This window comes from Burkholderia gladioli (genome assembly GCF_000959725.1).
Lineage (GTDB): Bacteria > Pseudomonadota > Gammaproteobacteria > Burkholderiales > Burkholderiaceae > Burkholderia > Burkholderia gladioli.
In genome coordinates this window covers 846,590-902,053 of record NZ_CP009323.1, presented here as the reverse complement: position 1 = coordinate 902,053, position 55,464 = coordinate 846,590, and the positions used below count along the sequence as shown (strand labels likewise).

At 68.9% G+C, this 55,464-nt stretch carries 53 protein-coding genes (2 of these 53 only partly in view); 33 read left to right on the top strand and 20 right to left on the bottom strand.

What is annotated here, in order from left to right; translation table 11 throughout:
• A protein-coding gene (locus BM43_RS20940) for a PglL family O-oligosaccharyltransferase (RefSeq protein ID WP_036049335.1) crosses the window boundary here: on the top strand, positions 1–1,642 show its 3' portion. It extends 143 nt beyond the left edge of the window; the window shows 1,642 of its 1,785 coding nt (coding positions 144–1,785); its start codon lies off the left edge, out of view; it ends in the stop codon at positions 1,640–1,642.
• A 74-nt stretch (positions 1,643–1,716) separates the two neighbouring features.
• On the opposite strand, the gene BM43_RS40685 is transcribed toward BM43_RS20940, so the two are convergent.
• Positions 1,717–1,929, bottom strand: a complete 213-nt coding sequence (locus BM43_RS40685; protein WP_127837658.1) for a hypothetical protein — start codon at positions 1,927–1,929, stop codon at positions 1,717–1,719.
• Between the two features lie 21 nt (positions 1,930–1,950).
• On the opposite strand from BM43_RS40685, the gene BM43_RS20935 reads away from it, so the two are divergent.
• The 3 genes from BM43_RS20935 to BM43_RS20925 all read left to right on the top strand — a co-directional run bounded on the left by BM43_RS20935 (position 1,951) and on the right by BM43_RS20925 (position 4,315).
• The gene (locus BM43_RS20935; protein WP_036049338.1) at positions 1,951–2,415 is read left to right on the top strand and encodes a DUF2501 domain-containing protein; all 465 of its coding nucleotides are present in this window, start codon (positions 1,951–1,953) and stop codon (positions 2,413–2,415) included.
• A gap of 159 nt (positions 2,416–2,574) precedes the next feature.
• A complete protein-coding gene (locus BM43_RS20930; RefSeq protein WP_017918743.1) occupies positions 2,575–2,937 on the top strand; it encodes a TonB family protein in 363 nt (120 codons plus the stop codon).
• A 283-nt stretch (positions 2,938–3,220) separates the two neighbouring features.
• A complete protein-coding gene (locus BM43_RS20925) occupies positions 3,221–4,315 on the top strand; it encodes a porin (protein ID WP_036049341.1) in 1,095 nt (364 codons plus the stop codon).
• A 49-nt stretch (positions 4,316–4,364) separates the two neighbouring features.
• On the opposite strand, the gene moaC is transcribed toward BM43_RS20925, so the two are convergent.
• Entirely contained in the window at positions 4,365–4,856 is a 492-nt protein-coding gene (gene moaC / locus BM43_RS20920; RefSeq protein ID WP_036049343.1) for a cyclic pyranopterin monophosphate synthase MoaC, read from the bottom strand.
• Positions 4,857–5,000: 144 nt separating this feature from the next.
• Between moaC and BM43_RS20915 the strand changes: the two genes are divergently transcribed.
• Entirely contained in the window at positions 5,001–6,743 is a 1,743-nt protein-coding gene (locus BM43_RS20915) for a M48 family metalloprotease (RefSeq protein ID WP_036049345.1), read from the top strand.
• A 28-nt stretch (positions 6,744–6,771) separates the two neighbouring features.
• Here BM43_RS20915 and BM43_RS20910 read toward each other — a convergent pair whose 3' ends face one another.
• The 6 genes from BM43_RS20910 to BM43_RS41385 all read right to left on the bottom strand — a co-directional run bounded on the left by BM43_RS20910 (position 6,772) and on the right by BM43_RS41385 (position 10,651).
• A complete protein-coding gene (locus BM43_RS20910; protein WP_036049348.1) occupies positions 6,772–7,350 on the bottom strand; it encodes a DUF2946 family protein in 579 nt (192 codons plus the stop codon).
• Positions 7,343–8,389, bottom strand: coding sequence for a YheT family hydrolase (locus tag BM43_RS20905; protein WP_036049351.1), 1,047 nt, complete (start codon positions 8,387–8,389; stop codon positions 7,343–7,345). Before BM43_RS20905 ends, BM43_RS20910 begins: the two co-directional genes overlap by 8 nt.
• 16 nt (positions 8,390–8,405) lie before the next feature.
• Positions 8,406–8,852 (bottom strand): nuclear transport factor 2 family protein, encoded by a 447-nt coding sequence (locus tag BM43_RS20900; RefSeq protein WP_013699252.1) that lies wholly within the window; start codon positions 8,850–8,852, stop codon positions 8,406–8,408.
• A gap of 118 nt (positions 8,853–8,970) precedes the next feature.
• Positions 8,971–10,011: a lipopolysaccharide heptosyltransferase II gene (gene waaF / locus BM43_RS20895; RefSeq protein ID WP_013699251.1), complete on the bottom strand. Its 1,041-nt coding sequence runs from the start codon at positions 10,009–10,011 to the stop codon at positions 8,971–8,973.
• A 233-nt stretch (positions 10,012–10,244) separates the two neighbouring features.
• The gene (locus BM43_RS20890) at positions 10,245–10,439 is read right to left on the bottom strand and encodes a zinc-finger domain-containing protein (protein WP_013699250.1); all 195 of its coding nucleotides are present in this window, start codon (positions 10,437–10,439) and stop codon (positions 10,245–10,247) included.
• Positions 10,436–10,651: a hypothetical protein gene (locus BM43_RS41385; RefSeq protein WP_126242697.1), complete on the bottom strand. Its 216-nt coding sequence runs from the start codon at positions 10,649–10,651 to the stop codon at positions 10,436–10,438. The genes BM43_RS20890 and BM43_RS41385 overlap by 4 nt, the downstream gene beginning before the upstream one ends.
• Before the next feature lie 72 nt (positions 10,652–10,723).
• Between BM43_RS41385 and BM43_RS20885 the strand changes: the two genes are divergently transcribed.
• From BM43_RS20885 to BM43_RS20845, 9 genes are all read left to right on the top strand, one after another.
• Positions 10,724–11,518, top strand: coding sequence for an AzlC family ABC transporter permease (locus tag BM43_RS20885; protein WP_036049353.1), 795 nt, complete (start codon positions 10,724–10,726; stop codon positions 11,516–11,518).
• A complete protein-coding gene (locus BM43_RS20880; RefSeq protein ID WP_013699248.1) occupies positions 11,515–11,841 on the top strand; it encodes an AzlD domain-containing protein in 327 nt (108 codons plus the stop codon). The genes BM43_RS20885 and BM43_RS20880 overlap by 4 nt, the downstream gene beginning before the upstream one ends.
• A 230-nt stretch (positions 11,842–12,071) precedes the next feature.
• The gene (locus BM43_RS20875) at positions 12,072–13,268 is read left to right on the top strand and encodes a phosphoglycerate kinase (RefSeq protein WP_013699247.1); all 1,197 of its coding nucleotides are present in this window, start codon (positions 12,072–12,074) and stop codon (positions 13,266–13,268) included.
• Between the two features lie 254 nt (positions 13,269–13,522).
• Positions 13,523–14,959: a pyruvate kinase gene (pyk, locus tag BM43_RS20870; RefSeq protein WP_036049356.1), complete on the top strand. Its 1,437-nt coding sequence runs from the start codon at positions 13,523–13,525 to the stop codon at positions 14,957–14,959.
• A 285-nt stretch (positions 14,960–15,244) separates the two neighbouring features.
• Complete coding sequence (gene fba, locus BM43_RS20865) at positions 15,245–16,309, top strand: class II fructose-bisphosphate aldolase (protein ID WP_013699245.1); 1,065 nt, start codon at positions 15,245–15,247, stop codon at positions 16,307–16,309.
• A 122-nt stretch (positions 16,310–16,431) separates the two neighbouring features.
• Positions 16,432–17,322 (top strand): phosphoribosylaminoimidazolesuccinocarboxamide synthase, encoded by an 891-nt coding sequence (locus BM43_RS20860; RefSeq protein WP_036049358.1) that lies wholly within the window; start codon positions 16,432–16,434, stop codon positions 17,320–17,322.
• Between the two features lie 44 nt (positions 17,323–17,366).
• Positions 17,367–17,885, top strand: a complete 519-nt coding sequence (purE, locus tag BM43_RS20855) for a 5-(carboxyamino)imidazole ribonucleotide mutase (protein ID WP_036049360.1) — start codon at positions 17,367–17,369, stop codon at positions 17,883–17,885.
• An 83-nt stretch (positions 17,886–17,968) separates the two neighbouring features.
• Complete coding sequence (locus BM43_RS20850; protein WP_013699242.1) at positions 17,969–19,168, top strand: 5-(carboxyamino)imidazole ribonucleotide synthase; 1,200 nt, start codon at positions 17,969–17,971, stop codon at positions 19,166–19,168.
• Between the two features lie 13 nt (positions 19,169–19,181).
• Entirely contained in the window at positions 19,182–20,237 is a 1,056-nt protein-coding gene (locus BM43_RS20845; protein ID WP_013699241.1) for an L-threonylcarbamoyladenylate synthase, read from the top strand.
• A 19-nt stretch (positions 20,238–20,256) separates the two neighbouring features.
• On the opposite strand, the gene BM43_RS40680 is transcribed toward BM43_RS20845, so the two are convergent.
• Positions 20,257–20,553 (bottom strand): hypothetical protein, encoded by a 297-nt coding sequence (locus BM43_RS40680; protein ID WP_144417684.1) that lies wholly within the window; start codon positions 20,551–20,553, stop codon positions 20,257–20,259.
• On the opposite strand from BM43_RS40680, the gene BM43_RS20840 reads away from it, so the two are divergent.
• The gene (locus BM43_RS20840; protein ID WP_036049363.1) at positions 20,552–21,445 is read left to right on the top strand and encodes an NAD(P)H-binding protein; all 894 of its coding nucleotides are present in this window, start codon (positions 20,552–20,554) and stop codon (positions 21,443–21,445) included. The two genes, BM43_RS40680 and BM43_RS20840, sit on opposite strands and share 2 nt — an antisense overlap.
• A gap of 106 nt (positions 21,446–21,551) precedes the next feature.
• On the opposite strand, the gene BM43_RS20835 is transcribed toward BM43_RS20840, so the two are convergent.
• The 3 genes from BM43_RS20835 to dacB form a co-directional block, all read right to left on the bottom strand.
• Positions 21,552–22,691 (bottom strand): SGNH/GDSL hydrolase family protein, encoded by a 1,140-nt coding sequence (locus tag BM43_RS20835; RefSeq protein ID WP_017918737.1) that lies wholly within the window; start codon positions 22,689–22,691, stop codon positions 21,552–21,554.
• Between the two features lie 33 nt (positions 22,692–22,724).
• Positions 22,725–23,690: a sterol desaturase family protein gene (locus tag BM43_RS20830; RefSeq protein WP_036049366.1), complete on the bottom strand. Its 966-nt coding sequence runs from the start codon at positions 23,688–23,690 to the stop codon at positions 22,725–22,727.
• Positions 23,691–23,971: 281 nt separating this feature from the next.
• Positions 23,972–25,534 (bottom strand): D-alanyl-D-alanine carboxypeptidase/D-alanyl-D-alanine endopeptidase, encoded by a 1,563-nt coding sequence (dacB, locus tag BM43_RS20825; RefSeq protein ID WP_045577486.1) that lies wholly within the window; start codon positions 25,532–25,534, stop codon positions 23,972–23,974.
• 146 nt (positions 25,535–25,680) lie between these two features.
• Between dacB and BM43_RS20820 the strand changes: the two genes are divergently transcribed.
• From BM43_RS20820 to BM43_RS20800, 5 genes are all read left to right on the top strand, one after another.
• Complete coding sequence (locus BM43_RS20820) at positions 25,681–26,343, top strand: response regulator (protein WP_025096971.1); 663 nt, start codon at positions 25,681–25,683, stop codon at positions 26,341–26,343.
• Between the two features lie 3 nt (positions 26,344–26,346).
• Positions 26,347–27,660 (top strand): ATP-binding protein, encoded by a 1,314-nt coding sequence (locus BM43_RS20815; protein ID WP_036049370.1) that lies wholly within the window; start codon positions 26,347–26,349, stop codon positions 27,658–27,660.
• A gap of 110 nt (positions 27,661–27,770) precedes the next feature.
• Entirely contained in the window at positions 27,771–29,276 is a 1,506-nt protein-coding gene (locus tag BM43_RS20810) for a DegQ family serine endoprotease (protein WP_036049373.1), read from the top strand.
• A gap of 135 nt (positions 29,277–29,411) precedes the next feature.
• On the top strand, positions 29,412–29,831 hold the full coding sequence (locus tag BM43_RS20805; protein WP_013699233.1) for a peptidase associated/transthyretin-like domain-containing protein: 420 nt from the start codon (positions 29,412–29,414) through the stop codon (positions 29,829–29,831).
• Positions 29,832–30,003: 172 nt separating this feature from the next.
• The gene (locus tag BM43_RS20800; RefSeq protein ID WP_036049374.1) at positions 30,004–30,711 is read left to right on the top strand and encodes an SRPBCC family protein; all 708 of its coding nucleotides are present in this window, start codon (positions 30,004–30,006) and stop codon (positions 30,709–30,711) included.
• Positions 30,712–30,796: 85 nt separating this feature from the next.
• Here the strand turns inward: BM43_RS20800 and BM43_RS20795 are convergent, their stop codons facing one another.
• Entirely contained in the window at positions 30,797–31,438 is a 642-nt protein-coding gene (locus tag BM43_RS20795; protein WP_013699231.1) for a TetR family transcriptional regulator, read from the bottom strand.
• Between the two features lie 440 nt (positions 31,439–31,878).
• Between BM43_RS20795 and BM43_RS20790 the strand changes: the two genes are divergently transcribed.
• The 3 genes from BM43_RS20790 to BM43_RS20780 are packed head-to-tail and all read left to right on the top strand — an operon-like array spanning position 31,879 to position 37,919.
• Positions 31,879–33,183, top strand: coding sequence for an efflux RND transporter periplasmic adaptor subunit (locus tag BM43_RS20790; protein WP_036049376.1), 1,305 nt, complete (start codon positions 31,879–31,881; stop codon positions 33,181–33,183).
• An 18-nt stretch (positions 33,184–33,201) separates the two neighbouring features.
• The gene (locus tag BM43_RS20785) at positions 33,202–36,393 is read left to right on the top strand and encodes an efflux RND transporter permease subunit (RefSeq protein ID WP_036049378.1); all 3,192 of its coding nucleotides are present in this window, start codon (positions 33,202–33,204) and stop codon (positions 36,391–36,393) included.
• A 5-nt stretch (positions 36,394–36,398) separates the two neighbouring features.
• Positions 36,399–37,919: an efflux transporter outer membrane subunit gene (locus BM43_RS20780; protein ID WP_036053010.1), complete on the top strand. Its 1,521-nt coding sequence runs from the start codon at positions 36,399–36,401 to the stop codon at positions 37,917–37,919.
• Positions 37,920–38,088: 169 nt separating this feature from the next.
• On the opposite strand, the gene BM43_RS20775 is transcribed toward BM43_RS20780, so the two are convergent.
• Positions 38,089–39,462 carry a nucleobase:cation symporter-2 family protein gene (locus BM43_RS20775; protein WP_036038383.1) on the bottom strand — a complete coding sequence of 458 codons (1,374 nt, stop codon included), beginning with the start codon at positions 39,460–39,462 and terminating at the stop codon, positions 38,089–38,091.
• Between the two features lie 661 nt (positions 39,463–40,123).
• Between BM43_RS20775 and BM43_RS20770 the strand changes: the two genes are divergently transcribed.
• Both BM43_RS20770 and fghA read left to right on the top strand, forming a co-directional pair.
• Entirely contained in the window at positions 40,124–41,230 is a 1,107-nt protein-coding gene (locus BM43_RS20770; protein ID WP_013699226.1) for an S-(hydroxymethyl)glutathione dehydrogenase/class III alcohol dehydrogenase, read from the top strand.
• A gap of 16 nt (positions 41,231–41,246) precedes the next feature.
• Positions 41,247–42,101, top strand: a complete 855-nt coding sequence (gene fghA, locus BM43_RS20765) for an S-formylglutathione hydrolase (RefSeq protein ID WP_036049381.1) — start codon at positions 41,247–41,249, stop codon at positions 42,099–42,101.
• Between the two features lie 108 nt (positions 42,102–42,209).
• On the opposite strand, the gene BM43_RS20760 is transcribed toward fghA, so the two are convergent.
• Genes BM43_RS20760 through BM43_RS20745 form a run of 4 tightly spaced genes read right to left on the bottom strand, consistent with a single transcriptional unit; the run spans position 42,210 to position 45,371 of the window.
• Entirely contained in the window at positions 42,210–43,004 is a 795-nt protein-coding gene (locus BM43_RS20760; protein WP_013699224.1) for a metal ABC transporter permease, read from the bottom strand.
• Complete coding sequence (locus tag BM43_RS20755) at positions 42,997–43,905, bottom strand: ABC transporter ATP-binding protein (protein WP_036053011.1); 909 nt, start codon at positions 43,903–43,905, stop codon at positions 42,997–42,999. The genes BM43_RS20760 and BM43_RS20755 overlap by 8 nt, the downstream gene beginning before the upstream one ends.
• A gap of 4 nt (positions 43,906–43,909) precedes the next feature.
• Positions 43,910–44,842: a metal ABC transporter solute-binding protein gene (locus BM43_RS20750; RefSeq protein WP_017919888.1), complete on the bottom strand. Its 933-nt coding sequence runs from the start codon at positions 44,840–44,842 to the stop codon at positions 43,910–43,912.
• A 58-nt stretch (positions 44,843–44,900) separates the two neighbouring features.
• Entirely contained in the window at positions 44,901–45,371 is a 471-nt protein-coding gene (locus BM43_RS20745; protein WP_017919889.1) for a Fur family transcriptional regulator, read from the bottom strand.
• 242 nt (positions 45,372–45,613) lie between these two features.
• On the opposite strand from BM43_RS20745, the gene BM43_RS20740 reads away from it, so the two are divergent.
• The 8 genes from BM43_RS20740 (at position 45,614) to BM43_RS20705 (ending at position 53,890) form a co-directional block, all read left to right on the top strand.
• The gene (locus tag BM43_RS20740) at positions 45,614–46,390 is read left to right on the top strand and encodes an L-iditol 2-dehydrogenase (RefSeq protein WP_036053013.1); all 777 of its coding nucleotides are present in this window, start codon (positions 45,614–45,616) and stop codon (positions 46,388–46,390) included.
• 4 nt (positions 46,391–46,394) lie between these two features.
• Positions 46,395–47,351 carry a sugar kinase gene (locus BM43_RS20735; protein ID WP_013699219.1) on the top strand — a complete coding sequence of 319 codons (957 nt, stop codon included), beginning with the start codon at positions 46,395–46,397 and terminating at the stop codon, positions 47,349–47,351.
• A complete protein-coding gene (locus BM43_RS20730; RefSeq protein ID WP_036049384.1) occupies positions 47,339–48,709 on the top strand; it encodes a D-tagatose-bisphosphate aldolase, class II, non-catalytic subunit in 1,371 nt (456 codons plus the stop codon). Before BM43_RS20735 ends, BM43_RS20730 begins: the two co-directional genes overlap by 13 nt.
• A gap of 73 nt (positions 48,710–48,782) precedes the next feature.
• A complete protein-coding gene (locus BM43_RS20725) occupies positions 48,783–50,111 on the top strand; it encodes an ABC transporter substrate-binding protein (RefSeq protein ID WP_013699217.1) in 1,329 nt (442 codons plus the stop codon).
• A 103-nt stretch (positions 50,112–50,214) separates the two neighbouring features.
• Entirely contained in the window at positions 50,215–51,159 is a 945-nt protein-coding gene (locus BM43_RS20720; protein ID WP_036038560.1) for a carbohydrate ABC transporter permease, read from the top strand.
• Positions 51,156–52,001, top strand: coding sequence for a carbohydrate ABC transporter permease (locus BM43_RS20715; protein ID WP_036049387.1), 846 nt, complete (start codon positions 51,156–51,158; stop codon positions 51,999–52,001). Before BM43_RS20720 ends, BM43_RS20715 begins: the two co-directional genes overlap by 4 nt.
• Positions 51,998–52,702, top strand: a complete 705-nt coding sequence (locus BM43_RS20710; RefSeq protein WP_036049389.1) for an HAD family hydrolase — start codon at positions 51,998–52,000, stop codon at positions 52,700–52,702. The genes BM43_RS20715 and BM43_RS20710 overlap by 4 nt, the downstream gene beginning before the upstream one ends.
• Positions 52,703–52,777: 75 nt before the next feature.
• On the top strand, positions 52,778–53,890 hold the full coding sequence (locus BM43_RS20705; protein WP_036049392.1) for an ABC transporter ATP-binding protein: 1,113 nt from the start codon (positions 52,778–52,780) through the stop codon (positions 53,888–53,890).
• 217 nt (positions 53,891–54,107) lie between these two features.
• Here BM43_RS20705 and BM43_RS20700 read toward each other — a convergent pair whose 3' ends face one another.
• Positions 54,108–55,055, bottom strand: a complete 948-nt coding sequence (locus tag BM43_RS20700; protein ID WP_036038397.1) for a sugar-binding transcriptional regulator — start codon at positions 55,053–55,055, stop codon at positions 54,108–54,110.
• A gap of 62 nt (positions 55,056–55,117) precedes the next feature.
• A protein-coding gene (gene xylB / locus BM43_RS20695; RefSeq protein WP_036049394.1) for a xylulokinase crosses the window boundary here: on the bottom strand, positions 55,118–55,464 show its final stretch. The gene runs 1,135 nt beyond the window's last position; the window shows 347 of its 1,482 coding nt (coding positions 1,136–1,482); its start codon lies off the right edge, out of view — the gene reads right to left on this strand; the stop codon is at positions 55,118–55,120.

Below are 55,464 nucleotides of genomic sequence, written 5' to 3'. Positions count from 1 at the left end.
CGTGATCGTCACGCTGATGCTGCGCGGGGAGCGCTCGGTTCGGCCGTTCGCCGCGCCGCGCGCCTGGAGCGCGCCGCTCGCGTTCGGCGCGGTGCTGATCGCGCAGACCGTGCTGCTGCCGCTGTCGCAGCCGTCGATGAATTGGCTCGCGCTCGGTTACCTGCTGGCCGCGCTGGTCGCGATGCAATCGGGTTACCTGCTCGGCCGGATCCATTCGGTCGAGACCGTCACGCGCATGATGGCCGGTGCGCTGATCGTGGGCGGCGTGTTCGCGGTCGGCTGCCAGGTGGTCCAGTTGCTGCACCTGGAGCACACGTTCTCGCCCTTCGTGGTCAGCTACGGCGTGCTGGCCGATCGCCGGCCCTACGGCAACATGGCCCAGGCGAACCATCTCGCCACCTATATCGCCTTCGCACTGGCCAGCACGCTCTACCTCGCGCAGTCGCGGCGGCTGCCTGCCTGGGGCTGGCTGCCGCTGTCGATCCTGCTGTCGGCGGGGCTGGCCTTCACCGTCTCGCGCGGGCCCTGGCTGCAGGTGGCGGTGATGGTGGTGGCGGGACTGTGGGCGGCGCTCGCCGCCGCCCGGCGCGGGCAGGGGCGCGGCGCGGCCTGGCTTTATCCGCTCGCGCTGGCGGTCGTGTTCGTGATCGTCAATATCGTGGTGCGCTGGGCCAACGTCCACTATCACCTCGGGCTCGCCGAATCGGCGGCCGAGCGCATGCGCGATGCCGGGCAGATCGCGCCGCGCCTGGCGCTGTGGAAATACGGGCTGACCATGTTCCGCGAGCATCCCTGGCTCGGCGTGGGCTGGGGCGAGTTCCCGCTGCACCAGTTCGAGCTGGTGCGCACGCTCGGCGGCGTCGAGATCGCGAACAATTCGCACGACATCTTCATCGACCTGCTGGCCAAGTCGGGCGTGCTCGGGCTCGGCGTGCTGCTGGTCGCGCTGCTGCTGTGGCTGGCGCGCGCGCTGCGCGTGCCGCACACGATCGAGCGGATCTACGGGCTCGCCCTGATCGGCGTGCTGCTGATGCATGCGCTGGTCGAGTATCCGCAGCAATACACCTTCTTCACGCTGCCCGCGATGTTCGTGATCGGGCTGCTCGAGACACAGCCGCTGCGCATGCTGCCGGGGCGCATCGCGCATGGCGTGTTCGCGATCGTGTCGGTGGCTGCCTTGCTGGCGCTGTACCCGGTGCTGCGCGATTACCAGCGTGCCGAGGTGCTGTACTACGGCTCGAACCCGGCCGAGCAGTATCGCGCCGCGCCGTCCTTCCTGTTCGGCGCCTGGGGCGAATACGGCGCGGCCACGCTGATGCCGATCTCGCGCGACGACCTGCCCGCGAAGCTGGCCGCGCATCAGCGTGCGCTCGCGCTGTTGCCGGGCGAGACGGTGCTGCGCCGCTACGCGGTGCTCGAGGCGCTGGACGGCCGCGAGGGCGATGCGCTCGACACCGTCGCGCGCCTGAAGATCTTCGCGGAGGAACTGCACGACTGGCCGGCGCAACTGGCGGCGCTCTACAAGCTCGTCGACGCGCAGCCGTCGCTCACCGGGTTCCGGCAATCGCTGGTGTCGCGCTACGGCAAGCCGCCCGGCGCGGCCAGCGAGGACGAGGACGACAGCGACGATTCCGACGACTGAGTCCATGGCTCGCGGTCGAAAATGGCGCGCGACGCTCCAATCGACCCACGGCAAGCCCAAGCGGCCCGCACCCATCACCCCCGGCGGTGGCAGGTGCGGGCCGCTTCGTTTCCGCCGGCGAGCGCCATCGCGAAACCTTCCGTTGCCGAGACATCGAAGCGCATTGCACCGCTTTCCGGCACGATTCCTACAAACATCGTCAACTTGGCCGCCGATTCGGTCCCCTCGGCCGAAGCTGTCGCTTCGCTTCGGTTATGCTGACGATCGGCAATCCGCAGCGCCGACATTCATAACCTGGGAGGATCACGATGAAGATTCGTACTGGCCGTGCCGTGGCAGCCGGCATCCTGATCGGCCTGTCGCTGACGGCGACGGGCGCTGACGCGCAACTGGGCGACATGCTCAAGCAGGCCGGCGGTTCGGCCACGCAGAATTCCGGCGGCCTGGCCGGCAATCTCGGTGGCCTGGGCGGGGCACTCGGCGGCGGTGGTTCGTCGCTGATGCCGTCCAGCCTCGGCAACGTGGCCGGCGTGCTGCAGTTCTGCATCCAGAACCAGTATCTGGGCAGCGGCGGCGCGAGCTCGGTGAAGGACCAGTTGCTGGGCAAGCTCGGCGGCAATCCGCAATCGGATAGCGGCTTCGCGAGCGGCAGCAACGGCATCCTCGACGGCGGCAACGGCAAGACGCTGGACCTGAGCGGCGGCGGCCTCAAGCAGCAGTTGACCAAACAGATCTGCGACAAGGTGCTGACGCAAGCCAAGTCGATGCTGTAAGCTCGACAGGCGCGGCAAGGCATCACGCCGCCACGAACAGACCACGCGGCGCCGATGCGCGCGAGCCGGCCCGGCAACCTGGGCGGCCTCGCGTGCACCGGCGCCGCTCTGCCGATCGCGACCGACCAATGCGACGCAAATACCCGGGGAAGCCACGCCATGATCCGCCACGCGAAGACGCTCGCCGTGCCGCTCGTTGCCCTGCAACTGGCCGGCTGCGCGATGTTCCTGCCGCACGACAATACGCTGTCCTGCACGATTCCCGTCGCCGTCTATCCCGACGACGCGCGTCCCATCGACCGCGAGGTGACGGTGCTCGTGCGCGCGCTGATCACCGCCTCGGGCGAGCCCGAGAACGTCACCATCACCACCAGCAGCCGCAATGCCGCCGCCGATCGCGCCGCCGTGGCGGCCATGTCGCGCGCGCGTTGCACGCAGAAGGCCGCCTATGGCGGCAAGCCCTCGCCCTTCACGCTGACGCAGCCGTTCGTATTCGAGCCCGGCGTGGGGCAGCCGAAGTAGGGCATCGCGATCCCGAATCTCATTGCCGAGAGCGGGACCGGGAAAATGAAATACACGATCGCATTCCTGAAAGTCGCTGGAAAGCGACTGCATGGAAATTCGAAGAGCGTTGCCGCCGATTATTAAACCTGTAATCAAGTCGGATCGATGACGCCGTGAATGCGTTGTATCGCGGCGACATCGGTAATCGCCTCGAAAGTTCCAATCTTTAGAATCGCCCCCGAAGCAGAAAGAGAAGCGCATTACCACTCCACCAAGCATCAGCGCTCCATTCGGGGAATACATGAAAATAGCAAGGACGCTCGTCCCGGCATTGCTGGCCATGTCGGCCGGCGCGGCGTATGCACAGAGCAGTGTCACGCTGTATGGCACGATCGACGAGGGCTTCGATTACATCAGCAACGAAGCGGGTCATTCGAATTACACGCTGTCGAGCAATATCCGGCAACTCGGCAATCGCTGGGGTTTGAAGGGGAGCGAGGATCTCGGCGGCGGCCTGCATGCGGTGTTTCGCCTGGAGAACGACTTCGGTCTCAGTAATGGCGCCCTGGTCCAGAGCGGCGTGATATTCGGCCGGCAGGCCTATGTGGGCCTTTCGTCGGATCGACTCGGCACGATCACGCTGGGCAGGCAATACGATTCCGTTGTCGATTACGTCGCGCCGCTGAGCGCGGCCGGCAGTTGGGGCGATGGCCTGTTCGGGCATCCCTTCGACGCCGACAACCTCGACCAGAGCTTCAGCATCAACAACGCGGTCAAGTACACCAGCGCCGAGTATTCGGGCGTGCAGTTCGGCGGCCTGTACGGCTTCAGCAACCAGGCCGGCCAGTTCGCCGGCAATCGCGCCTGGAGCGTCGGCGCGCGCTATCGCGGCGGCCCGCTCACGGCGGCGGCGGCCTACATGAACGTCGACGGGGAAGACCTGAATGCGTCGGGCGCGGTGGTGGGCTCGATCTACCACGCGGGCACGCAGCGGGTGGCCGCCGCGGGCGCCAGCTATGTGTTCGGCGCTGCCACGCTGGGCCTGGTGTATACGCACACGAATCTCTACGCCGCACCGCGCGATGGCGTGCTCCGCGACATCAGGTTCGACAACGTGGAATTCAACGCGAAGTACGACTTCAGCTCGGCCTGGTACGTGGCGATGATGTACCTGTACACGAATGCATCGATCGAGGCACTGCGCAGCAACAGCCATCCGCACCTCAACGAGATCGGCGCGACGGCGGGGTATCACCTCTCGCGGCGCACCGAGGTCTATGTGCAGGGGCTGTATCAACACACCTCGGGGAACCAGTTCGCGTCGATCGCCGACCTCACCGACTCTTCCTCGCGCAACCAGACGGTGGCGCGCGTGGGCATCCGCACGGCGTTCTGATCGCCGGGCAGGACGAACGAATCGCGCCGCTCGCGGCGCGATTCGTCCATCAACGGCCTGTCAGCCCCCCCACCTTCCAATCCCCCGACTTCCCGCCTTTCTTCTCGACCACCCCCACCTCGCCGATCACCATCCCGCGATCGACCGCCTTGCACATGTCGTAGACGGTGAGCAGGCCGACCTGCACGGCGGTCAGCGCTTCCATCTCCACGCCGGTGCGCCCGAGCGTCTCGACCTGGGCCGTGCAGCGCACGCCGGGCAGGGCCTCGTCGAATTCGAAGTCGACCGCCACGCGCGTGAGCGCCAGCGGGTGGCACAGCGGAATCAGGTCCGAGGTGCGCTTGGCGCCCTGGATCGCCGCGATGCGCGCCACGCCGATCACGTCGCCTTTTTTCGCGCGGCCGTCGCGGATCAGCGCGAGCGTGTCGGGCAGCATCCGGATCGCGCCGCGCGCGATCGCGATGCGTCGCGTTTCCTGTTTGTCGCCGACATCGACCATGTGGGCATGGCCGGCCGCGTCGAAGTGGGTGAGTCCTGGCATGAGTCGCTCCTGAGCTGGGCGCCCATCATAGCAGCGCGCGCCGCCAGGCCTGGGCGCCAGTACAATGTCAGCCGATATCGCCTACCCAGATTCCGGGATTCAGACCCGAACCCACGCCCGAGTCCGCCGCGTTCGATGCCGTCCATGCCGCGTGTCCGCTCCCTGCTCGCCGTCTCGTTGTCGGCCGTGCTCGCCCTGCCGCCGGGCAGTCACGCGCAATCGTCGCGGCCGGCCCAGGCGGCTTCGTCGCCGGTCGTGGCCGCCTCGCCCGCGGCCGGCGCCGCGCGCCTGCCGGGCGTGCTCGACGGCATCTCCACGGCGCCCGCCATCCCTGACGAAATTGCACCGGGCGTATTCGGCACCTACGGCGGCGAGCGCTCGCGGCTGGCGGGCACGCCCGGCGCGCCGTCGCCCAGCCTGCGCAGCCCGCTGCAGAGCCAGCAACTGCCCAACCTCGGCGACGGCTCCGGCGGCGCACTGACTCCGCAGGCCGAACGCCGGCTCGGCGAGCGCGTGATGCGCGAGGTGCGGCGCGATCCCGACTATCTCGACGACTGGCTGGTGCGGGACTACCTGAACTCGGTCGCGGCCCGGCTCTCGGCCGCCGCCGCGGCCCAGTTCATCGGCGGCGATCGTCCCGACTTCGACCTGTTCCCGATGCGCGATGCGCAGATCAACGCGTTCTCGCTGCCCGGTGGTTTCATCGGCGTGAACAGCGGGCTGGTGATCATGACGCGCACCGAATCCGAACTCGCCTCGGTGCTGGGCCATGAAATGGGCCACGTGCTGCAACGGCATATCGCGCGCATGCTCGGCGCCAGCGAGAAGACCGGCTACGCGGCGCTGGCCTCGATGCTGATCGGCGTGCTGGCCGGCGTGCTGGCGCGCAGCGGCGATCTCGGCAGCGCGATCGCGCTGGGCGGCCAGGCCTACGTGGTCGACAACCAACTGCGCTTCTCGCGCGGGGCCGAACGCGAGGCCGATCGCGTCGGCTTCCAGCTGCTGACGGCGGCCGGCTACGATCCCTACGGCATGCCGGGCTTCTTCGAGCGCCTCGATCGCTCGACCCTGGGCGACGCCGGCGTGCCCGAGTACGTGCGCACCCACCCGCTCACCATCGACCGGCTCGCCGACATGGACGACCGCGCGCGCCGCGTGCCCTATCGCCAGCCGCGCCAGGCGCCGGAATACGTGTTCGCGCGGGCGCGGCTGCGGATCCTGCAGAACCGCTCGCCGTCCGACGTCGCCAACGAGGTGCGCCGCATGCGCAGCGAGATCGACGACCGGGTCGCGCCGAGCGTGGCGGCGAACTGGTACGGCATCGCGCTGGGGCAGATGCAGCTCGGCAACTTCGGCGAGGCGGACACGGCGCTGGTGAGCGCGCGAGAGCGTTTCGCCCGCATCCAGCAAGACGAGGGCGCGACCGCGTCGAGCACGCCGAGCCTGGACGTGCTGGGCGCCGAGATCGCGCGCCGCGCCGGCCGCACCGACGAGGCGCTGCGGCTCGCGCAACTGGCGCAGCAGCGCTGGCCGGGTTCGCACGCGGCGATCATCGCGCATCTGCAGGCGCTGCTGGCCGCCGGGCGATTCCGCGAGGCGCAGCTCATGGCGCGCACGCAGGCCGAATCGGATCCGCGCCAGCCCGACTGGTGGAGCTACCTGGCCCAGGCGGCGCAGGGCAGCGGCGACGCGATCACGCGGCGGCGCGCGCTGGCGGAAAAGCTCGCGCTCGACGGCGCCTGGCCCTCGGCGATCCGCCAACTGCGCGAGGCGCGCGACGACAAGGCGGTGAGCTTCTACGAGCAGTCGATCATCACGGCGCGGCTGCACGACTTCGAGCAGCGCTACAAGGAAGAGCAGAACGACAAGGAGGACGAGCGCGGCTAGACGTGCCGCGCCCGAGGCGGATTCCGGCTCAGCCGGCGGCGCGCGCGGCCGGGCTCGCGACGAAGGCGAAGCGGGCCGGCACCTCGTCGCGGCCGATCGGGGCCAGCGCGAGATCGACGCCGGGCCGCCAATGGAAGCGGCCGCCCGTGCCTTGCTCGTCGAGCGTGGCGTGATCGGCGAACAGGCCGAGGTCGTGGTCGTGCAGGGCGGCCACGCGAGCTGGCGTCGACGCGTCGGAGAACAGCACGCCGCCCTGGTCGTCGAGCCAGGCGCCGGCCGGCTCGAAGGCCTGGCCGGTCTGGTCGGTCAGGCTCGGCACGCCGTGCTCGTCGGTCGACAGGCGCACGATCCATGGCGTGTAGGCCAGCTCGACGTAGACGCGCTGCGGCCCGTTCTGGAAGAACCATTGCCCTGCTTCATCACGCTCGTAGTTGCGCGCGATGAAGGCGATCAGCGCGGCATGGCGGATCGCGGTGCCGGGCGCGCCGGCGGCCTGGGTGGCCTCGTCGCGCATGCGCCAGTCGCCGCGGCGGTCGAGCAGCAGCCAGCCCGTGCAATGCGGAACGTTGGGCCATTTGGCCAGTGCCTGGCGAACGATCTCATCCATGGTCGAGGAAGCGGGAAACGAAGCCGAATACGCGCAGCGGCAGCCAGTCGGCCTGGCCCGGGAAGGGCCCGGTCATGAAGCCGACGTGGCCGCCGTGCTCGGGCTGGTCCAGCTCGACCGCGCGCGACACGTCGGCGGGGCCAGGCAGCGCGGTGGCCGGCAGGAACGGGTCGTTGCGGGCGTTGAGGATCAGGGTGGGAATCTCGATGCCGGGCAGCTTGGGCCGCACCGTGGCGCGCGTCCAGTAGTCGTCGGCGCCCGAGAAGCCGTGCAGCGGCGCGGTGACGATGTCGTCGAACTCGTGCATGGTGCGCGCGGCCAGCATCGCGCGCCGGTCGAAGATGCCGGGATGCTGGGCGAGCTTGGCGAGCCCCTTGAGCTTCAGCGTCTTCAGGAAGGAGCGCGTGTAGACCATCGAGAAGCCCTGCGAGATGGCCCGGCCGCCGGCGTGAACGTCCAGCGGGGTCGACACCGCGGCGGCCGCCGCCACCAGCGAGCGGTTGCCGCGCCGCTCGCCGAGCCAGTGCAGCAGCACGTTGCCGCCGAGCGAGACGCCCACCGCGAACAGCGGGCCGCGATGCCGGGCGGCGAGCCGGCGCAGGATCCAGTCGACCTCGTCGGCGTCGGCCAGGTGGTAGAAGCGCGGCAGCCGGTTCAGCTCGCCGCTGCAACTGCGGAAATGCGGCACCACGCCGTGCCAGCCGAGGTCGCGCGCGGCCGCCATCAGCAGGCGCGCGTAGCGGGAATCGGAATTGCCCTCGAGTCCGTGGAATACCACCACCAGCGGCGCCTCGGGCGAGGGCTCGCCGCCGGCGACGCCGCCGGGCGGGTGGGTGACCCAGTCGAGATCGATGAAGTCGCCGTCGGGCGTGTCCCAGCGCTCGCGCCGGTAGCTCACCTCGGGGCGGCGGCCGAACAGCGCCGGGAAGATCGTCTGGGCGTGATTGGAGGGCAGCCAGCGCGGGGCCACGTAGCGCAGCAGCTCGGTGGCGGGCTGCGCGAGCCCGGTGAGTGGCGACGGCGGTGTATCGGTACTCATCGCGCGCGTGCCGGCCTCAGTGCAGCGGGCCCTGGCCGTGGCGAATCTTGGCGGCGAACTGGCTGGCGGCCTGGTCCGGGATCGGGCTGGCGTGGATATGGGCGATCCGCCATTCGCCGCGCTCGTGGATCATCACGTAGGTGGCGAACACCATGTCGGGCTCGCTGCCGCCGTCGGCGTACTGATGGGCTTCCGCGACCGTGTAGACCACCGTGCCGAGGCTGTCGTAGACGCGGATGTCGAGCGGCTCGATGGTCACCGGGCGCGCCGTCATGCGCTGCGCGAAGCCGCTGCGGATCTGCTCGAGGCCGTGCAGGTGCGCGCCGTCGGACCAGATGCAGCTCGCGAAATCCTCGTCGATCCACAGGACCATCAGGGCGTCGAGGTTCGCGTCGGCGACCGACTGGTAGTAGGCGTTCAGCGTGTCGGCGGCGGCTTCGAAGAGGCGGGCAAAACGTGGCATCGGGTTTATCTCTCGCGCAAGGCGCGCTATTACAAGGCAGCGGCCGAGAGGCCGCCTTCGCAAGTACCGCAATGACTGTCTCGAACGCGCGCCGGGCCGGGCCGCGGCCCGGCTCTCCTCAGCGCTGGCCGACCAGCATGCCGCGCAGGTCGGCGAAGACCTGCTCCGGGCTCAGCTCGCGCAGGCAGTTCAGGTGGCCGAGCGGGCATTCGCGCTGGAAGCAGGGGCTGCATTCGAGCTGCAGCCATTGTACCTTTGCCAGATCCGAGAGCGGCGGAGTGTGGCGCGGATCGGTCGAGCCATAAAGCGCGACCAGCGGGCGTCGCAGCGCGGCGGCCACGTGCATCAGGCCCGAATCGTTGGTGACCACCGCGTTGGCGCGCGCGATCAGCGCGCAGGCCTCGGACAGCGAGGTCTGCCCGCACAGGTTGCGCACGCCGGGGGCCTGATCGGCGATCGCCTGGGCGGCCGGCGCATCCTTGGGCGAGCCCAGCGCGATCATCTGCGTATAGGGGAAGGATTGGCCGACGATCCTCGCCAGCGCCGCGAAATGCTCGGGCGGCCAGCGCTTGGCCGGGCCGTACTCGGCGCCGGGGCAGAAGACGATCAGCGGCTTGCGCGTGTCCAGGTGGAAGCGCGTCGAGACGCGCGCGGTCTCGTTGAGGTCGGCCTCCAGGCGCGGCATCGGCAGGGACTTGAGCGCCTCGTCGAGCTTCGCGCCGGGCGCGTAGGCCAGCGCGGCATAGAACGGCACCATCGGCGGACGCGAATCGCGCGCCTTGGGCGGGTTCGCGTGGCGCACGTTGAGCAGCGCGTAGCGCGACTCGCCGGTATAGCCGATGCGCAGCGGGATCCCGGCCAGCCAGGGGATCAGCGCCGATTTCAGCGAATTCGGCAGCACGTAGGCGGCGTCGTAGCCGACCTCGCGCAGGTCGCTGGCCAGTTGCCAGCGGCGCAGCATCTGCAGCTTGCCGTGGGCCAGGTCGGTGGCGTGCACCTCGTGGATCTCGGGCATGCGCTCGAGCACGGGCGCGACCCAGCTCGGCGCGAGCGCGTCGATCACGATGCGGGGGTGCAGTTTCTTCAGCAGCGCGAAAAGCGGCTGCGCCATCAATGCGTCACCGATCCAGTTCGGTGCGATTACCAACGCGCGACGCATCAGGTCGATATCCGGTGTCTTGTTGAAACGCGTCGCCGGGGCGCCGCGCTCGGGTTGCGGGGGGAAACGGTGGCGGCGGGGCGGCGCGAACTGCAAGGCAGCGACGCGCCAGGCACGCAGGCGGCGCGGGCGCGATGCTGCCGCGCGTCGCTTCCTGCCCGATGCGGTACCGAGTCGCCTGCTGGGCGTGCCACTAGCGGCCGCCGCGAGCTCGGCCGCGCCGGGCGGGCCGCTCAGTGGCCGTGGACGACTTCGCCGTCGCGCAGCTTGTAGCGCGTGCCGCAATAGGGGCAGCGCGCCTCGCCGTGCGTGATGTCGATGAACACGCGCGGATGCGCGCTCCAGCGCGTCATTGCCGGGTTCGGGCAGTAGGCCGGCAGATCCTTGGCCGACAGTTCGACGAGCGGTCGTTCCTTGATTTCACTCATGGGGCGGTCTCTTGTTGCAATAAGGGGGCGAGCGCGGCGCGCATCTCGCCGTTGCCCGACACGATAGCGAAAAAACCGGCGGCGCGGCGCGTTCGCGCGCAAGCCGGGTCGATCGCCGGCCGTGGCGGGCCGCGCAGGACCGGCATTTTAACGTCTTTTGCATCGTCAACGGTCTGCTCGGCGGGGTCCGGCGCTATAATCACTGGCACCATTCAACACCAGCAACACGGGAGGCAGCGCGGCCGCGCGCGCCCCCGGTTCCTCGCGCCGTCCGGCGCCGTCCCATGCTCGCTCGCCTGTCCGCCTCCGATCGCTTCTCCTTCGTCCAGGGGGCGCGCGACTACGCGCCGACGCTCACCGCGATGTTGTCCTGGGGTCTCGTTACCGGTATCGCGATGAGCAAGTCGGTGCTGACCACCAACCAGGCGGTCTGGATGTCGCTGCTGGTCTACGGCGGCTCCTCGCAACTGGCGGTGCTGCCGCTGCTGGCCGCCAAGCTGCCGCTCTGGACGCTCCTCTTGACCGCCGCGATGGTCAACCTGCGCTTCGTGATCTTCAGCGCCGGCATGGCCCCGCATTTCTCCTACCTGCCGATGTGGCGGCGCGCGCTGATCGGCTATTTCAACGGCGACGTCATCTACCTGCTGTTCATCCGGCAGGGTTTCGCCAACGGCCATGTGCCGGGCAAGGAAGCCTATTTCTGGGGCATGGCGATCGTCAGCTGGCTGTCCTGGCAGGCTTCCTCGCTGGCCGGCATCGCGCTGGCCAGCGTGGTGCCCGACCAATGGGGGCTGGGGCTGGCCGGCACGCTCGCGCTGATCCCGATCATGGTCTCGGCGGTGGCCAACCGCTCGACGCTGGTCGCCGTGGTGGTGGCCGGCATCGTCGCGCTGCTGGCGATCGAGTTGCCCTACCGGCTCGGCCTGCCGCTCGCGGTGCTGGCCGCGCTGGCCGCGGGCACGCTGGCCGACGTCTTCATCGAGCGGGCCGACTGGCGCCGCCTGCGCGCCGAAGTGCGGCCCCGCGATGCGCTCGACGCGAGCGAGGCCGGCCGCGACGGCGAGGGAGGCGCGCGATGAGCGACACCGCCCTGGTCTGGTGGACCATCGCCGGCATGACCGTGGTCACCGCGCTCACCCGCGCGCTGTTCCTGATCGGCGGCGAGCGCACCATGCTGCCCGAGCGTGCCCAGCGCGCGCTGCGCTACGCGCCGGCCGCGGCGCTGGTGGCGGTGGTGCTGCCCGACGTGCTGGAGACGCCGGCCGGCATCTCCTTCTCGCTGGCCAATCACGACTTCTACGCGGCCGCCGCGGGCCTGGCCTGGTTCCTGTGGCGGCGCAGCATGATCGGCACGATCGTGGTCGGCATGCTGGTGTCGACCGCGCTGCGCCTGATCATTTGACCCTTCGCCTCGAAGCCTTTCGATGGTGCACGGCAACATCGAAAGGCTTCGGCCAAATAGGGGGAATTCGCCGCGCGGCGGGGCAGGCCGCGGGATGGATCGGCTAGAATGGCCCTTTCCGGAAATTTCGAGCGTGTCGCACGGCCCAGCCCGGCCGTCAGGCGCCTGTCGACGGCAGCCCGCGCGCGATTTTTCAGCAACGCCTTCCTCATCAACCTTCAATCAGTCCCATGAGCCAAGTTAAGCGTCTTACCGACCTGATCGCCGAGGGCAAGGTCTCCGGCCAACGTGTCTTCATCCGCGCCGATCTGAACGTGCCCCAGGACGACCACGGCAACATCACCGAGGACACGCGCGTGCGCGCCTCGGTGCCGGCGATCCGGGCCGCGCTCGACGCGGGCGCCGCGGTGATGGTCACCTCGCACCTGGGCCGACCGACCGAGGGCGAGTTCAAGCCCGAGGATTCGCTGGCGCCGGTCGCCAAGCGCCTGGGCGAGTTGCTCGGCCGCGAGGTGCCGCTGGTGGCGAACTGGGTCGAGAACGGCGTGAAGGTCGCGCCGGGCGAGGTGGTGCTGCTCGAGAACTGCCGCGTCAACAAGGGCGAGAAGAAGAACGACGACGCGCTGGCGCAGAAGATGGCCGCGCTCTGCGATATCTACGTCAACGACGCGTTCGGCACCGCGCATCGCGCGGAAGCCACCACCCACGGCATCGCCAAGTACGCCGGCATCGCCTGCGCGGGCCCGCTGCTGGCCGCCGAGCTCGACGCGCTGGGCAAGGCGCTGGGCAACCCGAAGCGTCCGCTGGTGGCGATCGTGGCCGGCTCCAAGGTGTCGACCAAGCTGACCATCCTGAAGTCGCTGGCCGAGAAGGTCGACCAGCTGATCGTCGGCGGCGGCATCGCCAACACCTTCATGCTGGCCGCCGGCCTGGCGATCGGCAAGTCGCTGGCCGAGCCGGACCTGGTGGCCGAGGCCAAGGCCATCATCGACGCGGCGCGCGAGCGCGGCGCCTCGGTGCCGATCCCCTCGGACGTGGTGACGGCCAAGGAATTCGCGCCCACCGCGAAGGCCACCGTCAAGAAGGTCAACGAGATCGAGGCCGACGACCTGATCCTCGACATCGGCCCGGACACCGCCCGCGCGCTGGCCGGCCAGCTCGAGAAGGCCGGCACGGTGGTCTGGAACGGCCCGGTGGGCGTGTTCGAGTTCGACCAGTTCGGCAACGGCACCAAGACGCTCGCCGAGGCGATCGCCAACTCCCCCGCGTTCTCGATCGCGGGCGGCGGCGACACCCTGGCGGCCATCGCCAAGTACGGCATCCACGACAAGGTCAGCTACATCTCGACGGGCGGCGGCGCCTTCCTCGAGTTCCTGGAAGGGAAGACGCTGCCGGCGGTGGAAGTGCTCGAAACGCGCGCGGCCTGATGGCGGCGCACGGTCGCGCGAAGACGCGCCGGCAGGCGGGCGGGGCGGCGCGGGCACGCCCCGGCTCCCACGCCGGCGGGCGGCAAGGCCCCGAGGCCGGCCGCCCGGCCGCGATGGAACAGGACATGCAGAACAAGGCGACGCCGGCCCAAGAAGCCGGCGCCCATACCGGAGCACCGGCCGCTGGGCCCGGCGGCTCCGGCTCTCGCAGCAGTATCTCCAGCGCATCCACCCAGACCATCAAGAGGAGTTTCATGCTTCGCGCCACCAAGATAGTCGCCACGATCGGCCCGGCTTCCAGTTCGCCCGAGATTCTGCTGCAGATGATGCAGGCCGGCCTCGACGTCGTGCGCCTCAATTTCTCGCACGGCACGGCCGACGATCACCGCCAGCGCGCCGAGATGGTGCGCGAGGCCGCGCGCAAGGTCGGCCGCGAGATCGCGATCATGGCCGACCTGCAGGGTCCGAAGATCCGCGTCGGCAAGTTCGAGAACGGCAAGACCACGCTGAACCCGGGCCAGCCCTTCATCCTCGACGCCACCTGCGAACTCGGCAACGACGAGCGCGTCGGCCTCGACTACAAGGACCTGCCGCGCGACCTGAAGACCGGCGACGTGCTGCTGCTCAACGACGGCCTGATCGTGCTGACCGTCGAGCGCGTGCTCGGCGACGAGATCCACACCATCGTCAAGGTGGGCGGTGAGCTGTCGAACAACAAGGGCATCAACCGCCAGGGCGGCGGGCTGTCGGCGCCGGCGCTGACCGCCAAGGACATGGAGGACATCCGCACCGCCATGTCGCTGGGCGCGGACATGGTGGCCGTGTCCTTCCCGAAGAACGCCACCGACATGGAAATGGCGCGCCAACTCGCCAACATCGCGGGTGCGCCCTACGGCATCAAGCCGAAGATGATCGCCAAGATCGAGCGCGCCGAGGCGATTCCCGCCCTGCAGGACATCCTCGACGCCTCGGACGGCATCATGGTGGCGCGCGGCGACCTGGCCGTGGAAGTCGGCAACGCGGCCGTGCCGGCGCTGCAAAAGCGCATGATCCGCATGGCGCGCGAGTCGAACAAGCTGGTGATCACCGCCACCCAGATGATGGAGTCGATGATCCACGCGCCGGTGCCTACCCGCGCCGAGGTCTCGGACGTGGCCAACGCCGTGCTGGACGGCACCGACGCGGTGATGCTGTCGGCCGAATCGGCGGCCGGCAAGTACCCGGTGGTGACCATCGAGGCCATGGCCGCGATTTGCGTCGAGGCCGAGAAGTCGGAAACCGTCGAGCTCGACAAGGACTTCCTCGACCGCACCTTCACCCGCATCGACCAGTCGATCGCGATGGGCGCGCTGTTCACGGCCCACCACCTGGGCGCCAAGGCGATCATCGCCCTGACCGAATCGGGTTCGACGGCGCTGTGGATGTCGCGCCACATCACCCACGTGCCGATCTTCGCGCTCACGCCGCGGGTCGGCAGCGAGCGCGCGATGGCGCTGTTCCGCAACGTCACGCCGCTGCACGTCGACTTCAACAGCGATCGCGACTCGGCCATGCAGGCCGCCGTGGAGATCGTGATCCGCCAGGGTTACGTGGTGCGCGGCGACATGGTGGTGCTGACCGTCGGCGAGCCGATGGGGCAGGCCGGCGGTACCAATACGCTGAAGATCGTGCGGGTCGGCGAAACCTTCTGATTTGCCTCTGACCCTGTATTAATGCCCGGCTGCCCGGGTACGGAAAATGCCGCACGGCGGGCTCGATGCCCCCGCGCGGCTTTTTTTTGCATTTTTTCGTGGTACATGAAACGGAAGTCGTAACAAATTGCGGAATCCGCCCGGAAACGGAACTAAACGCAGGGCGCTTCGCGATAAAATGTCGCCCACTCGACGCTCGGCCGCAGGCGCCGCCCCGTGAATTCGCCCGGGACAGGCAGCCGCCGCCAACCAGGGCGCACCGGTTTTCATTCATGGAGTACCACAATGCCTCTCGTATCAATGCGTCAACTGCTGGACCACGCAGCGGAACACGGTTATGGCCTGCCGGCATTCAACGTGAACAACCTGGAGCAGGTGCAGGCGATCATGGCGGCGGCCGACGAGGTCAACGCGCCGGTGATCATGCAGGCCTCGGCCGGCGCCCGGAAGTACGCCGGTGAAGCCTTCCTGCGCCACCTGATCGAATCGGCGGTCGAGTCCTACCCGCATATCCCGGTGGTGATGCACCAGGATCACGGCCAGTCGCCGGCGGTCTGCCTGGCGGCGATCCGCAGCGGCTTCACCAGCGTGATGATGGACGGCTCGCTACAGGCCGACGGCAAGACGGTCGCCTCCTACGAGTACAACGTCGAGGTGTCGCGCAAGGTCGTCGAGATGGCGCACTCGATCGGCGTGACGGTCGAGGCCGAACTGGGCGTGCTCGGTTCGCTCGAGACCATGAAGGGCGACAAGGAAGACGGCCACGGCGCCGAAGGCACCATGACGCGCGAGCAACTGCTGACCGATCCGGAGCAGGCCGCCGACTTCGTCAAGCAGACCCAGTGCGATGCGCTGGCGATCGCGATCGGCACCTCGCACGGCGCCTACAAGTTCTCCAAGAAGCCTACCGGCGACATCCTGTCGATCGAGCGCATCAAGGAAATCCACGCGCGCATCCCGAACACGCACCTGGTGATGCACGGTTCGTCGTCGGTGCCGCAGGAGCTGCTGGCGGAAATCCGCGAATTCGGCGGCGACATGAAGGAAACCTACGGCGTGCCGGTCGAGGAGATCCAGGAAGGCATCAAGCACGGCGTGCGCAAGATCAACATCGACACCGACCTGCGCCTGGCGATCACCGGCGCGATCCGTCGCTACCTGTTCGAGAACCCGTCGAAGTTCGATCCGCGCGACTACCTGAAGCCCGCGCGCGAAGCCGCCAAGAAGGTGTGTATCGCCCGCTACCAGGCCTTCGGCTGCGAAGGCCAGGCCGGCAAGATCAAGCCGGTTTCGCTCGACAAGATCGCCGAGCGCTACAAGGCCGGCGAACTCGCCCAGCTCGTGCGCTAACATATCGGTTTGCCGCCCGGTGGTTCCGGGCGGTGCCGGCCGGAAGTCCAGCCGCCGTTCCCGCCTGTCGACGGGGAACGGCGTTTCCCTTTTTGTTTGGCCCCATTTTCTGCGAAACGACGATGTCTACCCTTTACGAATCCACGCTCCGTTCGCTGCCGCTCCTCGGTCGCGGCAAGGTCCGCGACAACTACGCGGTCGGCACCGACAAGCTGCTGATCGTCACCACCGACCGTCTGTCGGCGTTCGACGTGATCATGGGCGAGCCGATTCCGAACAAGGGGCGGGTGCTGAACCAGATGGCCAATTTCTGGTTCGACAAGCTCTCGCACATCGTCCCGAACCACCTGACGGGCGACGCCCCGGAATCGGTGGTGGCGGCCGACGAGGTCGAGCAGGTGGCCGGCCGCGGCGTGGTGGTCAAGCGCCTGGAGCCGATCCTGGTCGAGGCGGTGGTGCGCGGCTACCTGGCCGGCAGCGGCTGGAAGGACTACCAGGCGAGCGGCGCGGTGTGCGGCGTGGAGCTGCCGGCGGGCCTGCAGAATGCGCAGAAGCTGCCCGAGCCGATCTTCACGCCGGCCGCCAAGGCCGAGATGGGCCACCACGACGAGAACATCAGCTACGAGGAATGCGAGCGCCGCATCGGCACCGAGCTGACCGCCACCATCCGCGACATCTCGATTCGCCTGTACAAGGAAGCGGCCGACTACGCCGCCACGCGCGGCATCATCATCGCCGACACCAAGTTCGAGTTCGGCCTCGACGAGCACGGCAAGCTGTATCTGATGGACGAGGCGCTGACCGCCGATTCCTCGCGCTTCTGGCCGGCCGACGAATACCAGGTCGGCACCAACCCGCCGTCCTTCGACAAGCAGTTCGTGCGCGACTGGCTCGAGACGCAGGACTGGAAGAAGGAGCCGCCCGCGCCGAAGCTGCCCGACGACGTGGTCGCCCGCACCAGCGCCAAGTACCAGGAAGCGCTCGAGCGCATCACCGGCCAGACGCTGGCCTGAGCGCGCCGCGCGCCGTTCGCCGATAACGAAGGAAACGTCCCACGATGAGTGAAGTCAAGACCGCCCACACGCACAGCGCGCCGCTGATCGGCGTGCTGATGGGTTCCAGTTCCGATTGGGACGTGATGAAGCATGCCGTCGCGATCCTGCAGGAATTCGAGGTGCCCTACGAGGCCAGGGTCGTGTCCGCGCACCGCATGCCCGACGAGATGTTCGACTACGCGGAGAAGGCTCGCGAGCGCGGCCTGCGCGCGATCATCGCCGGCGCCGGCGGTGCCGCCCACCTGCCGGGCATGCTGGCGGCCAAGACCACCGTGCCGGTGCTGGGCGTGCCGGTCGCCAGCAAGTACCTGAAGGGCGTCGATTCGCTGCACTCGATCGTGCAGATGCCCAAGGGCGTGCCGGTGGCGACCTTCGCGATCGGCGAGGCCGGCGCGGCCAACGCGGGCCTGTTCGCGGTCTCGCTGCTGGCCGGCACCTCGACCGACTACGCGAACCGCCTCGCCGCGTTCCGCGTGCGCCAGAACGAAGCCGCGCACGCGATGGTGCTGCCGCCGCTGTAAGCGGCGCGGCCCCGAAGACTTTCCGGCATCACCCCGGCGGCGGGCAGCGAACCCCACGATGTCCGCCGCGACCGATCACTGACATGACTGCACACTCCACTCCGGTTTCACCGATCCTGCCCGGCGCCTGGCTCGGCATGGTCGGCGGCGGCCAGCTCGGCCGCATGTTCTGCTTCGCGGCCCAATCGATGGGCTATCGCGTCGCCGTGCTCGACCCCGACGCGAGCAGCCCCGCCGGCGCGGTAGCCGATCGCCACCTGCGCGCCGCCTACGACGACGAGGCAGCGCTCACGGAGCTCGCCGAACTCTGCGAAGCGGTATCGACCGAATTCGAGAACGTGCCTGCCGCCAGCCTCGATTTCCTGGCCCGCAGCACCTTCGTCGCGCCGGCCGGCCGCTGCGTGGCGATCGCGCAGGACCGGATCGCGGAGAAGCGCTTCATCGCCGCCTCGGGCGTGCCGGTCGCGCCGCACGTGGTGATCGAATCGGCCGAGGCGCTCGCCGCGCTGGCCGACGCCGAGCTGGACGCGGTGCTGCCCGGCATCCTCAAGACGGCGCGCATGGGCTACGACGGCAAGGGCCAGGTGCGCGTGGCGAACGCCGCCGAGGCACGCGCCGCGTTCGCCTCGCTGCGCGGCGTGCCCTGCGTGCTGGAAAAACGCCTGCCGCTCAAGTACGAGGTGTCGGCGCTGATCGCGCGCGGCGCCGACGGCCGCTCGGCCGTGTTCCCGCTCGCGCAGAACACCCATCATCACGGCATCCTGTCGCTCACCGTGGTGCCGGCGCCGGCCGCCGATGCCGCGCTCGCGGCCGCGGCACGGCAGGCGGCGGTGCGCATCGCCGATTCGCTCGACTACGTGGGCGTGCTGTGCGTGGAGTTCTTCATCCTCGAGGACGGCTCGATGGTCGCCAACGAGATGGCGCCGCGTCCGCACAACTCGGGGCATTACACCGTCGACGCCTGCTCGGCCAGCCAGTTCGAGCAGCAGGTGCGCGCCATGGCGCGGCTGCCGCTGGGCAACCCGCGCCAGCATTCGCCGGCCGTCATGCTCAACGTGCTCGGCGACATCTGGTTCGCCGATGCCGCGGGCGAGAGCGAGGCGCTCACGCCGCCGTGGGACCAGGTGGCCGCCATGCCGGCCGCGCATCTGCACCTGTATGGCAAGGAAGAGGCGCGCGTGGGCCGCAAGATGGGCCATGTGAACTTCACGGCCGACACGCTCGACGAGGCGCTCGAGGCCGCGCAGGCTTGCGCGAGCCTGCTGCGCATCCCGCTCGACTGAGGAGCCCGCCATCATGAGCCCGGACGTCCGTTCGACCGCCGCCTGGCCGATGCCGCCCGACGCCGCGATCGAGGAAGCCGCCACCAAGCTCGCGGCCGGCCAACTGGTCGCGTTCCCGACCGAAACCGTCTATGGACTCGGCGCCGATGCCGAAAGCCCCGAGGCGGTGGCGCGGATCTACGCGGCCAAGGGCCGGCCCTCGAATCATCCGGTTATCGTGCATCTGCCGCCCGGCGGCGATCCGGGCTACTGGGTCGAATCGCTGCCCGCCGACGCGCAAAAGCTGATCGACGCGTTCTGGCCGGGGCCGCTCACGCTGATCCTCAAACGCGCCGCGCATATCCCCGACGCGGTCAGCGGCGGGCAGGATTCGGTCGCGCTGCGCTGCCCCTCGCATCCGGTCGCGCAGCGGCTGCTGGCCGCCTTCAGCGCGCTGCGCGGTGGCCACGGCGGCGTGGCCGGCCCCTCGGCGAACCGCTTCGGCCATGTCAGCCCGACCACCGCGCAGCATGTGCGCGAGGAGTTCGGCGACAGCGTGCACGTGCTCGACGGCGGCGCGGCCGAGGTCGGCATCGAATCGACGATTCTCGACCTGTCGCGCGGTTTTCCTGCGCTGCTGCGGCCCGGCCATGTCACGCCGCAGCAGATCGCCGCCGTGCTCGGCACCGTGCCGCGCCTGCCCGACGGCAGCGATGCCACGGCGCCGCGCGCGTCCGGCACGCTGAAGGCGCATTACGCGCCGCGCACGCCGCTGGCGCTGCTGCCGTTCGATCGCCTGGAGCTGCTGCTCGATGCGGCCGCCGAGGCGGGCGAGCCGGTCGCGCTGGTCGCGCGGGCCTCGAGCGCGCGCGATTGGTCCACCGCGATCGGCGTGCACTTCGTCGCCGCGCCCGAGGATCCCCAGGCCTATGCGCGCGAGTTGTACAGCCTGCTGCGCGCGCTCGATCGGGCGCAGGTCACGCGCATCCTGATCGAGCAGTTGCCGGATACCGCCGAATGGGTCGCCGTCAACGACCGGCTCGGGCGTGCCGCCGCGGCATTCGAGCAGGGCGCCGACGAGGCGCACTGAGTTTTCGCCTCGGGGCGCGTCAGCGCCTCGTCTCGCTGCTGCCGTTGCGCGCGGGTTTCGCCCGCCGCGCCGGCAGGTCTTCAGTTTCTTCCCCGCGTTGCCCGGATGCGGCTCGCTGCGAGCCGCCTCGTCGATTCTTTCCTTCTTGATCTACCGCGCCTTCGCGGATGCCAGCGCGCCGCCTGACACGGTTCGGCGATGCCATGCTTGACACGCCGGAACGATCATTCCATGATTTGTGGAACGATCGTTCCGATGCCTGATGGGTGAGATCCCGGATCGATCCTTTCCCCATCATTTCGAAAGGAGTCGTCATGTCCATCCGTTCCGATTCCGGCGCCGCCCGGCCGAGCTTCGCCATCGCCGGCGCCACCGGGCGCGTCGGCGCCGAGCTGACGCGCCTGCTGGCCGAGGATCCGGTCGAGCTGCTTGCGCTCACGCGCCGTCCCGAAGCCGCCGTGCTGCCGGCCGGCGTGCGTGCCGTGGGCGTCGATTTCGAGCGACCGGCCAGCCTGCCCGCGACCTTGCAGGGCGTCGAGCGCCTGTTCATCGCGCAAGGCAGCTCGCCGAACCAGGTCGCCAACGAGATCGCGCTGATCGACGCCGCGGTGGCGGCCGGCGTGTGCCATGTGGTGAAGCTCTCGGCGATGGGGCCGGCCACGCGCCTGTATCCGATGGCCTGGCACATGCCGATCGAGGCGCACCTGGCGCGCCAGCCGATCGCCTCGACGGTGCTGCGGCCGTCCGCCTTTACCTCGCTGCTGCTGCGCGCCGGCCCGCTGGTGGCGGCGGGCGAGTGGGGCGGCGCGGTGGGTAGCGGGCGCACCAATTTCGTCGATACCCGCGACGTGGCCGCGGCCGCGCGCGCGGCGCTGTTCGAGGAAGTCGATGGCGAGTCGCAGCTCGCCTATCACCTGACGGGGCCGCGCGCCTGGACTGTCGACGAGATCGCGCGGGAGCTCTCCGGCCTGCTCGATCGCCCGGTCGCCTATGCGCAGCGCTCGCTGGCCGAGCAGCACGCGCTGCTGCTGGCCGGCGGCCTGCCGCCCTTCGTCGCGGACCTGCTGGTCGGGCTCGACCGGCTGATGCGCGCCTCGGGCATCGGCGAGACCACGCGCACGGTGGAGGAATTGACGGGACGTCCGCCGCGTTCGCTGACGGATTGGCTGCGCGAGAACCTGGATCGCTTCCGCCGGCCGGCGGCCTGATTCCGGCGCATCAAGGAAAAACGCCCGGCGCGTCGCGCGCCGGGCGTTCTTTTTCCGCTGCCGGACCGCCCAAATGCATCGAGCGGCCGGCCGGGGTGGGCGGGCCTTACTTGGTGACGCCGGCCGCCGCGATCTGCTGCTCGACGAACTGCGCGACCAGCGCATGCAGGCGCGTGGTCGGGTGCACCGTGTCGGCGAACATGTAGGTCTGGTCGGCGTTGGCCACCGTGTAGGTCTGCGGCGAGCAGAACAGCGAGGAGGCGAAGCCGCTCGGATTGGCCACCCCGGCCTTCGCGGCGGCCGCCGCCATGGCGGTCAGGTTGCAGGCCGTGCCGGTATTGCCGACCGTGAAGCCGTTGGCCTGGAAGTTCGCGCCGATGCCGTCCTGCCAGGTGTACACGTCCATCACCTTGACCTTGCTGGTGTCGACCTGCAGCGCGGCGAGCGTGGCGTTCAGCGTCTGGTTGAACAGGCCCGAGAGCTGGGTCAGCGCGGCCTGGGTGGCGGCGCCGCCGGCCACCGCCAGCGGCGTGGTGCCGATGTCGGGCATGTTGGCGACGAACACGTGGCTGGCGCCGGCGTTGGCGATCTGCGCGATGATCTGGCCGAACTGCTGGGCCGCCAGGCCGACCGCCTGCGCGGCCGCGACTTGGGCGGCCGGGGTATTGCCGGCCGCGGCCGCGACTTGCGCCTGGAACAGGATGTCGTTGGCGCCGCCGTTGATCAGCACGATCTGGTTGGCGTTGAAGCTGCCGTGCGCCTGCAGGTACTGCTGCACCTGGGTGGCGATCGGCGTGGTGGTGGCCTGGGCGAAGTCGGCGTTCGGCACCGAGGCGTCGGCGTGGCCGAGGCCCGGCTGCAGCGTCACGCGCGAGCCGCCCTGGGCGTAGCCCAGGCCGCCGGTGGCCTGCAGCGGGACCCCGAAGCCGCCTTCGTAGGCGGGCTTGAGCGTGTCGCCGAAGTATTCGGCCACCTTCTGGGTCCAGACCTCGCCCGGATTGGTGGTGAAGCGCCCGCCGCCGAAGCCGAGCAGGATCTGCGGCGAATAGGTGCCAGCGTCGGACAGGCTGTCGCCGAACGAGACGATCTGCTTCTGCACGCCGGCCGGCGGGGCGGCGGGCGCGGCGTTGTCGTCACCGCCGCCGCAGGCGGCGAGCAGCGCGAACGCCGCGCTCGCGATCGCGAGCTGCGCGCTGCGCTTCAGGCGGCTCGGCAGGCGGGGCGTGGCGGTGTGGTTCGGCTTCATGCATGCATCTCCTCGTAGATATGGCCAGTTTGTTTATGCGTCGTCGGACGCGTGGTGCCCGATGTCCGGCGGCACGGCGGCAGGTCGCCCCATGTCGTCCGGCCCCCTTCGGGCCGCGGCCGTCGCGGGTCGCAACGTGCCGGTAACCTGCGCATGATAAGCGCTCGCCCACTCGGGCGGCCCGAAAATCGCGCGCCACTTGTTGCGCGGGCCGTCGACGCGGATCGCGTCGGCCGCCATCGAGCGCCATTCGTGGAAGGTCGCGACCAGCGGGTTGTTCGAATTCAGCGGCTCGACGATGCCGTAGGCGGGCGGATCGCGCGGATCCTCCTCGACGTAGCTGCCGAACAGGCGGTCCCAGATCACCAGCACGCCGGCGTAGTTGCGGTCGATATAGCGCGGGTTGCGCGCGTGGTGCGAGCGATGGATCGAGGGCGTGTTGAGGAAGGTCTCGAGCCAGCCGAGCTTGGGGATCGCCTGGGTGTGGACGAAGAACTGGAAGGCCAGGTTGATCAGCACGATGCCGACGATCTGCTGCGGCGGGAAGCCCAGGAAGGCCAACGGCAGCCAGAACAGCCACATGCCGGCGATCGGGTACATCAGGCTCTGGCGGAACGCGGTCGAGAAGTTCAGGCGCTCGGAGGAGTGGTGCACCACGTGCGCGGCCCACAGCCAGCGCACGCGGTGGCTGGCGCGGTGGAACACGTAGTAGAGCAGGTCCTGCGCGATGAACAGGACCGCGAAGGAAAGCCAGCCGGCCTGCCAGTCCAGCAGCCGGTAGTGCGCGTAACAGAATGCGTAGATCGGGATCACCACCAGCCAGGCGAGCTTGTCGGCGCCCTGGTGCATCAACGCGAGCGCGGCGTTGCAGAGCGTGTCGCGCCAGGCGTAGATGTGATCGTTCGGTCGCGTGCGGGCCAGGTGCCACGCTTCCCAACCGATGCAGAGCAGGAACACGGGCGCCAGCGCGAGCAGCAGCAATTCGACATTGAATTGCATGGGCGTCTCCCCCTTTCGAGTCTGGTCGGCCATCGCCCCGGCTCGTCACGGTCCGGCCGGGTGGGATGGAGAGGAAAAGAGTACGCAATCGCCGCGCCCGGCGCGACAAGTTCAGTAGAGGGAGTGTTCGGGGGAGGGTTTGCCCGCAAGCCCCGCCGGGCCGGGCTCGGAGGCCGGGCGGCGGGATTGGGCGGCGCGGCGCGGTGGGCTGCCTGGGGCGCCCGGTCCGGATTCGCCGCGGCTTGCGGGAGCGGTCCGCAAGGGCGGCTTGGCGGGCAGGCTTACTCGGCGGCTTGCCCCGGGCCCGAGTAGACCCATTCGAGCAGCGCGTCGTGCGCGGCGCGCGCCGCGCTCGCGCGCGGATCGTTGATGAAGCTGACCACCACGTAGCTGTTGCCGTCGGCCGAGGCCACGTAGCCGGCGATGGCGCGCACGTCGCGCAGCGTGCCGGTCTTGATGTGGGCATTGCCGAGCACGGGCTGGTTGGTCAGGCGCCGCGCCATGGTGCCGTCCACCCCGACGATCGGCAGCGATTCGACGAAGGGCTGGGCCACCGGGCTGGCATTGGCGGCCTGCAGCAGCGCGGCGAGCGTGCGCGCGCTGACGTGCTCGTCGCGCGACAGGCCCGAGCCGTTGTCGAGCTGCAGCTCGGGCGCGGCGATGCCGCTCTTGTGGAGGAAGGACTGGATCACCTGCGCGGATTGATCGGGCGTGGCCGGCGGCTTGCCGACGATCGCGCCGAGCGACAGGAACAGGTTGCGCGCCATCACGTTGTTGCTGTTCTTGTTGATGTCGTAGACGATGCTCGACAGCACCGGGCCCTGATGGGTCGCGACCGGGCGCGCGGTCGTCGGCACCTTGCCCTCGACGATCGGTCCCGCGAAGCTGCCGCCCGTCGAGCGCCATAGCGCCAGGAAGCCCTGCGAGAAGAACTGCGAATGATCGAGCACGGCGATGTTGCTGGTGACCGGCCCGCATTGCGGCGGGAAACGGCCCACGAAGCTGGCCCTCAGCATGCCGCCGGCGTCCGTCGACAGGCGCGGGCGCGCCGCCGCCGAGGCCATCGCGCAGGAGCCGCCGGCCTCGTTCACCTCGTTGTCGATGCTCAGGTTGGCCAGCGGCGGCAGCACGTCGATCGCGACGTTGCCGCTGTCGGTCGGCGTGACCGTGAAGGACAGCGACTTGAAGGCGTAGAGCAGCGGGTCGGGGCCGACGTTGTAGGGCGCCTGGGTCTCGTCGTCGAAGGCGGGCAGGTCGCGCGTGGAGCTGGCGAAGAAGCTCTTGTCGAGCACCAGCGAGCCGTCCACGTTGACGATGCCGGCGCGCCGGATCCGGTTGACCAGGTCGATCAGTTCCTCGGGCACCAGCTTCGGGTCGCCGGTGCCCTTGATGTAGAGGTTGCCGTGCAGCGTGCCGGACGGATCGAGCGTGCCGTCGGCATAGGCGCTGGTGCGGTAGCGGTAGTCCGCACCCAGCAGCGACAGGCCCGAGTAGGTGGTGACCAGCTTCATGGTGGAGGCCGGCAGCATCGGCCGCTCGGCGTTCCAGGCCACCACCGGCGCGCGCGCGCCGATCTTCTCGACCACCACGCTGATGCTGGAGGCCGGCACGTGGGCGCGCTGCAGGCCGGCCAGCACCGAGGCCGGCAGGATGCCGCGCGCGGCTGCCACGGTGGCGGCCGGCGCCGCGGCGGCCGCGGCCGCGTGCTTGCCGGCGCGCGGTTTCTTGCGGGCCTCGGCCGGCGTGGCGACCGCGAGGGCCGCGCAGGCGGCGAGGACCAGGGCCGCGCGCGCGGCGCGGGCGGAACGGGGAAGGAAATCGGTCGGGCGGATGGTGTGGGTCATCGACGTGCAGGGGTAGTGCGGTGCCGGCTCGGTGGTGCCGGAGTGTGCACATTGTAGAGACAAGCATCGTCGCCGGGATGACGAAATGAACCGCGGCTGGGGCTACAATGGCCGGCATCGAATCTACTGCATCCAGGGTTGGCACGATGCGTATCCTGCTGGTCGAAGACGACAAGATGATTGCCGAGGGCGTGCGCAAGGCGCTCAAGGCCGACGGTTTCGCGGTGGACTGGGTCCAGGACGGCGAGGCCGCGCTGACCGCCATCGGAGGCGAAACCTATGACCTGATGCTGCTCGACCTGGGCCTGCCCAAGCGCGACGGCGTCGACGTGCTGCGCACCCTGCGCTCGCGCGGCCACGCGCTGCCGGTGCTGATCATCACCGCGCGCGACGCCGTCTCGGACCGCGTCAAGGGGCTCGACGCCGGCGCCGACGACTACCTCGTCAAGCCCTTCGATCTCGACGAACTGGGCGCCCGCATGCGCGCGCTGATCCGCCGCCAGTCTGGGCGCAGCGAATCGGTGATCCGCCACGGCGCGCTCACGCTCGACCCGGCCTCGCACCAGGTCACGCTCGACGGCGCGGCGGTGGCCCTCTCGGCGCGCGAGTTCGCCCTGCTCGAGGCGCTGCTGGCGCGGCCCGGCGCGGTGCTCTCGAAGAGCCAGCTGGAGGAGAAGATGTACGGCTGGGGCGAGGAGATCGGCAGCAACACGGTCGAGGTCTACATCCACGCGCTGCGCAAGAAGCTCGGCTCGGACCTGATCCGCAACGTGCGCGGGCTCGGCTACATGGTCGTCAAGGAATCGTAGCGCGTGAGGTCGATTCGCCATCAATTGCTGATCTGGCTGCTCGCGATCGTGGTCGCGGGCGTGGGTGCCGCGGGCTGGCTGATCTATCGCCAGGCGCTGGCCGAGGCCAACGAACTGTTCGACTACCAGCTCCAGGCGATCGCCGCGGCGCTGCCCTCGGAGCCCTTCTCGCAGGTGTTCGGCTCGCGCACCAACGGCGACGAGGGCATCGTGATCCAGATCTGGAACCGCAACGGCGGCCTGATGTACTTCTCGCATCCGCGTGCGCCGATCGCGCCGCGCGCCGAACTGGGCTTCTCCACCGAACGCACCGATCGCGGCGAATGGCGCGTCTACGGCGCAATCGTCGGCGACAACGTGGTGCAGCTCGCGCAGCCGCTGTCGGTGCGCAACCGGCTGGCCGCCAGCGTCGCGCTGCGCACCGTGTGGCCGCTGATCCTGCTGCTGCCGTTTCTCGGCGCGGCGGTCTGGATGATCGTCGGGCGCGGCATGCGGCCCTTGCGGCGCGTCACGCGCGCGGTCGAGTCGCGTCGGCCCGAGGCGCTCGACCCGTTGCCCGACAACCGTCTGCCGCAGGAAGTGCAGCCGCTCGTGCATGCGCTCAATGGCTTGCTGGCGCGCCTGGCAGCGGCGCTCGACACGCAGAAGGCCTTCGTCGCCGATGCCGCGCACGAGCTGCGCACGCCGCTGGCCGCGGTGCAGATCCAGGCGCAGTTGGTGGCGCGCGCGCAGGACGACGAGACCCGCCGCGAGGCGCTGGCCGACCTGCAGAGCGGCGTCACGCGCGCCACGCGCCTGGCCGAGCAACTGCTCGCGCTGGCGCGCTCCGAGCCCGACGGCGCCACGGTGCGCGAGCCGGTCGCGCTGGCCGACGTGCTAGCGCATTGCGTGAGCGCGCAGGCGGTGGTCGCGCAGAAGCGCAACATCGACCTCGGCATCGAGGAGGCCCAGCCGGCCATCATCGACGCCGATATCGGCGCGCTGCGCGTGATGCTCAACAACGTGCTCGACAATGCCGTGAAGTACACGCCGGATGGCGGGCGCATCGACGTCTCGCTGAGCTTCGACGAGGGCCGCGCGCTGGTGCGGGTGGCCGACAGCGGCCCCGGCATTCCGCCCGAGGAGCGCGAGCGCGTGTTCGACCGCTTCTACCGCGACTCCTCGGCGCGCATGCGCACCGACGTGTCCGGCAGCGGCCTGGGCCTGGCGATCGTCAAGCGCGTGGCCGCCCAGCAGCGCGCCACCGTCACGCTCGGCGAATCGCCTGCGGGGGGCTTGCTGGTGGAGATCGCGTTTCCCGGCGCGCGTCTCGCCTGAAAGCCATTTGAAGGCCGTGTGGCCAGGGTTTGCGATCCGCCCCCGATTCTGTTAAGCCTCCTTTAAGACAGTGCCTTTACGCTGCGAACCAACAACGAGGAGGTAGAACCATGAACACCCGTTTCCTGGCGCGCAGCGCCGTCGTCGTGGCCGTCGCGGCCGCTTTGTCCGCCGGTTATGTGGCCGGCACGCGTCATGCCGAGCCGCCGCAGATCATCTCGCCGGCGCAGGCCGCCGCGCTGATGCCGGCCGAGGCCGCCGCGAAGACGGGGATTCCCGATTTCTCGGGGCTGGTCGAAACCTATGGCCCGGCGGTGGTCAACATCAGCGCCAAGCACGTGGTGAAGGCTTCGGCCCGTCGCGGCGGCGGCGCGCAGCAACTGCCGATCGATCCGAGCGATCCGTTCTACCAGTTCTTCAAGCACTTCTACGGCCAGGTGCCGGGCATGGGCGGCGGAGGCGGAGGCGGAGGCGGCCAGGCCGACGACACGCCGAGCACCAGCCTCGGCTCGGGCTTCATCGTGAGTCCTGACGGCTACATCCTGACCAACGCGCACGTGATCGACGGCGCCAACGTGGTCACCGTCAAGCTGACCGACAAGCGCGAGTACCGCGCCAAGGTGATCGGCGCCGACAAGCAGTCCGACGTGGCGGTGCTCAAGATCGACGCGAGCGGCCTGCCGACCGTGAAGATCGGCGATCCGCAGCAGAGCAAGGTCGGCCAGTGGGTGGTGGCGATCGGCTCGCCCTACGGCTTCGACAACACCGTGACCTCGGGCATCATCAGCGCGAAGTCGCGCGCGCTGCCCGACGAGAACTACACGCCGTTCATCCAGACCGACGTGCCGGTCAACCCCGGCAATTCCGGCGGCCCGCTGTTCAACCTGCAGGGCGAGGTGATTGGCATCAACTCGATGATCTACTCGCAGACGGGTGGCTTCCAGGGCCTGTCCTTCGCGATCCCGATCAACGAGGCGATCAAGGTCAAGGACGAACTGGTGAAGACCGGCCACGTGAGCCGTGGCCGACTCGGCGTGGCGGTGCAGGGCCTCGACCAGACGCTGGCGAGTTCGTTCGGACTGCAGAAGCCCGACGGCGCGCTGGTCAGCTCGGTCGATCCGAAGGGCCCGGCCGCCAAGGCCGGCCTGCAGCCGGGCGATGTGATCCTGTCGGTGAACGGCACGCCGGTGCAGGATTCGACCATGCTGCCGGGCCAGATCGCCAGCCTCAAGCCGGGCACCAAGGCCGACCTGCAGATCTGGCGCGACAAGGCACGCAAGGACGTGACGGTGACCCTCACCTCGTTGGCGGACAGCCAGCAGGTCGCCGGCAACGACGAGCCGGCCGAGCAGGGGCGCCTGGGCGTCGCGGTGCGCCAGTTGAGCCCGCAGGAGCGCGCCGGCAGCTCGCTCACGCACGGGCTGGTGGTGCAGCAGGCCACCGGGCCGGCCGCCAATGCGGGCATCCAGCCCGGCGACGTGATCCTGGCGGTGAACGGCCGCCCGGTCACCAGCCCCGAGCAGTTGCGCGACGCGGTCAAGAACGCCGGCAACAGCCTGGCGCTGCTGATCCAGCGTGACGACGCGCAGATCTTCGTGCCGGTCGACCTGAGCTGATCCGAACCATCCGGCCGGCCGGGATCGCATCTTGCTGAGGTTTGCAGGTTGGATCCCCGGCCGGGCGGCAAGCCTGGTTTCGTGGCGGCATCCCCGTGCCGCCTTCCGTTTTCCGACCCAGTAAGGAGACGAACCATGCAACAACAACACGTTTCGAAATTCCTGCTTGCGGCCGCGCTGGCCTTGGGCCTGGCGGGCGGTGCCTATGCGCAGTCCGGGCTGCCCGACGTCAAGCAGCAGGGCGACGTGAGCTACGTGTCGGGCGGCGTCGGCCTCGACGAGTCGAATGCCTTCCAGCGCGCCGAGCACCAGTGGCCGCTGTCGATCCGCTTCACCGGCGCGGGCGGCGAATACCTCTCGGGCGTGCACGTCTCGATCATGGGCCACGACGGCGAGGTGCTGAAGGCCGATACGCGCGGCCCCTACATGCTGGTGCGGCTCGCGCCGGGCGCCTACAAGGTGAGCGCGAATTACAACGGCAAGACCGAGATGCGCAATGTGACGGTGCCGGCCAAGGGCGACGCGAAGCTCGCCTTTTCCTGGGCCGCGCAGTAAGCTTTTTGTCGGCTCGCCGGCCGGCGGTGCCCGATCCCGCACGCGATCGCGGCATTTCCTAGATAATGAAAACCACGGCCCAGGCCGTGGTTTTTTTTCGACCGTCGGCCTTCTGGCGGCGCGACGGCATCGCAGGATGGCGCGGCGGCGACCGCGGATTTCGGGGAGAGGCATGGAGCTGAACGACGCGCTGCGGGTTGCGCTTGCGCCGTCGAAGGTCTGGGCGGCCTTGCACGATCTCGCACTGCTGCGCGCGAGCGTCGAGCACTGCGAAGCATTGACCCGGCTGTCCCAGGACGACTACACGCTGGTGCTGACGGTGCCGCTCGGGCCGCTGCGCGCGCGCTACGAAGTCCGCGTCCATCTCCAGCCGCCCTCGGGCGGGCGGCCGCGCCGCAACCTCGTGTTCATCGCGCGCACCGAGGGCGGCGGCCTGTTGCGCGGGCAGCTCGACGTGCGCCTGTCCGGCCATCGCGTCGCCGACGGGCTCGTCACACGTATCCACTACACGATCCGCGCCACCGCCGCGGGGCCGCTCGCCGAACTGCCGCCGCGTCAGGTCGAGCAGGGCCTGCGGCGCCTCGCCGACGATTTCTTCTCCGAGTTCGCCGCCAGCCTGCTGGCCAAATTCGGCCTCGCGCCGAATCTCGCCACGGCCGAGCCGCGTCACCGCCATGTGTTCCTGCGTCCCGACGGCCTGTCGGCCGCGCTGCGCCGCGCGCGCGAGCGCTCCGCGTTCGGCGGCGCGCTGGCGGGGCGGGCCGGCGGCGCCATGCCCGATGGCCGTGCCTCGGGCGTGGCCGTGCCGGCCTGGGTCTGGCTGACGGTGGTGGCACTGGTGGTGGTCGGGCTCGGCGTGGCGCGCTGGCTCGGCATGTGACGCCATGCGAGACGCGACCGACCGGACTTTCCGGCTCGGTACCTGGCGGCGGGCGCCGCCGTCTTTTCTCTCCTTGCCGAATCTTTCAGGCCGCCGGCTTGCGTCGCAGCGCGGGGCTCAGCCGCAGCATGTCGAACACCGCGTCGACCAGCGGCTCGGCATGCTGCTCGGCGTCGATCTCGTCGGGCAGCATCAGCATGTCGCGCACGAAGCCGCTGACCAGCGTGTGCAGCATCAGGGTGGCGCGCCAGGTGTCGAGATCGGCCGGCAGTTCGCCATCGGCGACCGCCTGCTTCATGTCGCCCTCGATGTTGTGTAGCGCCTCGGACATGCCGGCGCGATTGCGCTGCAGCAGCGGCTCGAGGTCCGCGACATATTCACATTTCAGGAACAGGATGCTGAACACGCGCCGCAGCTGCGAATCGCGCGCGACGCCCAGCAGGCACCAGACGAGGATCTTGCGGATGCGCCCGAGCGGGTCGGCGCGGGGCTTGTCGGAGGTCGCCTTCAGCTCGTCGATCGGCAGGAACACGCGGTCGAACATGGCATCGAACAGCTCGCCCTTGTTCGCGAAATGCCAGTAGATCGCGCCGCGCGTGACGCCCGCGTGCTGGGCGATGTCGGCGAGCGTGGTGTGCGAGACGCCCTTCTCGAAAAAGACGTGCTCGGCGGCGTCGAGGATGCCGTTGCGGGTCGCGAGCGCTTCCTCTTTGGTACGTCTGACCATTGCTGTGCCTGTGCTGCGCCGGTATTGATGAGATCGGCGACGTTGATGATGAGCCTGGAAAACCGATGATTGCTTGATCCGGAGAAGGGATCCGCGCGTGAACTTACGTGCGTAACCGTCGGTAATTTGTAAGAATTTGTATCGTTCATGAACAGCTTTTACATACATACATGAACGTATATACAATACCACCCACGATCGAAGGGCCCAAGCAGTAGATCGAATACCCATGCGGCAATCAGTTAATATCCACCTCTGCTGATTTCCCTCCCGTATTGCGTCGCGGTTGTCGCGCGACGTCCCCCGGCACGGCGGCATGCGTGCCGTTGTCGTATTCGCAGTCCTGCATTTCTGGTGTGTTCGATCGGCGCCGCAAGGCGCATTCGTGTCGCGGCCCCAGGCCAAGCACTTACTTCTTTTGTTACGAACGAGGTCGTTCCATGCGCGTCGAACGGGTTCCATACCGCTTAATCAGTGTCGCCGCGGCAGCAGTCTTCCTTGCCGCCTGTGGAAAAAAAGAATCGGCACCGCAACAGCAGGCGCCGGAAGTCGGCGTCGTGACGGTCCAGCCGCAATCGGTGCCGGTCGTCACCGAGCTGCCGGGCCGCACCAATGCCTTCCTGGTCGCCCAGGTGCGCGCGCGGGTGGACGGCATCGTGCTGCGTCGCGAGTTCACCGAAGGCACCGACGTCAAGGCAGGGCAACGCCTGTACAAGATCGATCCGGCGCCCTACATCGCCCAGTTGAACAGCGCCAAGGCCACGCTCGCGCGCGCCGAGGCGAACCTCGCCTCGACCAACGCGCAGGCGGCGCGCTTCAAGGTGCTGGTGGCCGCGAACGCGGTCAGCAAGCAGGACTACGACAACGCCGTGGCCTCGGCCGGCCAGGCCGCGGCCGACGTGGCCTCGGGCAAGGCGGCGGTCGACACCGCGCAGATCAACCTCGGCTACACCGATGTGCTCTCGCCCATCACGGGCCGCATCGGCATCTCGCAGGTCACGCCGGGCGCCTACGTGCAGGCCAGCCAGGCAACGCTGATGGCGACCCTGCAGCAGCTCGACCCGATGTACGTCGACCTCACGCAATCGAGCCTGGACGGCCTGAAGCTGCGCCAGGACATCCAGAGCGGGCGCATCAAGACGAGCGGGCCGAACGCGGCCAAGGTCAAGCTGGTGCTGGAGGACGGCAAGACCTACCCGCTCGAGGGCAAGCTGCAGTTCACCGACGTGACGGTCGACCAGACCACCGGCTCGGTGACGATCCGCGCACTGTTCCCGAACCCGAACCACGTGCTGCTGCCGGGCATGTTCGTGCGCGCGCGCATCGACGAAGGCAGCAACGACAACGCCTTCCTGGTGCCGCAGATCGGCGTGCAGCACGATCCCAAGGGCCAGGCGACCGCGCTGGTGGTCGGCCAGGACAACAAGATCGCGCCGCGCGTGCTGCAGACCTCGGGCACCTACGGCCAGAACTGGATCGTCGAGGGTGGCCTGCAGCCGGGCGACCGCGTGATCGTGCAGGGCGTGGGCAAGGTCCAGCCGGGCATGACGGTCAAGCCGGTGGCGGCGCAGCTGCCGCCCGACCAGAACGCGGGCAAGGATCCGAGCAGCCTGCCGAGCGCGGCGAGCGACATGAACTCGGGCGCTTCCGGCGCAGCCGGTGCCTCGGGCGCGTCGTCCGCGGCGCCGGCCAGCGGGGCGGCGGCCGGTTCGGCGGCGAGTGCGACGGCAGCTTCGGGCGCGTAATCACAGGGGGCCTGTTTCATGGCAAAGTTTTTTATCGATCGCCCGATCTTCGCGTGGGTGATCGCCATCATTCTGATGCTGGCCGGTATCGCGTCGATCTTCACGCTGCCGATCGCCCAGTATCCGACCATCGCGCCGCCGTCGATCCAGATTTCCGCCACCTATCCGGGTGCGTCGGCGAAGACGGTCGAGGACACGGTCACCCAGGTGGTCGAGCAGCAGATGAGCGGCCTCGACAACTTCCTGTACATGTCGTCCACCAGTGACGATTCGGGTACGTCGACCATCACGCTGACGTTCGCGGCCGGTACCAATCCGGACATCGCGCAGGTGCAGGTGCAGAACAAGCTGTCGCTGGCGACGCCGATTCTGCCGCAGGTCGTGCAGCAGCTGGGTCTGAAGGTCACCAAGTCGAGCAGCAGCTTCCTGCTGGTGCTCGCCTTCGTGTCGGAAGACGGCAGCATGAACAAGTACGACCTCGCGAACTACGTGGCCTCCCACGTGGAGGATCCGATCAGCCGGCTCAACGGCGTCGGTACCGTCACGCTGTTCGGCTCGCAGTATGCGATGCGGATCTGGCTCGATCCGAACAAGCTGACCAACTACTCGCTGACGCCGGTCGATGTGACCAGCGCGATCACCTCGCAGAACGTGCAGATCGCGGGCGGCCAGATCGGCGGCACGCCGGCGGTGCCGGGCACGGTGCTGCAGGCGACCATCACCGAGCAGACCCTGCTGCAGACGCCCGAGGAGTTCGGCAACATCCTGCTGAAGGTCAACCAGGATGGTTCGCAGGTGCGGCTGAAGGACGTCGCGAAGCTGAGCCTGGGTGGCGAAAACTACAACTTCGACACCAAGTACAACGGCCAGCCGACGGCCGGTCTCGGCATCCAGCTCGCCACCAACGCCAATGCGCTGCAGACGGCCAACGCGGTGCGCGCCAAGATCGACGAGCTCTCGAAGTACTTCCCGCACGGCCTGACCGTCAAGTACCCGTATGACACGACGCCGTTCGTGCGCCTGTCGATCGAGGAAGTGGTCAAGACGCTGCTGGAAGGCATCGTGCTGGTGTTCCTGGTGATGTACCTGTTCCTGCAGAACCTGCGGGCGACCATCATCCCGACCATCGCGGTGCCGGTGGTGCTGCTGGGCACCTTCGCGATCATGTCGGCGGTGGGCTTCTCGATCAACACCTTGTCGATGTTCGGCCTGGTGCTGGCGATCGGCCTGCTGGTGGACGATGCGATCGTGGTGGTGGAGAACGTCGAGCGGGTGATGTCGGAGGAGGGGCTCTCGCCGAAGGAGGCGACCAAGAAGGCGATGGGCCAGATCACCGGCGCGCTGGTGGGCGTGGCCCTGGTGCTGTCGGCGGTGTTCGTGCCGGTGGCCTTCTCGGGCGGCTCGGTGGGCGCGATCTATCGCCAGTTCTCGCTGACCATCGTCTCGGCGATGGTGCTGTCGGTGCTGGTGGCGCTGATCCTCACGCCGGCGCTTTGCGCGACCATCCTCAAGCCGATCCCGCAAGGTCACCACGAGGAGAAAAAGGGCTTCTTCGGCTGGTTCAACCGGACCTTCAACCGCAGCCGCGACAACTATCACAAGGGCGTGCACCATGTGATCAAGCGTTCGGGCCGCTGGCTGATCATCTATCTGGTGGTGATCGTCGCGGTCGGGCTGCTGTTCGTGCGCCTGCCGAAGTCCTTCCTGCCGGATGAGGACCAGGGCCTGATGTTCGTGATCGTGCAAACGCCGTCGGGCTCCACCCAGGAGACCACCGCGCGCACGCTGAAGGACATTTCGGACTACGTGCTGAAGGACGAGAAGGACATCGTCGAATCCGCGTTCACCGTGAACGGCTTCAGCTTCGCCGGCCGCGGCCAGAACTCGGGCCTGGTGTTCGTGAAGCTGAAGGACTACGCCTCGCGTCAGCATGCCAACCAGAAGGTGCAGGCGCTGATCGGGCGGATGTTCGGACGCTACGCGGGCTACAAGGACGCGATCGTGATCCCGTTCAACCCGCCGTCGATTCCCGAGTTGGGTACCGCCGCGGGCTTCGACTTCGAGCTGACCGACAACGCGGGCCTCGGCCACGACGCGCTGATGGCGGCACGTAACCAGCTGCTCGGCCTGGCCGCCAAGGATCCCACGCTGCAGGGCGTGCGTCCGAACGGCCTGAACGACACACCGCAGTACAAGGTCGATATCGACCGCGAGAAGGCCAACGCGCTCGGCGTGACGGCATCCGCGATCGACCAGACCTTCTCGATCGCCTGGGCCTCGCAGTACGTCAACAACTTCCTCGATACCGACGGTCGTATCAAGAAGGTGTACGTGATGGCCGATGCGCCGTTCCGCGCCACGCCGGAAGACCTGAACATCTGGTACGTGCGCAACGGGGCGGGCGGGATGGTGCCGTTCAGCGCCTTTGCCACCGGCCACTGGACCTACGGTTCGCCGAAGCTGGAGCGCTACAACGGTATCTCGGCGGTGGAAATCCAGGGCCAGGCGGCACCGGGCAAGAGTACCGGCCAGGCGATGACGGCCATGCAGGCGCTCGCGCAGAAGCTGCCGGTCGGTATCGGCTACTCCTGGACGGGCCTGTCGTACCAGGAAATCCAGTCGGGTTCGCAGGCGCCGATCCTCTACGCGATCTCGATCCTGGTGGTGTTCCTGTGTCTGGCGGCGCTGTATGAAAGCTGGTCGATCCCGTTCTCGGTGATCATGGTGGTGCCGCTCGGCGTGATCGGCGCACTGCTGGCGGCGACGCTGCGCGGTCTCGAGAACGACGTGTTCTTCCAGGTCGGCCTGCTGACCACGGTGGGCCTGTCGGCGAAGAACGCGATCCTGATCGTGGAATTCGCGCGTGAGCTGCAGGTCGGGGAGAAGATGGGGCCGGTCGAGGCGGCGCTGGAGGCGGCACGGCTGCGGCTGCGCCCGATCCTGATGACCTCGCTGGCCTTCATTCTCGGCGTGCTGCCGCTGGCGATCAGCAACGGCGCGGGTTCGGCCAGCCAGCACGCGATCGGCACCGGCGTGATCGGCGGGATGCTGACCGCGACCTTCCTCGCGATCTTCATGATCCCGATGTTCTTCGTGAAGGTGCGCGGCGTGTTCGGCGGCGAGAAGGAAGATCCCGACGAAGCACTGCGTCTCGCGCAGGAGCATGCGCATCGCACGCAGGAAGGCGGCGAGGGTAACAAGGAACATTGATGACCATGCGAAAACTCGTTTTGACTGCAATGGCCTTCGCGCTGGTCGCCACGGGCTGCACGATGGCGCCGCATTACCAGCGGCCCGCTGCACCCGTGTCGGGCAGCTTCCCGTCCGACGGCGTCTACGCGACGCAACCGGGCGCGGACGGCTCGCACAGCGCCAATGGCCAGGCCGCCGCCGACATCGGCTGGCGCAACTTCTTCGCCGATCCGCGCCTGCAGGCGCTGATCGAGATCGCGCTGAAGAACAATCGCGATCTGCGCGTCTCGGTGCTCAACATCGAGGCGGCGCGCGCGCAGTACCAGATCACGCGCGCGGGGCTGTTCCCGACGCTCGACGGCACCGGCACAGGCAATACGCAGCGGCTGCCGGCCGGCGTGTCGAACACGGGCTCGCCGCTCATTACGCGAACCTACAACGTCGGTCTCTCCGCCTCGTGGGAACTGGACCTGTTCGGCCGGATCCAGAGCTTGAAGGACCAGGCTTTGGCGCAGTACCTGTCGACGGCCCAGGCTCGCAAGGCGGCGGAGATCTCGCTGATCTCGCAGGTGGCGGACCAGTACCTGACGCTGCAGTCCACGGACGACCTGTTGAAGGTCACCGAGGAGACGCTGAAGACGGCCCAGGATTCGTACAACCTGACCAAGCTGCAGTTCGACAACGGCACCGGCTCGGAACTGGACCTGCGCCAGGCGCAGACGGTGGTCGAGCAGGCGCTGGCGAACCAGCAGGCCGAGGCGCGCGACCGCGCGCAAGCCGTGAACGCGCTGGTGCTGCTGATCGGCGAGCCGCTGCCCGACGATCTGCCGGCGGGCCTGCCGCTGGATTCGCAGAGCCTGCTGACCGATATCCCGGCCGGCTTGCCTTCGGACCTGCTGACTCGTCGTCCCGACATCATGGAAGCCGAGCAGACGCTCCTAGCGGCCAACGCGAACATCGGGGCGGCCCGCGCGGCCTTCTTCCCGAAGATCTCGTTGACGGCCGCGTTCGGCACGGCGAGCCCGACGCTGGGCGGCCTGTTCAAGGCCGGCACGGCGGCCTGGTCGTTCGCGCCGAATATCGCCCTGCCGATCTTCGAAGGCGGCTCGAACATCGCGAACCTCGACTTGGCGCACGTGCAGAAGCGCATCGAGATCGCGAACTACGAGAAGGCGATCCAGACGGCATTCCGCGAAGTGTCGGACGGGCTGGCGGCACGCGGCACGTATGACCAGCAGATCGCGGCGCTGGCGCGCAACGAAGAGGCGCAGCAGCGTCGCTACGATCTGTCGGACCTGCGCTACCGCAATGGCGTGGACAGCTACCTGACGGTGCTGACGGCCCAGACGGACCTGTACACGGCGCAGACCTCGCTGATCTCGGCGCGCCTGGCGCGCTGGACCAACCTGGTGGACTTGTATCGCGCGCTGGGCGGCGGCTGGATCGAGCACAACGGCGACCAGCCGCGCGAGGCCGATGCCCCGGTCGACTACAGCAAGCCGGCGGCGGCACCTGCGTCGGCCTCGCAGCCGACGGCGGGCTGACAGGGCAGCGGTCGAGCGGATCGCGCGGCCGCGGCAGGGGTTTCCAGCCTTGAGCCGCAAGCTGCTCGATCCGCCCGGCAAGCACACGAAAAAACACCCCGGAAGCGCAAGCTTCCGGGGTGTTTTTCATTGGCGGCAGCGCCAGGCCGCCGTCAACCTCCGAGCATCGTCAATGCAGGTCGGCCGTGCGCGGATCGAGATCGTGTCCGGCGCGCCGGATCTCGCATTCGGCCTGCTTCTCGCTCTTCACGCCGTTGAAGATCAGGTTCAGCAGCACGGCGGACACCGAAGCCAGCAGGATCCCGCTGTGCAGGATCGGCGCGAGCGCGCCCGGCAGCTTCGAGAAGAAGTGCGGCGAGACCACCGGCACCAGGCCCAGCCCGATGCTGACCGCGACGATGAACAGGTTGTTGTGGTTGCTCACGAAGTCGACGCGCGAGAGCGTCTTCACGCCATTGGCGGCCACCATGCCGAACATCACGATGCCGGCGCCGCCGAGCACGAAGGCCGGCACCGAGGCGACGATCTGCGCCATCTTCGGGAACAGGCCCAGCAGCACCAGGATCACGCCGCCCGTCACGCACACGTAGCGGCTCTTCACGCCAGTCACGCCCACCAGCCCGACGTTCTGCGAGAACGAGGTATGCGGGAACGAGTTGAAGATGCCGCCGATCAGCGTGCCCAGCCCGTCCACGCGCAGGCCGCGCACCAGGGCCTGCTGGTCGACCGGCCGGTCGACCATGTCGCCCACGGCGAGGAACATGCCGGTCGACTCGATGAAGGTGACGAACATCACGATCACCATGGTGGCGATCGACAGCGCGTCGAAATGCGGCGTGCCGAAGTGGAAGGGCATCACGAAGCCGACCCAGGGCGCGGCCGCCACGCCGTCCAGATCGACGCGGCCCAGCGAGAGCGCGATCACGAAGCCGGCCACGATGCCGAGCAGCACGGCGATATTGGCGAAGAAGCCGCGGCCGAACTTGTTGATCATCAGGATCAGCACCAGTACCAGCAGCGACAGGCCCAGGAACACCGGGTTGCCGTATTCGGGGTTGCCCACGCCGCCGGCCGCCCAGTTGATGCCCACGCCCATCAGCGACAGGCCGATCACCGCGATCACGGTGCCGACCACCACCGGCGGGAAGAAGCGCAGCAGCTTGCCGATCACCGGCGCGATCACGATGCCGATCACGCCGGCCGCGATGGTCGAGCCGAACACGTCCAGCAGGCCCAGGCTCGGGTTGGTGCCGATCGCGATCAGCGGCCCGACCGAGGCGAAGGTGCAGCCCATGATGACGGGCAGGCGGATGCCGAAGATCCACACGCCGAGCGTCTGGATCAGGGTGGCGATGCCGCAGGCGAACAGGTCGGCGCTGATCAGGAAGGCGATCTGATCCTTCGGCAGCTTCAGCGCGCTGCCGATGATGAGCGGCACCGCGACGGCGCCCGCGTACATCACCAGCACGTGCTGCAGACCCAGGGTGACGAGCTTGCCGGCGGGCAGGATCTCGTCGCACGGATGGACCGTGGTCGATTGCATCTGTCTCACTCCATGATCTTGTTGTCGGGGTGCAGTGAAGTTATGCGCAACGACCGGGGCCAACAAGAGCACTGGGCGCTATTCCCTGCTTTGCAGGGGGGATATGCGATTTTCACGAAGGAATGCGGGGAAATCATGGTGGACGCGCCGCGGCAGTGGGATTCCCGGTAGTTATAGCCAGACAAAAACCGCCTGGCGCCGCCGCCAAATATCACTGCGTTTATGGTCTGTATCGGCGGCGGCGCATAGAGGGTTTTGGCCGCGTCTCGTGGTATGGATGGGTAAACCCCGACCGGCGCGGTTTTTCACGGGGTCGGATGGCGGTGGCGAAGTGATTGCGACGTGGCACATGAGCGTCGTCGTTTCGATCGTTTTCTGGTGCATCCGCCCACCGCGAGCGAGCGGGGAAGGCGCCGCGAACACCGTTGCGCGACGCCGCGCGACATCGATCCGTCGCGTGACGCCATGCCGCTTTCCGCGGCACGCGTTTACACTTCCGGCTGGTCCCCCCGCGCCGGCTCGCCGGCGCGCTTCGGCGGCAGGGCACGACGCGCGACACAGGACACACGCGCCGCGCGCGCCCTGCCCGGGCAACGATTCCCCGGTTGCCGCCCGTCGCGCGTGGCGCGCGGCGCAACCTCACCGACAAGGAGCTGCAAGCATGAAGACGAAAGCCGCGATCGCATGGAAGGCCGGTGCGCCGCTGACCATCGAGGAAGTGGATCTGGAAGGCCCGCGCGCGGGCGAGGTGCTGATCGAGGTGAAGGCCACGGGGATCTGCCACACCGACTACTACACGCTGTCGGGCGCCGATCCGGAAGGCATCTTTCCGGCCATCCTCGGCCACGAGGGCGCGGGCGTGGTGGTGGACGTCGGCCCCGGCGTCGGCACGTTGCGCAAGGGGGATCACGTGATCCCGCTCTACACGCCCGAATGTCGCGAATGCAAGTTCTGCCTGTCGCGCAAGACCAACCTCTGCCAGAAGATCCGCGCCACCCAGGGCAAGGGCCTGATGCCCGACGCGAGCTCGCGCTTCTCGCTCGACGGCAAGCCGATCTTCCACTACATGGGCACCTCGACCTTCTCGAACTACATCGTGGTGCCGGAGATCGCGGTGGCGAAGATCCGCGAGGACGCGCCCTTCGACAAGGTCTGCTACATCGGCTGCGGCGTGACCACCGGGGTGGGCGCGGTGGTCTACTCGGCCAAGGTCGAGGCGGGTGCCAACGTTGTGGTGTTCGGCCTGGGCGGGATCGGCCTGAACGTGATCCAGGGCGCGAGGATGGTGGGCGCCGACAAGATCATCGGCGTCGACATCAACCCGGCGCGCGTCGAGCTGGCGAAGAAGTTCGGCATGACCCACTTCATCAACCCGAAGGACGTGGAGAACGTGGTCGACCACATCGTGCAGTTGACCGACGGCGGCGCGGATTACTCCTTCGAGTGCATCGGCAACGTCACCACCATGCGCCAGGCGCTGGAATGCACGCACAAGGGCTGGGGCCAGTCCTTCATCATCGGCGTGGCGGCGGCCGGTCAGGAGATCAGCACGCGGCCGTTCCAGCTCGTCACGGGCCGCGAATGGAAGGGCTCGGCCTTCGGCGGCGCGCGCGGGCGCACCGACGTGCCGAAGATCGTCGACTGGTACATGGAAGGCAAGATCAACATCGACGACCTGATCACGCATCGCCTGCCGCTCGAGAAGATCAACGAGGGCTTCGACCTGATGAAGAAGGGCGAGTCGATCCGCTCGGTCGTGCTGTACTGAGGCACGAGGCGCGACCATGCTCGAACTCCTGTCCTCCCATGCCGCGTTCGGCGGCGAGCAGCGCTTCTACCGCCACGACTCGGCGGCGATCGGCCTGCCGATGAAGTTCTCGGTGTTCCTGCCGCGGCAGGCCGCCCACGACGGCGCGCGCGTGCCGGCGCTGTTCTTCCTCGCGGGCCTGACCTGCAACGAGGAAACCTTCATGATCAAGGCCGGTGCGCAGCGTTTCGCGGCCGAGCACGGCATCGCCCTGATCGCGCCCGACACCAGCCCGCGCGGCGCGAACGTGCCGGGCGAGACGGCCGCCTGGGACTTCGGGGTGGGCGCGGGTTTCTATCTCGACGCGAGCGAGGCGCCCTGGGCCACGCATTATCGGATGGAGTCCTACATCGTCGACGAGCTGCGCGCGCTGGTGCTGGGCGCCTTGCCGATCGAGGGCACGCGGCTGGGCATCTTCGGCCATTCGATGGGCGGCCACGGCGCGCTGACCCTGGCGCTGCGCCATCCCGGTGTGTGGCGCTCGGTGTCGGCCTTCGCGCCGATCGCCGCGCCGATGCGCTGCGCCTGGGGCGAGAAGGCCTTCACGGGTTATCTCGGCGAGGATCGCGAGCGCTGGAAGGAGCACGATGCGAGCGAACTGGTGGCGCGCTCCGACGCGCCGCGCTACGCCGACGGGATCCTGGTCGACCAGGGCCTGGCCGACCAGTTCCTGCCGACCCAGCTCAACCCGGACGTGTTCGAGGCCGCCTGCCGCGAGGCCGGGCAGCCGCTGACGCTGCGCCGTCACGAAGGCTACGACCACGGTTATTACTTCATCTCGACCTTCATCGCCGACCACCTCGCGCATCACGCGAAGACGCTGCTGGCCTGAGCGGCGCGCATTCCGCAGCACCTTCGGCGACACCGCCGGCAACAAAAAGCCCGCGACACGAGCGCTCGTGTCGCGGGCTTTTTTCGAGTGCGCGGCGCGTGTGCCGCTTCAGGCCGTCGCGCGATACCGTCCCATCAGGCTCGCCGCATAGACCAGCGCCGACAGCGCGGTGATCCAGAAGCTGGTCGGCCAGTCGGTGTAGTAGGCGAGGGTGACGCCGAACCAGGCCTCGGCCAGCGCGAACAGCGCGGCCAGCCAGACGCCGCTGGACAGGCGCGTGCTGAGGTTCTGCGCGGCGGCGGCCGGGCCGACCAGCAGCGTGAACACCAGCAGCACGCCGACGATCTGTGTGCAGGCCGCCACCGCCAGCGCGCAGATCGCCAGGAACAGCACCGACACCAGCCGCAGCGATACGCCCTTGGCCTCGGCCAGCTCCGGCTGCAGCGAGGCGAACACCAGCGGACGCATGATCGCGGCCAGCGCGATGAGGCTGACCGCGCCGATGCCGGCCAGCACCATCAGCGTGGCATGGCTCACGCCGAGCACGTTGCCGAACAGCAGGGCGGTGACCTGGGTGGCGTAGCTGGTATAGAAATGCAGGAACAGCAGGCCGGCGCCGAGCGCGAGCGAGAGGATCACGCCGATCGCCACGTCGCGGCCCGCGAGCTTCTCGCCGAGCGCGCCCATCGCGATGCCGGCCGCCAGCGTGAAGCCGACCATGCCCCAGATCGGCGAGAGGCCGAGCAGCACCGCGCCGGTGGCGCCGGTGAAGCCGACGTGCGAGAGCGCGTGACCGGCGAAGGTCTGGCCGCGCAGCACCAGGAAGTAGCCCACCACACCGGCCAGCACCGCGACGATGCCCGACGCGATGAACGCGTTGACCATGAATTCGTATTCAAACATCGTGCCGGTGTCCGTGCGTGTTGCCTTGTGCGTGGCCGCCATGCGCATGGCCGTGGCCGTGTGCGTGCCCATGCGCGCCGTGCGAATGCGAGCCGTCTTCCTCGTGTTCGTGATCGTGCTTTTCCACCTCGACGTCGCCCGACATCACGAAGATGCGGCCGTTCACGCGCATCACGTCGATCGGCGAGCCGTAGAGCCGCGACAGTACCGGCCGCGTGATCACCTCGTCGACCGTGCCGAGCGCGGCCGTGCCATTGCCGAGATACAGCACGCGATCGAGCGCGTTGAGCAGCGGATTCAGTTCATGCGCCGAGAACAGCACGGTGATGCCGAGCTCCTGCTGCACGCGCCGCACCAGCTCGACCACGCCGCGCTGGTGATGCGGATCGAGGCTGATCAGCGGCTCGTCGAGCAACAGCAGCTTCGGCGCGCCGAGCAGGCATTGCGCCAGCAGCAGGCGCTGGCGCTCGCCGCCCGACAGCTCGAACAGCGGCCGTCGGGCGAGCGCGGTGCCGCCCACCAGATCGAGCACGCGCGCCACGTCGGCGCGTACCTCGGCGCTGGCATGCGGCAGGCCCCAGCGGTGGCCGTCGGCGGCCATCGCCACGAAGTCGTGGCCGCGCACGCGGCGCCCGGCCAGCGCGCTGCGGATCTGCGGCATGTAGCCGATGGCGGGATTGCCGCGCGCCACCGGCGCGCCGGCCACCGCGATGCGGCCGGCGGCGGCGGGCACCAGGCCCAGCACCGCGCGCATCAGGGTGGTCTTGCCGGCGCCGTTGGGCCCCAGCACGCCGACGAATTCGCCGGCCTCGACGGCCAGGCTCACCTCGCGCAGGATCGTGCGTCCGCCCAGTTCGAGCGTGACGCGATCGAGCGCGAGCGCGGGAGAGGAAGAGGTCATGGGTTCAATGTCGGCCCAGCGCGGCGCCCAGCGCATCGAGCTGCGCGAGCATCCACTGCTGGAAGGTCTTGCCGGCCGGTTGCGTCTCGGTGACGCTGACGGTCGGCACCGAGGCGTCCTTCGCGATCTTCAGCATGCGCTTGGTCATCGGCTCCTCGGCCTGGCTGTTGTAGATCAGCACCTTCACCTGGCGCTTGCGCAGGTCGTTCTCGAAGGCGGCGATATCCGTCGCGCTCGCCTCCGTGTCGTTCATGGTCGCCAGCTGGAAGCGCAGGTTGCGCATTTCCAGGCCGATCGCGTCCGACATGTAGCCGAACACCGGCTCGGTGGCCGTCACCGGCACGCCCTTGTACTGCGCGCGCAGCGCGGCGACCTTGGCGTCGATCGGCTTGAGCGAGGCCAGGAAGCCGGCCAGGTTCGCGTCGTAGTCGGCCTTGTGCGACGGGTCGGCGGCGCCCAGCGCCGCGCTGATCGCCAGCGCCGCGGCCGGCATGGTGGCCGGATCGTACCAGAGATGCGGGTTGTCGCCGGGCTTCTTGCCGACCAGGTCGGCCACAACGATGGTCTTGCGCGTGGCGTTCTTCGAGGCGGCCAGCAGCTTGCCCATCCAGGGATCGTAGTCGGCGCCGTTGTAGACCACCAGGTTCGCGTGCTGCAGCGCGCGCGCCGTCTTCGGGCTGGCCTCGAACAGGTGCGGATCCTGGTCCGGGTTGCTGAGGATGCTGGTCACCGACACGTTGGCGCCGCCGATCTGCTTGATCACGTCGCCGTAGAAGTTCTCGGCGGCCACCACCTGCAGCTTGGCGGTCTGCGCGGCGGCGGGGCCGGCGAAACCGGCGAGGCCCGCCACCGACAGGGCGGCGCAGCCGGCGGCGAACCAGCGGATCAGGCGGGAGCGGGCGCGCAGCGGCGCGCGCGACGTGGCGGCGTAAGTCATGCTTGTTCCTCGACGGGGGTGGCAGTCGCGCGCCCGGAATGGGCGCGCGGCGGGTGCGTCACGCGTGCGGCGCGCCCTTGGGATGGGTCTTGCATTCGCCGCACAGGCCGGTCAGCTCGACTACCTGGCGGTGCATCTCGAAACCGTGCGCCGATTCGCAGGACGAGAGCTGGCGCGCCAGCTCGGCGCCGGGAATCTCGACCGTGTCGCCGCAGGATTCGCAGATCAGGAACTGGCCCTGGTGGGGCGGCCCGATCTCGCAGCAGGCCAGGAAGGCATTGCGCGATTCGATGCGATGGATGAAGCCGTGCTCGACCAGGAAGTCGAGCGCGCGATAGACCGTGGTGGGCGGCATGCGGCCGCGTTCGGGCGCCAGTTCGCCGATCAGGTCGTAGGCGCCGATCGGCCGCTGCGCGGCCAGCACCTTTTCATAGACCTGCCGCCGCAGCGGCGTCCAGGTGAGGCCATGCTCGGCGGCGAACGCGTCGGCACGGGCGAGGCGGGCATCCAGGGGCGAGGTCGAGGCCATGACGGGCACCTTCCGAAGGCAGGGAAAGACGAATGATATAACGTATCGCCGCCCTGTGCATGGCCTGCCGCCGCGCGCGGCTGCGCGCCATGCGGCAGCGCATCATCGAAACCGGCGCTTTCGCCTTGACAGCACCCGTTTGGTATCCGATTATTCGATCGCAATCTGAGCAAATGATCATTCGATGAGCGTTAGCTCACTGAATGCCGGATGACACCACGAACAACGAATCGGAGACACCAGTGAGATTGCAGGACAAGGTCGCGATTTTGACGGGCGCCGCCAGCGGCATCGGCGAAGCGGTTGCGCAGCGTTACCTGGACGAGGGCGCGCGCTGCGTGCTGGTCGACCTGAAGCCGGCCGGCGGCTCGCTGGCCGCGCTGATCGAGGCGCATCCCGATCGCGCCATCTCGATCACCGCCGACGTGACGCGGCGCGAGGACATCGAGCGCATCGTCGCGACCGCCGTCGAGCACTTCGGCGGCGTCGACATCCTGTTCAACAATGCGGCGCTGTTCGACATGCGCCCGCTGCTCGACGAGTCCTGGGACGTGTTCGACCGCCTGTTCTCGGTCAACGTGAAGGGCCTGTTCTTCCTGATGCAGGCGGTTGCCCAGCGCATGGTCGAGCAGGGCCGCGGCGGCAAGATCGTCAACATGTCCTCGCAGGCCGGCCGGCGCGGCGAGGCCCTGGTCTCGCACTACTGCGCGACCAAGGCCGCGGTGCTGAGCTACACGCAATCGGCCGCGCTGGCGCTGGCGCCGCACAAGATCAACGTCAACGGCATCGCGCCGGGCGTGGTCGACACGCCGATGTGGGAGCAGGTCGACGCGCTGTTCGCGCGCTACGAGAACCGGCCGCTCGGCGAGAAGAAGCGCCTGGTGGGCGAGGCCGTACCGCTCGGCCGCATGGGCCTGCCGGCCGACCTGACCGGCGCCGCGCTGTTCCTCGCCTCGGCCGATGCCGACTACATCACCGCCCAGACGCTCAATGTCGACGGCGGCAACTGGATGAGCTGAAGCCATGGCCGAGATCGTCGTCGCCGGCGAACTGCTGGCCGAATTCGTCGCCGCCCGGCGCGGCCAGGGTTTCGCCGAGCCGGGCGAGTTCACCGGCCCGTTCCCGAGCGGCGCGCCGGCCATCTTCGCCGACCAGGCCGCGCGCCTGGGCGCCTCGGTGGCCTACGCGGGCTGCGTGGGCCGCGACGCCTTCGGCGACGCGATCGTGGCGCGGCTGGCCTCGCACGGCGTGCGGACCGACGCGATCCGCCGCGTCGCGCGTCCCACCGGCCTGGCCTTCGTGGCCTACCGCGACGACGGCAGCCGCCAGTTCGTCTACAGCATCGACGGCAGCGCCTCGGCCCTGCTGGAGGCCGCCGACGTGACGGCCGCCATGTTCGAGGGCTGCCGCTATTACCACGTGATGGGTTCCTCGCTGACCAGCGAGAACGCCATCGCGGCCGTCAAGCGCGGCGTGATCGAGGCGGCCCGGGTGGGCGCGAGGATCTCCTTCGACCCGAACGTGCGCGCCGAGATGCTGGCCTTCAAGCCGATGCGCGCCGCGCTCGAGGAGCTGCTCGACGCCTGCCACCTGTTCCTGCCCAGCGAGGCCGACCTGCCGTTCTTCTGCGGCCCGCAGCCGGCCGAGCGCGCGATCGCGGGCCTGCTGGCCACCCGGCCGCTGCTCGAGCGGGTGGTGCTCAAGCGCGGCGCGGCCGGCAGCAGCGCCTTCGACCGCCAGGGCCAGATCGACGTGGGCGGCTACGAGACCACCGAGATCGATCCGACCGGCGCCGGCGACTGCTTCGGCGGCACCCTGGTGGCGAGCCTGATCCAGGGCTGGCCGATCGAGGCGGCGCTGTCGCGCGCCAACGCGGCCGGCGCGCTGGCGGTGGCGCGGGTGGGCCCGATGGAGGGCAACAGCTCGCCCGACGAGATCGTCGCCTTCCTCACCGAGCGAGGTATCGCATGTCCAGCCTGAGCCCCGCCGCCCCGCAAGCCGCCGTCGCGCCGGACACGCTCGGCGCGATCTTCGCCGCCAACCGCAAGGGCGCGCAGCGCGGCATCTATTCGGTCTGCAGCGCGCATGCCCTGGTGCTGGAGGCCGCCTTCGAGGCCGCCCGCGACGACGGCTCGCCGCTGCTGATCGAGGCCACCTGCAACCAGGTCAATCATCAGGGCGGCTATACCGGCATGACGCCGGTGGATTTCCGCCGCGAGGTGGAGGCGCTGGCCGCCCGCACGGGCTTTCCGCTCGAGGCGCTGGTGCTCGGCGGCGACCACCTCGGCCCGAACCCGTGGCGCCACCTGCGCGCCAAGGAAGCGATGCAGGAGGCGGCGACCATGGTGGCCGCCTACGTCGCGGCCGGCTTCACCAAGATCCATCTCGACGCCAGCATGGCCTGCGCCGACGACAGCGCGCCGCTGTCCGACACGCTGGTGGCCGAACGCGCGGCCCAGCTCTGCGCCGCCGCCGAGGCCGCGGCCGAGGCGGCCGGCAGCGCGCCGGTCTACGTGGTCGGCACCGAGGTGCCGGTGCCGGGCGGCGAGACCGCGAGCGAGGCCGCCGGCGTCGCCGAGGCCGATGCGGCCGACGCCGGCCCGCTGTCCCATATCCGCGTGACCCGCGCCGAGGCGATCGAGGCCACGCTGGAAGCGCATCGCGAAGCCTTCGCGCGCTACGGCCTGGAAGCGGCCTGGGCGCGCACGGTGGCGGTGGTGGCCCAGCCCGGCGTCGATTTCGACGATCGCCAGGTGCTCGACTACGCGCCGGCCAAGGCCGCCGAGCTGGCCGCCAGCATCCTCGCGGTGCCGCGCTTCGTGTTCGAGGCGCATTCGACCGACTACCAGACCGAAGCCTCGCTCGCCGCCCTGGTGCGCGACCACTTCGCGATCCTGAAGGTGGGCCCCGGGCTCACCTTCGCATTGCGCGAGGCGCTCTTCGCGCTGAGCTACATCGAGGAAGCGCTGGTCGACGAGAATCGACGCTCGCGGCTGCGCGAGGTGATCGACGAGGCGATGCGCGCGCGTCCCGAGCACTGGGCGCCCTACTACCGCGGCGACGAGGGCGCGCTGCGCCTGGCGCGCCAGTTCAGCTACAGCGACCGGATCCGCTACTACTGGCTGCAGCCGGCGGTGGCGGCCGCGGTCGAGCGGCTGTTCGCGAACCTGCGGCGGCAACTGCCGCCCGAGACCCTGGTGGCGCAATGGCTGCCCGACGTCTACGACGCGCGCCGCTCGCGTGCGCTCGGCGACGATCCGGCCGCCTGGGTCCGGTTCCGGATCCGCCACACGATTGCCCGCTACGCGCGAGCGTGCGGGATGCAGCAGGACGGGTGAGGCCGACGAGCCCGCCCGACGTGGAAAGACCGTCACAACGAAACACGAACAGCGATAAAACAGGAGACATGCCATGCAAGGACAGACGCTCATCGCCGCCGCCGCGCGACTTCTCGTGGGTGCCGCGTTCGCGTCGTCGGCGCTCGCCGCCCAGGCGGCGACGCTGACCATCGCGACGCTCAACAACCCCGACATGATCGAGCTGAAGAAGCTCTCGCCGGCCTTCGAGAAGGCGAACCCGGACATCAAGCTGAACTGGGTGATCCTCGAGGAGAACGTGCTGCGCCAGCGCGCCACCACCGACATCACCACCGGCAGCGGCCAGTTCGACGTGATGGCGATCGGCACCTACGAGGCGCCGCAATGGGGCAAGCGCGGCTGGCTCTCGCCGATGACGGGCCTGCCCGCCGACTACGACCTCAATGACGTGGTGAAGACCGCGCGCGACTCGCTGTCCTACAACGGCCAGCTCTATGCGCTGCCGTTCTACGTCGAGAGCTCGATGACCTACTACCGCAAGGACCTGTTCGCGGCCAAGGGTCTCAAGATGCCGGACCAGCCGACCTACGACCAGATCGCGCAGTTCGCCGACAAGCTGACCGACAAGGCCAACGGCACCTACGGCATCTGCCTGCGCGGCAAGGCCGGCTGGGGCGAGAACATGGCCTACGTGTCGACCGTGGTGAACACCTTCGGCGGGCGCTGGTTCGACGAGAACTGGAACGCGCAGCTCACCTCGCCGGAATGGAAGAAGGCGATCACGTTCTACGTGGACCTGCTGAAGAAGGACGGCCCCCCGGGAGCGAGCTCGAACGGCTTCAACGAGAACCTGACGCTGACCGCCTCGGGCAAGTGCGCGATGTGGATCGACGCGACGGTGGCCGCCGGCATGCTCTACAACAAGCAGCAGTCGCAGGTGGCCGACAAGATCGGCTTCGCGGCCGCGCCGGTGGCGGTCACGCCGAAGGGCTCGCACTGGCTGTGGGCCTGGGCGCTGGCGATCCCGAAGACCTCCAAGCAGCAGGACGCGGCCAAGAAGTTCATCACCTGGGCGACCTCCAAGCAGTACGTCGAGATGGTCGGCAAGGACGAGGGCTGGGCCTCGGTGCCGCCGGGCACGCGCCAGTCGACCTACGCGCGTGCCGAGTACAAGGCCGCCGCGCCGTTCTCGGACTTCGTGCTGAAGGCCATCGAGACCGCCGACGTCAACGATCCCTCGCTGAAGAAGGTGCCGTACACGGGCGTCCAGTACGTCGGGATTCCTGAGTTCCAGTCGTTCGGCACGGTGGTCGGCCAGTCGATCGCCGGCGCGGTGGCCGGCCAGATGACGGTCGACCAGGCACTGGCCGCCGGCCAGGCCGCCGCCGACCGCGCGGTTCGCCAGGCCGGCTACAAGAAGTAATTCCGTTCGAGCGTGTCACGCGATCCGGGCCGGCCGGATCGCGATGCTTCGGCGCGGGTGCCGCTGGTTCGGCGCCTCGCGCGAGATTCAAGAGGGTCCGAGCATGCGTCACCTACGTCTTCCCCTACATCACACGGCGCCCATGACCGATTCGTCTCCCGCCTCCGCCGCCTCCGCGCGCGGCAAGCCCGCCCGCTGGCTCGTCACACCTTCGGTGGCCGTGCTGCTGCTGTGGATGTCGATCCCGCTCGCGATGACGATCTGGTATTCGTTCACGCGCTACAACCTGCTGAACCCCGATGAAAAGGGTTTCGCGGGCCTGGACAACTACCATTACCTCGCCACCGATCCGTCCTTCCTGCCGGCGATCTGGCACACGCTGGTGCTGATCGTGGCGGTGCTGGCGATCACCGTGATCGGCGGCGTGCTGATGGCGGTGCTGTTCGACCGCAAGTTCTACGGCCAGGGCATCGCGCGCCTGCTGGCGATCGCGCCGTTCTTCGTGATGCCGACCGTCTCCGCGCTGATCTGGAAGAACATGATCCTGAACCCCGTCTACGGGCTGGTGGCCGGCGTGATGCGCGCCTTCGGCCTGACCCCGATCGACTGGTTCGCCGACTACCCGCTGACCGCGGTGATCATGATCGTCTCCTGGCAGTGGCTGCCGTTCGCCTTCCTGATCCTGTTCACCGCGATCCAGTCGCTCGACCAGGAGCAGAAGGAAGCCGCGCGCATCGACGGCGCCGGCCCGATCGCGATGTTCTTCTACATCACGCTGCCGCACCTGAAGCGCGCGATCGCGGTGGTGGTGATGATGGAAACCATCTTCCTGCTGTCGATCTTTGCCGAGATCTATACGACCACCGGCGGCGGTCCCGGCAACGCGACCACCAACCTGTCCTACCTGATCTACTCGCTGGGCCTGCAGCAGTTCGACGTCGGCCTCGCCTCGGCGGGCGGCATCCTGGCGGTGGTGCTGGCCAATATCGTGTCGTTCTTCCTGGTGCGCATGCTGGCGAAGAACCTGAAGGGGGAGTACGAAGCATGAGCGACCTGTCCTTGAAACAGAGCGCGGGCGGCCTCGACGCGCTCAAGCGCGCGATTCCCGGCGTGCTGGCCTGGCTGATCGCGCTGCTGCTGTTCTTCCCGATCTTCTGGATGGCGATCACCGCCTTCAAGACCGAGCAGCAGGCCTACTCGATGTCGCTGATCTTCACGCCCACGCTCGACAGCTTCCGCGAGGTGTTCGCGCGCAGCAACTACTTCGGCTTCGCCTGGAACTCGATCCTGATCTCGGTCGGCGTGACCGTGGTGTGCCTGCTGTTCGCGGTGCCGGCCGCCTACGCGATGGCCTTCTTCCCGACCGGGCGCACCCAGAAGGTCCTGCTCTGGATGCTGTCGACCAAGATGATGCCCTCGGTGGGCGTGCTGGTGCCGATCTACCTGCTCTGGAAGAACTCGGGGCTGCTCGACACGGTGAGCGGCGTGGTGATCATCTACACCCTGATCAACCTGCCGATCGCGGTGTGGATGACCTTCACCTACTTCACCGAGATCCCGCGCGACATCCTGGAAGCGGGCCGCATCGACGGCGCCACCACCTGGCAGGAGATCGTCTACCTGCTGATGCCGATGGCGCTGCCGGGCCTGGCCTCCACCTCGCTGCTGCTGGTGATCCTGTCGTGGAACGAGGCCTTCTGGAGCATCAACCTGACCAGCTCCAACGCGGCGCCGCTGACGGTGTTCATCGCTTCCTACTCGAGCCCCGAGGGCCTGTTCTGGGCCAAGCTGTCGGCCGCCTCGCTGCTGGCGGTGGCGCCGATCCTGATCGTCGGCTGGCTGTCGCAGAAGCAACTGGTGCGCGGCCTCACCTTTGGAGCCGTCAAGTGAGCGCGCCGGGCATCGAGGGACGCGACCGGCTGCTGATCTGCGACTGCGACGGCGTGCTGATCGACAGCGAGGCGGTGGCCGCCGGCGTGCTGGTGCGCGAGCTGGAAGCGCGCTGGCCCGGCGTCGAGGTGCGGCCGATCGTGCTGCCGCTGCTGGGCCTGCGCACCGAGCGCGTGCTGGCCGGCGCCGCCGCGCAGGCCGGGCACACGCTGTCGGCCGAGGAGATCGAGACGATCCGCGCCACGGTCGAGCGCGCCGCCGTGCAGGCGCCGGCGGTGGACGGCATCGACGCGGCGCTGGCCGCGATCCCGCTGCCGATCGCCTGCGCCAGCAACAGCAACCGCCCCTATGTGGAAGCGGCGCTCACCCGCACCGGCCTGAAGCGCCATTTCGGCGAGCGCCTGTTCTGCGCCGACGGCGTCGAGCGGCCCAAGCCGGCGCCCGACGTCTACCTGGCCGCCGCGCACACGCTGGGCTTCGCGCCCGAGCACTGCCTGGTGGTGGAGGACAGCGCCACCGGCATCACCGCGGCCGCGGCGGCCGGCATGACGGTGATCGGTTTCGTCGGCGGCGGGCATGCCTCGCCGTCGCAGGTCGATGCATTGCGCGCGATCGGCGCGCGCCATGTGTTCGATCGCATGGACCTGCTGCCGGGCCTGGTCGCGCAATGGATCGCGACCGGCACCGTGCAGTCGCAATGAACTGAGCCGGGCCGCCGCGCGCCGTCGAGCGCGCGTCGCCCGTCACGAACAGCAGCAAGACAGCGGAGACAAATCATGGCAAGCGTGCTTCTGCGCGATATCGGCAAGCGCTACGACGACAACGAAGTGCTGAGCAAGGTCAACCTCGACATCGCCGACGGCGAGTTCGTGGTGTTCGTCGGCCCCAGCGGCTGCGGCAAGTCCACGCTGATGCGGATGATCGCCGGGCTCGAGGACATCTCGGGCGGCGACCTGCTGATCGACGGCGTGCGCGTCAACGAGACGCCCAGCGCCAAGCGCGGCATCGCGATGGTGTTCCAGTCGTATGCGCTCTACCCGCACATGACGCTGTACGACAACATGGCCTTCGGCCTCAAGCTGGCCGGCGCGAAGAAGCCCGAGATCGACGCGGCGGTGCGCAATGCCGCCAGGATCCTGCACATCGACCACCTGCTCGACCGCAAGCCCAAGCAGCTCTCGGGCGGCCAGCGCCAGCGCGTCGCGATCGGCCGCGCGATCACGCGCAAGCCCAAGGTGTTCCTGTTCGACGAGCCGCTGTCGAACCTCGACGCGGCGCTGCGCGTGAAGATGCGCCTGGAGTTCGCGCGCCTGCACGACGAGCTGAAGACCACCATGATCTACGTGACGCATGATCAGGTGGAAGCCATGACGCTGGCCGACAAGATCGTGGTGCTCTCGAATGGCAGCGTGCAGCAGGTCGGCTCGCCCAACGCGCTCTACCATGCGCCGGCCAACCGCTTCGTGGCCGGCTTCATCGGCTCGCCGAAGATGAACTTCCTGGAAGGCGTGGCGCAAGCCGTTTCGCCCGAGGAAGTGACGGTGCGCTTCGAGAGCGGCGAATCGCAGCGCGTGGCGGTGCGCACCGGTTCGCTGCGCGTGGGCGACAAGGTGACGGTCGGGATCCGCCCCGAGCACGTCCAGGTCGGCGCGGCCGAGGGCGAGGGCGTGGCGGTGCGCACCATGGCGGTGGAATCGCTGGGCGACTCGGCGTATCTGTACGCGGAATCGAAGATCGCGCCGGACGGCATGATCGCGCGGATCCCGCCGCTCGAGACGCATCGCCCGGGCGAGGTGCTGCGCGTGCATGCGCAGCCCGAGCACTGCCACCTGTTCGACGCCGAGGGCCGTGCCTTCGAGCGCCGCCTGCCGCAGGCGCTGGCCGCCTGAGGCTGGGCCGGCAAGCGGTGGCGGCCCAGCGCCGCCCCGCTCGACACGACAAGGCCGCGCGAGTCCCGCGCGGCCTTGTCGTTTTCGGCGGCGAAATCGCGTCCGCGTTTCGATCGTCGTCCAAACGAAAACGGCGGCACCGAAGTGCCGCCGCCCGGGTTGCGCGATGTTCGCGCCATCGATCCTTTCGATTCCTTTCGATCCGCCGTCGCGCGCCTCAGTCCGCCAGCGCGGCGCGCGCGCAGCTCTCGTCGGTGACGATGCCCGACAGCCAGCCGCCGCGCAGCGCCGCCAGCACGGCCGTCTGCTTGCGCGGGCCGCCCGCGAAGCCGATGGTCGGCCGGCGCGGCGGCGCATCGAGCGAGACGCTGGTCACGCGCGCGGTGGACGGCGTGACCACGCTGCGGCCGCGCGCATCCATCGGCAGCCCGATCATCTCGGCTACCGCGCCGTATTCGATCATCTCGTTCAGTTCGTCGGCGGTGATGAAGCCGTCCACGTACAGCGGGCAGTCCGGGCCGACGTTGCCGATCCCGACGAAGGCCACGTCGGCATCGGCCGTGAGCTGCTCGACGATCCGGTACAGGCGGTGGTTGCACCACTGCGCGCGCTCGGCCACGTTGTCGGCGAACAGCGGCGCGGGCAGCAGGAAGTGCTTGCCGCCGGTCTTCTCCGAGATGTGCTGGGCCACGTCGTAGGGATTGGACGAGCCGTCCTGGGCGATCGCGCCGACCATCGACACCAGCCGGTGCTGGGGCCGCTCGATCTGCGCGATCTGCGCGACCGCGGCCTTCAGGGTCCGGCCGCTGCTGACCGCGATCACCATCGGCCGCTCCTCGTTGAGGTAGCGCTCCATCACCTGGGCGCCGGCCACCGCCAGCTTGCGGTCGATCGCGTCGGGCGTGTCGGCGTCGATCGGCACCACCTCGCAGAGCGACAGGCCGTAGCGCTCCGACAACTGCGCGGCCAGGTCGAGACAGTCGGCCACGCGATGATCGACGCGCACCCGGATCAGGTTCTTCTCGACCGCGAAGGCCACCAGCCGCTGCGCGACCGGGCGCGAGACCTGCAGCTTCTCGGCGATCTCGTTCTGCGTGTCGCCGGCGACGTAGTAGAGCCAGGCGGCGCGCGTCGCGAGGTCGAGTTTTTCGGAGGACTTGGGCACGTGGGCTGGGCTCGTCGAGCGGGCGTCTGGCTGGAAAGTTAGGGATCGTATCGCAAAGCGCGTCAGGCAAGCCGCTGTCGCGAGGGCTCGAACAGCGGCCGCACGTGGCGATACAGCGCGCGATAGGTGTCGAGGCGCTCGCGCAGCCAGGCGTGACGGGCCGCGTCGGGCACGTATTCGGCCGACAGCGGCGGCTTGGTCAACACCTGCGACGCGTCGCCGCCATCGGCCAGCCAGCCGAGCCGCGCCGCGCCGAGCGCCGCGCCGGTCGCGCCGCCGCCGAGCTGGTGGGTGCGCACGTCGAGCGCGTCGGCCACCAGTTGCGCCCAGTAGGCGCTGCGCGCGCCGCCGCCGATCAGCGCCAGCGAGGCCGCGCTGGAGCCGGCCGCCACCAGTGCGTCGTGGCCGT

What these genes read in the sequence shown, in the direction of transcription:
- BM43_RS20905 (WP_036049351.1), bottom strand. Translation starts at nt 8,389, where the DNA reads ATGAGTACCGATACACCGCCGTCGCCACTCACCGGGCTCGCGCAGCCC.
- BM43_RS20725 (WP_013699217.1), top strand. Translation starts at nt 48,783, where the DNA reads ATGCAAGGACAGACGCTCATCGCCGCCGCCGCGCGACTTCTCGTGGGT.
- BM43_RS20785 (WP_036049378.1), top strand. Translation starts at nt 33,202, where the DNA reads ATGGCAAAGTTTTTTATCGATCGCCCGATCTTCGCGTGGGTGATCGCC.
- BM43_RS20795 (WP_013699231.1), bottom strand. Translation starts at nt 31,438, where the DNA reads ATGGTCAGACGTACCAAAGAGGAAGCGCTCGCGACCCGCAACGGCATC.
- BM43_RS20805 (WP_013699233.1), top strand. Translation starts at nt 29,412, where the DNA reads ATGCAACAACAACACGTTTCGAAATTCCTGCTTGCGGCCGCGCTGGCC.
- BM43_RS20840 (WP_036049363.1), top strand. Translation starts at nt 20,552, where the DNA reads ATGTCCATCCGTTCCGATTCCGGCGCCGCCCGGCCGAGCTTCGCCATC.
- BM43_RS20880 (WP_013699248.1), top strand. Translation starts at nt 11,515, where the DNA reads ATGAGCGACACCGCCCTGGTCTGGTGGACCATCGCCGGCATGACCGTG.
- BM43_RS20900 (WP_013699252.1), bottom strand. Translation starts at nt 8,852, where the DNA reads ATGCCACGTTTTGCCCGCCTCTTCGAAGCCGCCGCCGACACGCTGAAC.
- BM43_RS40685 (WP_127837658.1), bottom strand. Translation starts at nt 1,929, where the DNA reads ATGTCGGCGCTGCGGATTGCCGATCGTCAGCATAACCGAAGCGAAGCG.
- pyk (WP_036049356.1), top strand. Translation starts at nt 13,523, where the DNA reads ATGCTTCGCGCCACCAAGATAGTCGCCACGATCGGCCCGGCTTCCAGT.
- BM43_RS20925 (WP_036049341.1), top strand. Translation starts at nt 3,221, where the DNA reads ATGAAAATAGCAAGGACGCTCGTCCCGGCATTGCTGGCCATGTCGGCC.
- BM43_RS20715 (WP_036049387.1), top strand. Translation starts at nt 51,156, where the DNA reads ATGAGCGACCTGTCCTTGAAACAGAGCGCGGGCGGCCTCGACGCGCTC.
- BM43_RS20800 (WP_036049374.1), top strand. Translation starts at nt 30,004, where the DNA reads ATGGAGCTGAACGACGCGCTGCGGGTTGCGCTTGCGCCGTCGAAGGTC.
- BM43_RS20915 (WP_036049345.1), top strand. Translation starts at nt 5,001, where the DNA reads ATGCCGCGTGTCCGCTCCCTGCTCGCCGTCTCGTTGTCGGCCGTGCTC.
- BM43_RS20770 (WP_013699226.1), top strand. Translation starts at nt 40,124, where the DNA reads ATGAAGACGAAAGCCGCGATCGCATGGAAGGCCGGTGCGCCGCTGACC.
- BM43_RS20820 (WP_025096971.1), top strand. Translation starts at nt 25,681, where the DNA reads ATGCGTATCCTGCTGGTCGAAGACGACAAGATGATTGCCGAGGGCGTG.
- BM43_RS20730 (WP_036049384.1), top strand. Translation starts at nt 47,339, where the DNA reads ATGTCCAGCCTGAGCCCCGCCGCCCCGCAAGCCGCCGTCGCGCCGGAC.
- moaC (WP_036049343.1), bottom strand. Translation starts at nt 4,856, where the DNA reads ATGCCAGGACTCACCCACTTCGACGCGGCCGGCCATGCCCACATGGTC.
- BM43_RS20910 (WP_036049348.1), bottom strand. Translation starts at nt 7,350, where the DNA reads ATGGATGAGATCGTTCGCCAGGCACTGGCCAAATGGCCCAACGTTCCG.
- BM43_RS20735 (WP_013699219.1), top strand. Translation starts at nt 46,395, where the DNA reads ATGGCCGAGATCGTCGTCGCCGGCGAACTGCTGGCCGAATTCGTCGCC.
- BM43_RS20810 (WP_036049373.1), top strand. Translation starts at nt 27,771, where the DNA reads ATGAACACCCGTTTCCTGGCGCGCAGCGCCGTCGTCGTGGCCGTCGCG.
- fba (WP_013699245.1), top strand. Translation starts at nt 15,245, where the DNA reads ATGCCTCTCGTATCAATGCGTCAACTGCTGGACCACGCAGCGGAACAC.
- BM43_RS20775 (WP_036038383.1), bottom strand. Translation starts at nt 39,462, where the DNA reads ATGCAATCGACCACGGTCCATCCGTGCGACGAGATCCTGCCCGCCGGC.
- BM43_RS20720 (WP_036038560.1), top strand. Translation starts at nt 50,215, where the DNA reads ATGCGTCACCTACGTCTTCCCCTACATCACACGGCGCCCATGACCGAT.
- waaF (WP_013699251.1), bottom strand. Translation starts at nt 10,011, where the DNA reads ATGCGTCGCGCGTTGGTAATCGCACCGAACTGGATCGGTGACGCATTG.
- BM43_RS20850 (WP_013699242.1), top strand. Translation starts at nt 17,969, where the DNA reads ATGACTGCACACTCCACTCCGGTTTCACCGATCCTGCCCGGCGCCTGG.
- fghA (WP_036049381.1), top strand. Translation starts at nt 41,247, where the DNA reads ATGCTCGAACTCCTGTCCTCCCATGCCGCGTTCGGCGGCGAGCAGCGC.
- dacB (WP_045577486.1), bottom strand. Translation starts at nt 25,534, where the DNA reads ATGACCCACACCATCCGCCCGACCGATTTCCTTCCCCGTTCCGCCCGC.
- BM43_RS20745 (WP_017919889.1), bottom strand. Translation starts at nt 45,371, where the DNA reads ATGGCCTCGACCTCGCCCCTGGATGCCCGCCTCGCCCGTGCCGACGCG.
- BM43_RS20750 (WP_017919888.1), bottom strand. Translation starts at nt 44,842, where the DNA reads ATGACTTACGCCGCCACGTCGCGCGCGCCGCTGCGCGCCCGCTCCCGC.
- BM43_RS20930 (WP_017918743.1), top strand. Translation starts at nt 2,575, where the DNA reads ATGATCCGCCACGCGAAGACGCTCGCCGTGCCGCTCGTTGCCCTGCAA.
- BM43_RS20760 (WP_013699224.1), bottom strand. Translation starts at nt 43,004, where the DNA reads ATGTTTGAATACGAATTCATGGTCAACGCGTTCATCGCGTCGGGCATC.
- BM43_RS20845 (WP_013699241.1), top strand. Translation starts at nt 19,182, where the DNA reads ATGAGCCCGGACGTCCGTTCGACCGCCGCCTGGCCGATGCCGCCCGAC.
- BM43_RS20755 (WP_036053011.1), bottom strand. Translation starts at nt 43,905, where the DNA reads ATGACCTCTTCCTCTCCCGCGCTCGCGCTCGATCGCGTCACGCTCGAA.
- BM43_RS20780 (WP_036053010.1), top strand. Translation starts at nt 36,399, where the DNA reads ATGCGAAAACTCGTTTTGACTGCAATGGCCTTCGCGCTGGTCGCCACG.
- BM43_RS20835 (WP_017918737.1), bottom strand. Translation starts at nt 22,691, where the DNA reads ATGAAGCCGAACCACACCGCCACGCCCCGCCTGCCGAGCCGCCTGAAG.
- BM43_RS20860 (WP_036049358.1), top strand. Translation starts at nt 16,432, where the DNA reads ATGTCTACCCTTTACGAATCCACGCTCCGTTCGCTGCCGCTCCTCGGT.
- BM43_RS20705 (WP_036049392.1), top strand. Translation starts at nt 52,778, where the DNA reads ATGGCAAGCGTGCTTCTGCGCGATATCGGCAAGCGCTACGACGACAAC.
- BM43_RS41385 (WP_126242697.1), bottom strand. Translation starts at nt 10,651, where the DNA reads ATGGTGCCAGTGATTATAGCGCCGGACCCCGCCGAGCAGACCGTTGAC.
- BM43_RS20890 (WP_013699250.1), bottom strand. Translation starts at nt 10,439, where the DNA reads ATGAGTGAAATCAAGGAACGACCGCTCGTCGAACTGTCGGCCAAGGAT.
- purE (WP_036049360.1), top strand. Translation starts at nt 17,367, where the DNA reads ATGAGTGAAGTCAAGACCGCCCACACGCACAGCGCGCCGCTGATCGGC.
- BM43_RS20875 (WP_013699247.1), top strand. Translation starts at nt 12,072, where the DNA reads ATGAGCCAAGTTAAGCGTCTTACCGACCTGATCGCCGAGGGCAAGGTC.
- BM43_RS20790 (WP_036049376.1), top strand. Translation starts at nt 31,879, where the DNA reads ATGCGCGTCGAACGGGTTCCATACCGCTTAATCAGTGTCGCCGCGGCA.
- BM43_RS20830 (WP_036049366.1), bottom strand. Translation starts at nt 23,690, where the DNA reads ATGCAATTCAATGTCGAATTGCTGCTGCTCGCGCTGGCGCCCGTGTTC.
- BM43_RS40680 (WP_144417684.1), bottom strand. Translation starts at nt 20,553, where the DNA reads ATGACGACTCCTTTCGAAATGATGGGGAAAGGATCGATCCGGGATCTC.
- BM43_RS20935 (WP_036049338.1), top strand. Translation starts at nt 1,951, where the DNA reads ATGAAGATTCGTACTGGCCGTGCCGTGGCAGCCGGCATCCTGATCGGC.
- BM43_RS20885 (WP_036049353.1), top strand. Translation starts at nt 10,724, where the DNA reads ATGCTCGCTCGCCTGTCCGCCTCCGATCGCTTCTCCTTCGTCCAGGGG.